Raw genomic sequence first — 54,816 nt, forward strand, 5'->3', positions numbered from 1 at the left:
CCATTTTTCCCGCGCCTTGCTGACGCTGCCCGGCGGTCCGGGCACGGTGCTGCGCATTCGATCATGGGGCAAGGAGACGACGCTCGACACCACGCGCGACGAATTCCGCATCGATGCGGTCACCGGTCAGATCGTGTCGGCTGATCGCTACGCCGAGAAGACGCTGGGCGAGAAGATCATTGCGAATCTGCTCGACATTCATCGCGGCGCCGTGCTGGGCTGGCCCGGTAAGCTCGCCTTCATGATGGCCGCGGCGCTGATGCCGCTGTTCGCAATCACCGGCGTGCTCCTGTATCTGTCGCGCCGCAAGCTACGGCGTCCCGCGCAACCGGCGCTTGGGCGGCTCGTTCCCGGTGAATGAGACGAGGACTAGCCAAGCCCGCCGCAATCGTTCAAAAGCCCATGGCCTGTCCTTCGTCTAGGTTCACGCCATGAAGCTTCCGAGCGTCGTCACCCCCGCCGATATCCGCCGTGCACTGCTGCTGCGCGAAGAGATCGCGCTGCTTGATCTCAGATACGAGGCGGCCTTCGCCAGCGGCCATCCGCTGTTCGCAGCCAACATGGCCGCAGACCGGATCGCGGTCGAAGCTGAGGTGCGGCTGCCGCGCAAGGACGTGGCGGTCGTGCTCTATGATGATGGTGAGGGACTGGTCGAAGTTGGTGCCGAGCGCCTTGCGGCGCTCGGCTACAGCAATGTATGCGCGCTCGACGGCGGGCTGAAAGCATGGCGCGCTGCGGGCTATGAAGTGTTCGAGGACGTCAATTCCTACTCAAAGGCGTTCGGCGAGCTGGTCGAGGCGCGTCGTCATACGCCCTCATTCAGCGCTGACGAGGTCGCAAAACTGATCGCGGACAAGGCCAACATCGCCATCCTCGATGTCCGCCGCTTCGATGAATATGCGACCATGAACATCCCGGGCTCGGTCAGCGTGCCCGGTGCGGAGCTGGTGCTGCGGGCAGGGAAGGCTGCGCCCGATCCCGACACCACCATCATCGTCAATTGCGCCGGCCGCACCCGTTCGATCATCGGCACCCAGTCGCTGATCAATGCCGGCGTGCCCAACAAGGTGCGTGCACTCCGCAACGGTACGATCGGCTGGACATTGGCGCGGCACACGCTCGCTCACGGCGCCGATCGGCGCGGCGCGATCGGCTCGTTCGAGGGCGGCCCGGCCAATGCGCGCGATGTCGCCTATCGCGCCGGCGTCCGCCACATCGGCGCGAGCGAGATCTCGGCGCTGGTCGCAGAGACCGATCGCACGCTCTACCGTTTTGACGTGCGCGATGCGGAGGCGTATTCCGCCGGCCACCTCCCGGGCTTCCGCCACTATCCCGGCGGCCAGCTCGTCCAGGAGACCGACATGGCCGCGCCGGTGCGCGGCGCGCGTATTGTCCTGACCGACGACAAGGGCGTGCGCGCCGACATGACGGCATCCTGGCTCGCGCAGATGGGCTGGGAGGTCTACGTGCTGGAAGGCGGCTATGACGGCCCCCTCGAGGTTAGCCCACCGCTGGTCCTGCCAAAGCCCGACCCTGCCCACCGCTATCGCCGCCCCTACGAAGGCACCGACGTCACCGAGCGCGCGATGCAGGCCTATCTCGACTGGGAATACGGCCTCGTCGACCAGCTCCGCCGCGACGGCACGCACGGGTTTTATGTGATCTGACTACCGCCAGGCCACGATATCCCCATATCCAAACCCTATTGTGCTGCGCCTCGTCCGCGGTCTATGAGCTGCGGCAAAGCCGCCATCCATGGAGATGCTATGCCAGCCTCAGGCCAAAGCTCTGAGCGGAGCGCGAAGGCGCTGCTGCTCGAGGGCGTCAATGACAGCGCCGTCGACCTGTTTCGGAGCGCGGGCTTCACCAATATCGAACGGCTGCCCAAGGCGCTGGACGGCGAGGCGCTGCGCCAGGCGCTGAAGGGCGTGTCGCTGCTCGGCATCCGCTCGCGGACCCAGATCACGGATGAGGCGCTCGAAGCTGCCGACGGGTTGCTTGCGGTTGGCTGCTTCAGCGTCGGCACCAACCAGGTCGATCTGCTGGCGGCGCGCAAGCGCGGCATCCCCGTGTTCAACGCGCCGTTCTCCAATACCCGCAGCGTCGCCGAGCTCGTGATCGGCGAGATCGTGATGCTGCTGCGGCAGATCTTTCCGCGCTCGGTGTCGGCCCATGACGGCGGCTGGGACAAGTCCGCGACCGGCAGCCGCGAGGTCCGCGGCCGCACGCTCGGCATCATCGGCTATGGCAATATCGGCTCGCAGCTCTCGACGTTGGCAGAGGCGATGGGCATGCGGGTGATCTACTACGATCGCACCGACAAGCTCCGCCACGGCAACACCGAGCCGGTCGAGAAATTGGAAGAGCTTTTGGCGCAGAGCGACGTGGTCAGCCTGCACGTGCCGGAAACGCCGGAGACCGCCGGCATGATCGGCGAGAACGAGCTGAAGGCGATGAAGCCGGGCTCGTTCCTGATCAACAACAGCCGCGGCACCGTGGTCGATCTCGACGCGCTCGCGCGCGCCTTGCGCGACGGCCACATCGCGGGTGCCGCTATCGACGTGTTCCCGATCGAGCCGTCCTCGAACGCGGAACGATTCAAGAGCCCGGTGCAGGGTCTCAACAACGTCATCCTCACGCCGCATGTCGGCGGGTCCACCGAGGAGGCGCAGGAGCGTATCGGCGGCGAGGTCGCGCGCAAGCTGGTCGATTATTTCATCACCGGCTCGACCATGGGCGCGGTGAATTTCCCGGAGGTGCAGCTGCATTTGCGTCCCTCCGGCGTACGCTTCAGCCACGTCCATCGCAACGTGCCGGGCATGCTGCGCCGGCTGAACGAGGTCTTCCTCCAGCGCGACATCAATATCGCCGCGCAATATCTGGAGACCGCCGGCGACCTCGGCTATGTCGTGCTCGACGCCGATCTCGGCGGCGAGGATTCAGGTACGTTGCTCCAGCAGATCCGCGGCCTCGAGGGCACGGTCGGCGCACGGCTGGTATTCGAGCACTAGATTGCCCCACGTTCCGGTTGCAATCCGCAGCCATGGCTCTCTACACTGCTGTCATCTTCGGCGTGCTAAAAAGCACGTCGAATTTGAGCTTCAGTTGCGTGAGTGTCCGCCATGGAACGGGACGCCGTACTGATTGATCTCGCACTTCAAGGCGGCGGTTCGCACGGCGCCTTTTCCTGGGGCGTGCTCGACCGCCTGCTGGAGGAAAAGTGGCTCACGGTCGCTGCGATCTCCGGAACCTCCGCAGGCGCGATGAATGCGGCCGTGCTGGCGGACGGCTGGACCGCCGGTGGCGCCGACGGCGCGCGCGCCGCGCTCGAACAATATTGGCGCCGCGTTTCGCAAGCCGCTGCCTTCAGCCCGCTACAGCGCTCGCCGCTCGACCGGCTGATGGGGCGCTGGACCCTCGATACATCGCCCTTCTACATCCTCACAGATCTGATGTCGCGGGTGCTGTCGCCCTACGATCTCAACCCGACCGGCTACAATCCGCTGCGCGCGGTGCTGGCCGAGAGCATCGATTTCGAGCGCCTCGCGCGTTCGCCGATCCAGCTCTTCATCACCGCGACGCGGGTGCGGACCGGCCGTGGCCGCATCTTCCGCAACGCTGAGATCACGGCGGACGTGCTATTGGCATCGGCCTGCCTGCCGACCATGTTCCGCGCGATCGAGATCGATGGCGAACCCTATTGGGACGGCGGCTTTGCCGGCAACCCGACCATCACGCCGCTGGTCCGCGAGAGCGACGCGCATGACACCATCCTCATCCAGATCAACCCGACCGAGCGGCCGGAGGAGCCACGGACGGCTGCCGAGATCCTCAACCGCCTCAACGAAATCTCCTTCAACTCGCCGTTGATGAAGGAGCTGCGCATGATCGCGCTGCTGCGCCAGGCCGCCGACCCCGGCAGCGGCGAGGGCGCGCGCTGGGCGAAAATGCGGACGCACCGGATCAAGAGCGACATGCTGGCGAAGTTCGGCGCCTCGTCGAAGCTCAACGCGGAATGGGAGTTCGTCTCGATGCTGCGCGCCGAGGGACGCATCGCGGCGGATGCGTTTCTGCGCGAGCACGGCGCAGACATCGGCCGGCAATCGACCGCCGATCTCGACGTCCTCCTGTCGGAGTGCTGAGACATGGGTCTTCTCGGCCTCCTCGTCGGGCTGGGCCTGCTCGTCCTGTTCGCGTTTCGCGGCTGGAGCGTGCTGCTGCTCGCGCCGTTTGCGGCGCTCATTGCCGCATTGTTCGGCGGCGAGCCGCTGCTTGCGAACCTCACCCAGATCTTCATGGTGAATGCGGCGGGATTCCTGGCGCAGTTCTTCCCGATCTTCCTGCTCGGCGCCGTCTTCGGCAAGCTGATGGACGACAGCGGCGCGGTCACCTCGGTCGCCGCCTTCATGGCGGAACGCCTTGGTGAGCACCGCGTGATCCTGGCGGTGGTGTTGGCCGGTGCGGCGGTTACCTATGGCGGCGTCAGCCTGTTCGTTGCGTTCTTCGTCATCGTGCCGATGGCCCGCTCGCTGTTTCGTGCCGCTGCGATTCCGCGCCGGCTGATTCCTGCCGCGATCGTGCTGGGCACGTCGACCTTCACCATGTCGGCGCTGCCGGGCACGCCGTCGATCCAGAATGCGATCCCGATGCCGTTCTTCGGCACGACGCCGTTTGCCGCGCCCGGCCTCGGCATCATCGCCTCCCTCGTCATGCTCGGCACCGGATTGTGGTGGCTGCAACGCGCCGAAGCTGCGGCGCGCCGTGCCGGGGAAGGCTATGGCGATGATGTCGAGGGTGCGACCGAGCGCGCTGCCGCCGATGAGCTCGTGCGCGAACGTGCGACGACGGCGCGGGAGTTCGACCCGGCAGAGCTGCAACACGGGCATCGCAGCAGCGCCCCGTCGCCGGTTGTAAGTGCCATCGTGCCGCTGATCGTCGTCGTCGTCGTCAATCTCGCGATGTCGTTCGTCGTGCTGCCGCGGCTCGATGTCTCCTATCTCGCCGAGCAGCGCTTCGGCGAGACCTCGCTTGCCGCTGTGGCCGGCGTGTGGTCGGTCGCGGTCGCGCTGACCGCGGCCATCGTCACCACCATCGTGCTGAACTGGTCCCAGTTGCCGGCGTTGCGGCAGACCATGGATGCCGGCGCCAATGCGTCGGTGCTGCCGGCGTTCAGTGTCGCGAGCCTGGTCGGTTTTGGTGCGGTCGTGGCCGCGCTGCCGGCATTCACGACCGTGCGCGACTGGGTGCTCGCGATCGAAGGCGGCCCGCTGGTGTCGCTCGCGGTTGCAACCAACATCCTGGCCGCGCTGACCGGTTCGGCGTCAGGCGGCCTGACCATCGCGCTCGATGCGCTCGGGCAGACATATATGGAACTCGCCGCGCGCACGGGCATCGATGCCGCGCTGATGCATCGCGTCGCGGTGATCGGTTCGGGAACGCTCGACATCCTGCCACACAATGGCGCGGTGGTGAGCCTGCTCGCGATCTGCGGCCTGACGCATCGCGACAGCTATCTCGACATCGTCATGGTCGGCATCGTGACGTCGCTGCTGGCGCTGATGGCCGTGATCGCCCTGGGCAGCGCGGTCGGATCGTTCTGATCGCGTGAGCGTGCAGTCGGAACCACGGCCTATGCCGACAAGCGGCCATCCACGCGTTTTCCTGCGAGCCCGGGCATGACGACCTTTCCCCGCGCGCGGGACAGGAAGCTAATGCGCGCCCCCGCCGCCGACCGCCTTCACGCGCCGCGTCAGCAGCACTGCGATCGCGGCGAGCACCAGCACCACGCCGATCACTGCAAAGGTGTCGGAAAAGCCCATCACCAGTGCCTGGCGCTTCACTGTCTTGCCGAGTGCGATGATTGCCTGCTCGCGTGCGGCGTTGGGGTCGGGCACGCCGTGGGCGATGAAGTAATCCGTCATCTGCGCGATCCGGGCGCGGACCTCCTCGCGGCCGAGCGTGACGGAATGGCCGATGATGTTGGAGTGGAACTGCTCGCGCTTGGTGACGATGGTGGCGAGCACCGCTGTGCCGATGGCGCCGCCGAGGTTACGCATCATGTTGGAGATGCCCGACGCCGCAGGCGCGTCCTGCGGCGCGACGCTGCCGAGGCTGAGCGCTGACAGCGGCGCCAGCGTCAAGGCCTGGCCCACCGCGCGAACGACGTTGGGGATGAAGAACTGATCGCCGGAATAATCGAGCGACATCTGAATATTCAGGAACGAGCTCGCGGCGAACAGCAAGAGGCCGATGGTGGCGATATAGCGCGCGTCGAACCGCTGCATCAGCTTCGGCACCAGCGGAATCAGCAGGAGCTGCGGCAGGCCGGTCCAGGCCAGCACGTTGCCGATCTGCTCGGCATTGTAGCCCTGCACCTGGCCGAGATAGGCCGGCAGCAGATAGACCGAGCCGAACAGCGCAAAGCCGAGGAACACCGCGGCGATCGTGCCGACGCCGAAATTCCATTGCGTCAGCAGGCGCAAGCGGAGCAACGGCTTCTCGACCACCAGCTCGATATAGATGAACAACGACAGGCTGACGGCAGCGATGATGGCGAGCCGCACGATGAAGGGCGAGCCGAACCAGTCGTCCTTGTTGCCTTCCTCGAGCACGGCCTGAAGCGAGGCGAGCCCAACCGCCATGGTCGCGATGCCAAACCAGTCGCCTTCGCGCAGCAGGGCGAGGTTGATCGTCTGGCGCTCCAGGGTGAAGAAGAGGATGGTTACCATGATGGCGGTGGGCAGCACGTTGACATAGAAGATGGTCTGCCAGCCGTAATTCTCGGTGAGATAGCCGCCGATGGTCGGGCCGATCGCGGGTGCGAAGGTCACGGCGAGCGAGAACATGGCAAGGCCGATCGGCTGCTGGGCCTTCGGCAGCTTGGTGAAGACCAGCGTGAAGGCCATCGGGATCAGCACGCCGCCGAAGAAGCCCTGAAAACCGCGCATCGCGATCATCGAGGGCAGATCGTGAGTGAAGGCACAGGCGACAGAGAAGGCCGCAAACAGCGCGGCAAAGCTCAGCATGATGTTGCGGAACGAGAATACCCGCGACAGATAGTCGGTCAACGGGATCACGATGATCTCGCCGATCAGATACGACGTCGAGATCCAGGATCCGTTGTCGACACCGGTGCCGATGCCGCCCTCGATGTTGAGCAGCGAGGCGTTGGTGATCTGGATGTTCAGGATCGCCATGAAGGCGCCGATCATCGCCGCGAAGACGGCGACCCAGACCGTGGCGCTCGCGCGATTGGGATCGGCGGCGACGCGCTCAGGCGTCGCGGCCGGCATTGTGGGCGCTGGCGTCGAGATTGTGAGGCTGTTTGACATGGCACGACCCTCCGGAAACAAGTTTCGCTTTGGGCGTCGTTGCCGCTTGCGCGGTCGGCGCTGAACGGGTTGCGATCGTCGGGATGACGGACATGCCGGGCCGCAGCTCGATCGCAGGCTGCGTTTCGGCATCCAGCGCGATCTTCACGGGGATGCGCTGCACGATCTTGGTGAAATTGCCAGTGGCGTTGTCCGGCGGCAGCAGGGCGAACTCCTGACCGCTGGCCGGCGCGACGGAATCGACGTGACCGTGCACCACCTGGCCCGGGAAGGTGTCGACCTCGATCTCGACCTCTTGTCCCGCACGGACATGGGTCAGCTGGGTCTCCTTGAAATTGGCGACCACATAGGCGCCCTCGGCCGGCACGATCGACATCAGCTGCGTTCCGGCCTGCACGAACTGGCCGACGCGAAGCGTGCGGTTGCCGATGACGCCGTCGATCGGAGAGACGATCATGGTGTAGCCGAGATTGAGCTCGGCCTGGTGCTGAAGCGCGGTAGCACGGGCGGCAGCCGCATTGGCCTGCGCGATCTCCGCCTTCAGGAGCTCGACCTGCTTGAGGGCCGAAGCGAGATTGGCGGTGTCGCGCTGGATCGCGGCGTCGGCGCCGGCATCGCGCGCCTGCGCCTGCTGCGCGTTCTGCACGCTGCCATAGCCGGTTGCAGCGAGGTCGGTGTAGCGCTTGTTTTCCTGCTGCGCGAACGTCTTCGCCGCAGTGTCGACGTCGATGGTCGCTTTCGCCGCGGCGATCGTCGCGTCTTGAACTTCGAGCTGCGCCTGCTTGCTGGTCACCGTTGCGTTGGCTGCGGCGACATCCGCCTTGGCCTGGTCGAGCGCGACGCGGAAGTCGCGGTCGTCGATCCGGGCCAGAACCTGGCCGACCTTCACATGCTCGTTATCGCCGACCAGGACGCGATCGAGATAGCCGCTGACCTTCGGCGCGATGGTGGTGTTGTCGGCCTTCACATAGGCGTCATCAGTGGAAACCAGGAACCGGCCGACGGTCCAGTAATCGTAGCCGTACCAGGTTGCGCCGGCCAGTGCCGCGGCCGCCACTCCCGCCAGCAACAGCTTGCGAAGGCTCAGCTTTCGGCGCGGAGCGGGGGGTGGCGCGGCGGCCAGGAGGCTTTCCGGCGCAGGCGTTGGAACCAGGGTGGATTCAGTCTTGGATGGATTGGTGTGCACGGTCATGGCCGGCTCCCTCGAATTAGGAAACTTGACGTTTTCCAAAATAGGACTAGCTTCGGGAGTGTCAATGGAATGACAGGCATCATTTAAAGACATGGCTCAGGCAAAACCCGAAAGTGAGTGCCGCCCGCGCGGCCGGCCGCCGGTGCGCAGCGACGAGGAGACGAAGCGGATCGTGTTCGAGGCCGCGCGCCACGCCTTTGCCGTCGACGGCTATGCGGCGACGAGCACCGAGGCGCTGGCGCGCGCCGCCGGCATCTCCACCAAGACGCTGTATCGTCTGTTTCCAGGCAAGGCCGCATTGTTCGAGGCGATGTGCGCTGACAGGCTCGAACAATTGCTGTCCGCCGTCGATCTTCAGGCCGGCGACGAGGTCGATATCGAAACGGGCTTGCGTGCCGCGCTGCTTGCCTGTGCGGATATCGCACTCGATCCGGAGGTCGTGGCCTTGCAGCGCATGGTGCTGCAGGAATCTGCCGCGTTCCCCGATCTCGCCGCGAACTTCTACAAGAACGGCATTTCCCGCACCGCGACCGCGCTGGCGAAATGGCTTCGTGTCCGGGTGAAAAAGCAACTGATCGTGCTCGACGACGTCGACGAAGCCGCCGGCATGCTGATGGGCATGCTCGCCTCCGCACCGCAGCGTGCGGCCATCTATGGCGGTATATCCCTGCCGTCGCGCAAGGATATCGAGCGGCGTGTGCGCAATTGCGCAACTCTGTTCCTGAATGGTTGTCGCGTCACATCAGCGTGACGTCGAGGCGGCCGCCTTTACAATCACCCGCCGCCTCGATATGTATTTCGCATGCGAAATAAAGACGTCGCAGCGAAGCGCCATCGGCTGATCTATCTGTTGAGCGTCGCGCAGCGGCGGTTGCAGCGCTGGATAGCGGCCCAGCGCGGGAATGGGGTCACGCCGACGCAAGCAGGACTGTTGTTCATTCTCGGCAGGCAGGACGGCATCCTGATGGGCGAGGCGGGCGCCGCGCTCGATCTCGGGCCGGCTGGAATTTCCGGCCTGGTCGATCGCTCGGCGGCGGCAAGGCTGGTCGAGCGGCGTGCCGACCGCGAGGACGGGCGCGCATGGCGGATCTGGCTGACCCCGAAAGGCCGCGCGGTGTTGTCGGATACGAAAGCTTCGACCGCGCAAATCAACGCGGCGTTGACGCAGGGATTTACCAGCGCGGAGATCGACATCGTCGCGCGCTGGCTGACCAGTATTCAGGACAAGTTTCCGAGAGACCCTACGAGAGATCCAGAGGACTGACAGGAGAGAGCAATGACCGAGCATGTGCGCATCGAGAACAATGGCGGAATTCTTACCCTCACGCTGGCGCGTCCCGACAAGAAAAATGCGCTGACGGATGCGATGTACGGCAAGCTTGCAGACACCGTCGAGTCCGCCGAGTCCGATCCGTCGGTCCGCGTCATCCTGTTCCGCGGCGAGGGTGACATGTTCACCGCCGGCAACGATGTCGGCGAATTCGCAGCCGTCGCGTCGGGCAAGTCGGAGGGCAGCCGCAACGTCGTGCGCTTCATCCAGTCGCTCGGGCGCAGCAGCCGGCCGCTGGTCGCGGCTGTGCAGGGCCGCGCCGTCGGCATCGGCACAACCATGCTGTTGCATTGCGACCTCGTCGTGCTCGCCGACAATGCGCAATTGTCGACGCCCTTCGTCAGCCTGGCGCTGGTACCGGAAGCCGCCTCCAGCCTCTTGATGCCCGCGCGCATCGGCCATGCGCGTGCCTACGAGATGTTTGCGCTCGGCGAGACCGTGCCGGCCAAGGCCGCGCTGGAATGGGGCCTCGCCAACCGCGTGGTGCCGCTCGACAAGCTCGACGCCGAGGCGCTTGCGCTCGCGCAGCGTCTTGCTCGTCAGCCGGCCGGCGCACTCACCGCGACCAAGAAGCTGATGCGCAATGGCGAGGCGCTGGTCGCGCAGATGAACGCGGAAGGCGAGCACTTCGCCCAGCGCCTGCGCACCGCCGAGGCGCGCGAGGCCTTCACGGCGTTTGCCGAGCGCCGTCCGCCTGATTTCACGAAGGTTGCGTGACATGCGCAGGCTGCATAAGGGCTTGGCAAATCGAGAGGTCCTGGCGGTCCGGAAGTCGCGGCAATTCGATTAAAAGCTTAACGAAACATTGGCATGTCGCGGTGCAAGGTGGCGCTACGTGAAAGTAGGCCTCGTGACCCCATGACCATGTTTAAGAAATCGGTAAGCTCGCTTCTCCTGACGTTGATGGCTCTGCTGGCGGCCGGTGCGCTCGCCAGCACGGCGATCCAGATGGTCGGGGCCTTCGGCCGCTATACCGACAGCATCGAGACCGCGCGGCTTGCCGCTGCCGACAAGGCGATCTTCCACGGCGTGCTGTCCCTGCGCAACAACCGCGGCGACGCCCAGAGCGCGCTGCTTGGTGACGACGACGCGCGGCCAAAGCTCCAGGCGGCGGAGAAGGCCGAGCAGGGGGGCTATGACGGCATCACCGCTGCGCTCGCCACGGTCGAATTCGCTCGGCGCGACGAACTTGCGAGCACGCTCAAGCAACGCTGGGGCGACGCTTCACCGCAGTTCCAGCTGTTCTACGACGAGGCCAAGCGTCCGCGCGCCGAGCGCAAGATCGAGCGGACCAACTCCTGGTACGATGCCGTCACCAAGGTGATCGAGACGGCCAACCTCGCCTCCACGGCGGTGTCGAACCGCGCCTGGATGAACGATCCCTTCATCGCCCGCATGATCCAGGTCCGTCGCCTCGCCTGGCAGGTGCGCGACCGCTATGGCATCCATTGCTCGATGCTGCGTTCGAACGTCAACAGCAGCAAGCCGCTCGACGACAACCAGAAGCGGTCGCTGGCGCAGTGGGACGGCACCATCGCGTCCGGCTGGTCCGGCATGGACGAATTGCTGGCTGCGCCCGACGTTTCCGCAGAGATGATCAGCGCTGCCAAGGACGCGCGCGTGAAGACCGACGGCGTGCTCAAGCAGATCGGCGATCTCACCAAGAATTTTGACGGCAGCGGCAAGCCCGCAATGGCTGCATCAGAGTGGAACACGCTGTGCCAGTCGCCGTTCCCGCTCATTGTCGCGGTCGCCACCAAGGCGCTCGACCAGTCGATTGCGCGTGCCGAAACCGTGCAGGCGAAGGCGCTGACCAATCTCGTGATCCAGTCGCTCGCGTTCCTGCTGGCGCTCGCCGTGACGCTGGCCGGCGTCTACGTGGTGCGCAATCGCCTGATGCGTCCAGTCCGTGCCATCCTCGACGCCATCGCGCGCATCAGCGCCCGCGACTATGCGACGCCGGTTCCGCAATCCCGGTATCCCGATGAGTTCGGCACCATGGCGGCCGCACTCGAAAGCCTGCGCGAGAGCGCGGCGACCGCGGAACGACTGGGCCAGGAACGCGAATCGCAGCAGGCGCTGCAACTCGCCCGCTCCGGCACCGTGGACGAGGCTTGCCGCAGCTTTGACGACACCGTGCAGGCGGTCATTCACAGCGTGGCCGCGTCGGCCAAGGAGCTCGATGCGACCGCAACCGGCGTGCGGTCGCTGGTCTCGGAGTCGAGCAGCCAGACGGCGGCGGTATCCTCGGCGGCCGAGCAGGCCACCAACAATCTCGAGACCATCGCGGCTGCGACCGAGGAGCTCTCGGCCTCCGTCGGCGAAATCTCGGCGCAAGTGCAGTCGAGCGCGCGTGAGGCGCGCGAGGCGGTGTCGCAGGCCGAGCAGACCAACGCCACGGTCGAGATCCTCGACCAGACGGCAAGCCGTATCAGCGAAGTCGTGAAGATGATCCACGCCATCGCCGGCCAGACCAATTTGCTGGCGCTGAACGCGACCATCGAGGCGGCGCGCGCGGGCGAGGCGGGCCGCGGCTTTGCGGTCGTCGCCGGCGAGGTCAAGAGCCTCGCGGCGCAGACCGCGACCGCGACGGAAGAAATCTCGCGCCAGGTCGAGGAGATTCAGGGCGCGACCGGCCAGGCCGTGACGGCGATCCGCGCCATCGGCGGCGCCATCAGCGGCATCGACGAGAAGATGACGGCGATCGCAGCGGCCGTCGAAGAGCAGCGCGCGGCCACCACCGAGATCTCGCGCAACTTCCAGCAGGCGGCGCAAGGCACGCGCGAGGTCACCGACACCATCGGCAGTGTCGCCAGGCTCAACCAGGAGACCGGCAACGCCGGCACGGTGCTCTCCGAGTCGGTCAAGAAGATGTCGGCGGATGCCGACCGTCTCCGCGTCGCAGTCGAGGGCTTCCTCGGCGCGGTGAAAACCGCCTAACCTTCACATCCCTGTTCCAACGACAGGCGGATCGGCATTGCCGCCGATCCGCGCGCCGAGTACATCTGTGACGCCGCGTGAGCGCGGTGACGGATGTGCAAGACGATCAGGGATGGAGAGCTCGATGCCGGTCACGCCACACAACAAGGCCCAGCGCCCCTATCGCGGCGTGTTCCCGGTCGCGCCCACCATCTTCGATGAACGTGGCGAGCTCGACCTCGACGGACAGCGCCGCTGCATCGATTTCATGATCGATGCCGGCTCGCACGGAATCTGCATTCTCGCCAATTTCTCCGAGCAGTTCGTGCTCACCGATGCCGAGCGCGAAACCGTCATGCATGCGGTATTGGAGCATGTCGCGGGCCGCGTGCCCGTGATCGTCACCACCACCCATTTCAGCTCGGCCGTGTGTGCTGCGCGCAGCAAGCAGGCCGAGGCGGCAGGTGCCGCCATGGTCATGGTCATGCCGCCCTATCACGGCGCGACGTTTCGGGTGCCGGAGAAAAGCGTCGTGGAATTCTTCAAGGTGCTGTCGGACGCGATCGACATCCCGATCATGATCCAGGACGCGCCGGTTGCGGGCACGCCGTTGTCGGTCGAGCTGCTGGCGCGGCTGTCGCGCGAATTTTCCAATATCCGCTATTTCAAGATCGAGGTGCCCGGCGCGGCCACAAAGCTCCGCAGCCTGATCGAGGCGGGCGGCAAGGACATCGAAGGCCCGTGGGACGGCGAGGAGGCGATCACGCTGCTCGCCGATCTCGACGCCGGCGCGACCGGCGCCATGACCGGCGGCGGCTATCCCGATGGCATCCGCCAGATCATCGATCCGTATTTTGCGGGAAAGCGCGAGGAGGCGAAGGCCGCCTATGAACGCTGGTTGCCGCTGATCAATTACGAGAACCGCCAATGCGGCCTGATCGCCTGCAAGGTGATGATGCAGGCGGGCGGCGTGATCAAGTCGGACGCGGTACGGCATCCGTTGCAACCGCTGCATCCGGCCACGCGGGCGGGGCTGCTGGAATTGGCAAAGGAGCGCGACGCGCTGGCGTTGCGGTGGGGGAAGTAGTGTCGCACACTCCACAGTCGTAGGGTGGGCAAAGCGAAGCGTGCCCACCAATTTGTATGCCTCAGGTAAGACTGGTGGGCACGGCGCTCCGCGCCTTTGCCCACCCTACGAAGGTTGCACCAGCGCCCACTCGCCGATGATGCGGAATCTTGCCTTGGCATCATCCTGCCTGAACAGCGCAATGCGATCGATCGTCAGCCTGTCAAGCTTCAACGTCGCAAACCGCGTGCGCAGCATCGCCAAGATCGGCCCGCGCCGTTCCGCATCGAGCCGCCCCGTCAGCGTCATGTGGAAGCGAAATTCTTCGATCACGTAAGGATAACCCCAGCGGTCGAGATAGTCGCGCTGCCGCTCGGTCAGCTTCTCAGGTCTGCGCCGCACGCGATCTTCTGCGGTGAGAGCGGCGCGAAAGCTGTCGAATTCGCGCACGCAATCGGCGGCGAGCTGCTGGAGCTCGGCGACCGGCTCGGCCGGAATCACGGCAATGAACCCGCTGATGGAATCGACCACGGGGCGGATCACCGGGATCGGCCGCGCGGTGCCGGCAAACGACGCGCAGGCAGTCGTGAGCTCAGCCTCGGTCGTGCCGGGCGCGAGCGCCATCGGCGCCTTCAGCGTGGCGTGATAGCCGTACTTGCGGGGATCGCTGCTGACGTCGCGCCAATCCGGCGCGACACGCAATGCATCTTCCGGAAAGGGCAATTCGCCGCCGGTGTAGGCATCGTAGCCGAGCAGATCCGCGCCGAAGCGCGACAGCGCATGGTCGGCACCGGCGGCAAAATAGATCGCGTAGCGGGGGAAACCTGTCATTGCCTCAGCATAACCGATCTATGCCGCGACAACAGTCTCGCGCGGCGTCGCCGCCGCGCCGAGCAGCCGCGTCGCGTCGGTCAGATGCACGAGCTTTCCGGCAGCGATCACCGCAACGAGCCGCGGCCGCAGCGGCTCGCTGCCGTCGACCAGCAGAATGTCGGCGCGGCGCCCGGCAGCGAGCGTGCCGCGATCGGCAAGGCCGGTCGCTTGGGCCGGTGCGGCTGAGACCAGTTTCCAGGCCTCGGTCAGTGGCAGCACGCCGTCGGCCGCGAGCCGGAACGTGGCGAGCAGCGGCGCAGGGTAGTAGTAATCCGACGCCAGCACCGAGCAGAGCCCTTTTGCGATCATGTCGGACGCCCTGGTCCAGCCGGTGTGGCTGCCGCCGCGCAAGACATTCGGCGCGCCGTAGACGATGGCATCGCCATGGTTCGCGGCCTCGCGCGCCGTCTCCTCGTTGACCGGAAATTCGGCGAGCGTCACGCCCATCTCGCGAAATGCCCGGCGCATCGCCGGCGTGGCATCGTCATGCGAGAGCATCCGGACCTCGGCGCTGCGTGCCGCAGCAGCGAGCCGGATGATCGACGCCGGAACGTCGGCTGCGCGTGACACGATATGGGCGACGAGCCTGTCAAAATCCTCGCTCGACAGTCCCGTGCGCTCCACCATGCGGTTGCGCTTGCGCGGATTGGAGATGTCGGCGACGACCCCGTCCATGTGGTCGTTGAAGGCGAACAGGTCGACACGGCCCTCGGCGAGCCACTGGCCGATCTCGGCCTCGGCGTCGAGATTGTAGGTCTCGTGCCGCAGATGGAAGCGGGTATCGGCGGCGAAATGCGGGCGCTGCCGCTCGATCGCCTCGAGCAGGCGCCGCGCATTGTCGCCGCTGCGCAGCCCCGGCTCCCACGACCAGGTCGTCGCGTGGAACACCGTGGTGATGCCGTTGCTGATGACCTGGCGGTCGGTGTCGGCGAGCGCGACGTCGATCGGGAAATCGACGCCGGCGCGCGGCATCATCTGCCGCTCGAAGGCGTCGCCATGGAGATCGACGATGCCGGGCAGCACCAGCAAATTGCGGGCGTCGATCGCCAGCCGCGCGCGACCGCGGGGCGCATCGACCTGCGCGATGTCCGTGCCGGACACGGCGAGTGAAGTTTCGACGAGCTCGGAGCCGATCAGGGCCCGGCCACCTTCAAGGAAAATGTCTGTCACGCGACCACGGTTCGTTTGCTGGCAGAGGAATGTGCTCCTGCTTCGTATGTCGTCAGGAAATCTTCAATCGCGAGCTTGCGGAAATCGGGCAGCGCTGCACGCAATTTGTCGTGATCCCAGTCCCACCATGCCAGCCTTGCAAGCCGTCCGGCAACCTCTTCCGAGAACCGGCGGCGCACGATCCGCGCCGGATTGCCGGCGACGATGGCGTAGGCCGGCACGTCCTTGGTGACGATGGCGCCGGCCGCGATCACCGCGCCGGTGCCGATGTTGCGGCCGGGCAGCACGATCGCGCCATGGCCGATCCAGACGTCATGGCCGATATGGACGTGATGCTGGCGCCGCCAGTCGAAGAATTCCTCGTCGTCGCTCTCGCCCGGGAAGTAGGCACTGGAGCGATAGGTGAAATGCGCCTGCGTCGCGCGATGCATCGGATGATTGCCGGGATTGATGCGCGTCACCGCCGCAATCGAGCAGAATTTTCCGATCGTCGTGTAGGTGATCTCTGCGTCGTTCACGACGTAGGAATAATCTCCCATCGCGACTTCATGCAGGATGGTGCGGGCGCCGACCTCGGTATAGGCGCCAAGCCTGGTCTCGTGCAGCTTCGCCGAAGGATCGATGGTCGGCTGGACCGAAAGCACCTTGGCCATGCTGCATCCGAAAATTCGAGGGCGGGCGCCCGTCATCGAGTCGCTTGATGACAATGTCATGACGAAGCGATGACAGGGGACGAGGTGTGTAGGATCGCCGCACCGCAGCGTGCGTGTCACACAACTGTCAAGCGCCGGCGATAGCGGTGGGAGCCAGCTACTCTGGAGCCCTGCATGCTGGTGGTGGAAGGTCTGACGTGCCGCTTCGGCGCAAAAGCCGCGGTGGACGACGCTTCGTTTCAAATTGCCCCCGGCAGCTTCGTCGGTGTGATCGGGCGCTCCGGCGCCGGCAAATCGACCATGCTGCGCATGATCAATCGCCTCGCGACGCCGACACAGGGCCGCATCCTGTTCGACGGCCTCGACGTCACCGCGCTGCGCGGCAAGGAGCTGCGGCAGTGGCGGGCGCGCTCCGCGATGATCTTCCAGCAGTTCAACCTGGTCGGCCGGCTCGACGTTCTGACCAACGTCTTGATGGGACGTCTGGCCACCATGCCGGCCTGGCGCTCGCTGTCGCAGATCTGGCCCGAGCAGGACAAGGCGCTGGCGATGTCGGCGCTCGAGCAGTTCGATATCGCAGCACTCGCCGCCCAGCGCGCCGACCAGCTCTCCGGCGGCCAGCAGCAGCGCGTGGCGATTGCCCGTGCCCTGGTGCAGCAGCCCGACATCATCCTTGCCGACGAGCCGATCGCCTCGCTCGACCCGCGCAACACCAAGATCGTGATGGATGCGCTTTTGCGCATCAACAAGCATTTCGGCATCACCGTGCTCTGCAACCTGCATTCGCTCGACCTGGCGCGCAGCTATTGCGACCGCCTGATCGGCATGGCGCAGGGCCGGGTGGTGTTCGACGGCGCGCCGGCGGAGCTGACCGATCTGGTTGCGCGCGAGCTCTACGATCTCGAAGCCGCCGACGTCATGGGCGGCACGCCTGCGCCGGCGCCCGAGGGTGTCCCGGCGCTCGGAACCGCCGCTGCGGCTTGAGCCGCGGCGCACCTGTCGTTGCCCGTTTTTGCGTCCACCGATCCCAACCGATGAAGAGGGTATCATGATCACTCGCAGATTAATTCTTGCCGGCGCCGCCGCGCTCACCTTCGCCGGATCCGCCTCCGCCGAAGACTGGAAGACCAAATACCCGGAGATCACCTTCGCCGTGATCCCGGCCGAGAACGGCTCCGGCGTCACCGAGCGTTACGGCCCCTTCATCAACTACCTGTCGAAGGAGCTCGGTGTGAAGGTGACGCTGCGTGTCGCCAACGACTACGCCGCGGTCATCGAGGGGCAGCGCGCTGGCAACATCCACATCGGCTACTACGGCCCGGCCTCGTTCGCCCGCGCCCGCCTGACCGGCGTCAAGACCGACGCCTTCGTCATCGACGTCAATGCCGACGGCTCGAAGGGCTATTACTCGGTGTTCTACGTGCTGGCGAAGTCGCCGTACCAGAAGATCGAAGACCTCAAGGGCAAGAACCTTGGCCTGGTCGATCCGAACTCGACCTCGGGCAACAACATGCCGCGCTTCAAGCTGAACGCGATGGGCATCGATCCCGACGCCTATTTCTCCAAGGTCGTCTTCACCGGCAGCCACGAGAATGCCGTGCTGGCGCTGGCCCAGGGCACCGTCGACGTCGCCGCCAATTGGTGGAACGCCGACGACGATTCCAACCTGACCCGCATGCTCAACAAGGGCATGGTTAAGTCGACCGACGGCACCGTGATGAAGAAGGAAGACTTCCGCATCATTGTGAAGTCCGACCTCATCATCAACTCGCCCTACGCCTATCTCAGCGATCTGCCCGACGACATGAAGGCCGCGATCAAGAAGGCCTTCCTCGATGCGGCGCAGAAGGATCCCGAGGCGTTCAAGAAGCTCTCCGACGGCAAGAACAAGCCGTGGGAGCCGATCGCCAACGACGATTACAACAAGACCATCGAGCTGATTAAGTTCGTCGACGCTTTGCGCAAGAAGGCGTCCTGATTTCGTCGGGACGACGCTACTCGAGCCGGGTCGATGGACCCGGCTCTTTTCTTGATGGACCCGTGTGATCGATGACGATTGCGGTTGCGATCCTTCCCGAGCAGCAGCTCGCCGCCCTGAACGCCACCTATCGCAAGGCGGTTGCGCGCAAGCGCCTGCGGCTGCTGGCGGGGCTCGCCTTGTTCGTGGTCGCGCTGATCGTGGCCTCGATCGGCGCCGAAGTGAATTTGCGCACCTTCTTCACCTATTTCGGCAACTTCATCAGCTATTTCGACCGAATCCTCACCCTCGACAACGGTCAGCGGGTCTGGACTAATTTCGGCGAGTGGTTCTGGGGCCTGCATAAATGGCTGAAGCTGCTCGGCGAGACGCTGCTGATCAGTTATGTCGGCACGCTGTCCGGCGCCGTCCTCGCCTTCGGGCTCAATTTTTTCGCCGCTGAAAACACCTCGCCCGCGCCCTGGCTGCGCTTCACGGTTCGGCGCCTGCTCGAATTCGCCCGCACGGTGCCCGGCATCGTCTTCGCACTGATCTTCGTCATCGCCTTCGGCCTCGGGCCGATGGCGGGCGTGCTCGCGATCGCCATCCACTCCACTGGCGCGCTCGGAAAGCTGTTCTCGGAGATCGTCGAGAACGCCGACATGAAGCCGGTCGAGGGCATCCGCTCCACCGGCGCGAGCTGGCTCTCCTGCATGCGCTTTGCGATCCTGCCGCAGGTCTCGGCCGGCTACGCCAGCTACGCGCTGCTGCGCTTCGAGATCAATGTGCGCGAGGCCTCGGTGATGGGCTTTGTCGGTGCCGGCGGCATCGGGCAGGAGCTCATCGTCGCGATCCGCAAGTTCTACTATTCCGACGTCAGCGCGATCCTCATCACTATCATCGTCACGGTCTTCCTGATCGACATCACGACCGGCTGGGTGCGCGGCCGGCTGTTCGGCAAGGAGGCGCGGAATTGAGCAAACCGCCCGACGTCAACACCGCGGAGATCCGCGCGCGCTATCCCGATGTCTTCAACCGCCCGGCCTCGGCGCGCCTTGCGACACCCTTGATGCTCGCTCTCGCGCTCGCGATCTTCGTGTTCGGCCTGGTCGATCTCGATTTTTCGCCGGCGCGCCTGTTCTCTGGGCTGAGCCAGCTCGGCTGGATCAGCATGATGATGATCCCGCCCGATCCCGGCTCGTCGCTGCCGCTCTATCTGAGGGCGCTGGGCGAGACGCTGTCGATCGCGCTGCTCGGCACCACGCTCGCCGCGCTGCTCGCGCTGCCGGTCAGCCTGCTGGCGGCACGCAATGTCGTGCCGAGCATCGTCCGCTTTCCCATCCGGCGTTTCCTCGATTCAATCCGTGGCGTCGATACGCTGATCTGGGCGCTGGTCTGGATCAACGTCGTCGGCCTCGGCCCGTTTGCCGGTGTGCTCGCGATCGCGGTGTCGGATTTCGGCGCCTTCGGAAAACTGTTCTCGGAGGCGATCGAGGGCGCCGACCAGAAGCAGGTCGAAGGCATCCGCGCCTCCGGCGGCAGTGCGCTCCACGAAATCCGCTTCGGCCTGATGCCGCAGGTATTGCCTGTCATCGCCGGCCAGGTGCTTTATTTCATCGAGTCCAACACCCGCTCGGCCACCATCATCGGCATCGTCGGCGCCGGCGGCATCGGCCTCCAGCTCGCCGAGCAGATCCGCGTGCTGGAATGGCAGAAGGTGTCGTTCCTGATCCTGATGATCCTGGTCGCGGTCGCCGCGATCGATTTCATCTCCGGCAAGCTGCGCTTTGCGATCATTGGGCGAAGAGCGGTGGCGTAACTGGCAGCTGCCGTAGGGTGGGCGAAGCGAAAGCGTGCCCACCATTTCTGTCGCGGTCTTGGATAGATGGTGGGCACGGCGCGAAGAGCGCGCCTTTGCCCACCCTACGAGTCCAGATTCGCGGAGAGCCCCTTACGACTCCACCAGAAACTCCACCCGCTCCGCGGCAAAGCGCGAATGCTTCGTCACCAGGGGCTTGCCGTCGAGGTCGAGGTCGGTGGCGTCGACCACCAGGATCGGCCGACCCAGCGGCAGGTCGAGCCGCGCGGCGTCGGTGGCGTCGACGATGCCTGCGGTGATCCGGGTCGCGCCGCGGCGATAGTCGCGCACGCCGTAATGCTCGAGCAGTTTTGTCATCGAGCGCGTCGCCGCAAACACCTCGCCAGCGCCCGGAAACAGCTCTGCAGACAGCCAGGTGGTGGAGACGCAGATCGGCGTGCGGTCGGCGAGGCGAATAGCTTCGATCCGCACCAAGGGCGCGCCGATTTTCAGTCCCAGCTCGCGCGCGAGCTCGCGGGTTGCGACATCCTCGCCGGCCTCGATCAGCTGGCCGCGCGGCTCGCGGCCGCCGGCACCGACGATCTCGGAGAAGCGGGTACGCGAGCGCAGCGGATAAGCGAGCTTCTGCGCCTCGACATAGGTTCCGCTGCCGCGCTCGGCCCGCACCAGGCCACGCTCGGCAAGGGCTGCCAGCGCCCGCCGCACGGTATGGCGGTTCACGCGATAGGTTTCGGCGATTTCCATCTCGCCCGGCAATTTGTCGCCGGCGGCGAAGCGGCCGTCGGCGATGCCGCGCTCGATGCCGTCGGCAACGAGGCGCCACAGCGCGACGCCTGAAGAGGCGGTGTCCTGCATGCTCATGTCGCCGGCGAGCCTAGCCCAGAAATCACGAGTTTGTCACGAAACAGTCATGGCGCTTCCGTATCAAGTTGTCTATTATCATAGACAACTTGGATTCGGCAAGGTCGGTGGATTCCGTGACCCAGCGCAATACCCAGCAAGCCCAGCGCAAGGCCGCCATGGCGGTGCTGGCGCACGCGGAGGCGGGCGAGATCGCCGCTCGCCTCCGCGCTATCGCCTTGCCCGGCCTTCAGGATCTGCGCGCACCGGAAAATGGCCTGGTGATGCTGCGCGGCCGCGTCGGCGGCGACGGCGCGCCGTTCAACCTCGGTGAGGCAACGGTGTCGCGTGCTGCGGTGCGGCTTGCGAGCGGCGAGGTCGGGTTCGGCTACACGCTGGGGCGGGACGGCGAGAAGGCGCGGCTGATCGCGCTGTGCGATGCGCTGGTGCAGTCGCAGGATTTTGCCGCGATCGTCGAGCGCGACGTTATCGCGCCGTTGCGCGAGCAGCTTATGGTCGAGCGGAAGCAGGCGGCGGCAGAGACCGCCGCCACGAAAGTTGATTTCTACACCATGGTGCGCGGTGAGGGGTGAGGCCATGACCACGATTGCGGAACTGCCGCCGGGTTTCGTCGACAAGGTGTTGTCGGCGCAATCGACCTTTCGCTCGGTCATGGACGCGATGGCGCGGCCGGGCTCGGTCCAGCGCATCGTGCCGATGGCGGGCGCGCCCGGGCCGATGATGCGCGGCACAGCCGCGATCGCGCTGACGCTGTTCGATCACGACACCCCGCTCTGGCTCGATGCGCGGATGTCCGAGCATTCCGATGTCGTGAAATGGCTGAAGTTCCACACCGGCGCGCCGGTCATCCAGGATTCCTCGATCGCAAGCTTTGCGCTGATCAGCGACGGCATCCTGCTGCCTGAGCTCGAGCGCTTTGCGCTCGGCACCAGCGAATATCCGGATCGTTCGACCACGGTGATCATTCAGGTCGACAGCCTGGATGCCGGACATTTTTTCGAGCTGCGAGGCCCCGGCATCGATGGTGTCGCCACGCTCCAGGCGTCGATCAAGCCGGCCAATCTGTTCGAGCGGCTGCGGATCAACGAGGTGCTGTTTCCGCGCGGCATCGATGTGGTGCTGGTCGCCGACGACGCCGTGGTTGCGATCCCGCGCACGACGCGTGTCGCGAACAAGGGGAGCTGACGCATGTATGTCGCAGTCAAAGGCGGCGAACGCGCCATCGAGAACGCCCATCTCCTGCTCGCCAATGCGCGCCGTGGCGACCAGAGCGTGCCGGAAGTCACGCTCGACCAGATCTCGGAGCAGCTCGGCCTTGCGGTCGATCGCGTCATGAGCGAAGGCTCGCTCTATGACCGCGAGCTCGCGGCGCTCGCGATCAAGCAGGCGCGCGGCGACCTGATCGAGGCGATCTTCCTGGTCCGCGCCTTCCGTGCGACCCTGCCGCGCTTCGGCGCCAGCGAGCCGGTCGACACCGGCGCGATGCGGGTGCAGCGGCGGGTGTCCTCGACCTTCAAGGACATTCCGGGCGGCCAGATCCTCGGACCGACCTTCGACTACACCCACCGCCTGCTCGATCCCTCGCTCGCCAATGGCTTTGTTCCCCAAGCGCCGGCTGTGGCCGAAGCTTCGACCGCGCCGACGCCGCGCGTGACCGATATTCTTGGCCGCGACGGGCTGATCGAATCCTCTCCGTCGGCCGAGGACGGCGCCAGCGTCGGCGATCTCACCCGCGAACCCCTGAACTTCCCGGCGGATCGCGACCTGCGTCTGCAGAATCTCGCGCGCGGCGACGAAGGTTTTCTGTTGGCGATGGCCTACTCCACCCAGCGCGGCTATGGCCGCAACCATCCCTTCGCCGGCGAGATACGCTTCGGCGAGGTCGAGGTCGAATTCGCGGCCGAGGACGTCGGCTTCGTCGTGCCGCTCGGCTCGATCGAGCTGACCGAATGCCAGATGGTCAACCAGTTCAAGGGCTCGGCGACGGAAGCGCCGTGCTTCACCCGCGGCTATGGCCTTGCCTTCGGCCAGAGCGAGCGCAAGACCATGTCGATGGCGCTGGTCGATCGCGCGCTCCGTGCCCGCGAGCTCGGTGAAGAGGTGGGCGCCCCGGCGCAAGATGAAGAATTCATAATGTCGCATTCGGACAACGTCCAGGCGACCGGCTTCGTCGAGCATCTGAAGCTGCCGCATTATGTCGACTTCCAGTCCGAGCTCGGGCTGCTGCGCAAGCTGCGTCAGGAGTTTGCCGAGGCCAATACGCCCGATGCCATGAAGGAGGCCGCGGAATGAACGCGCCCGCCTACAATTTCGCCTATCTCGACGAGCAGACCAAGCGGATGATCCGCCGTGCGATCCTGAAGGCGATCGCGATCCCCGGCTATCAGGTGCCGTTTGCCAGCCGCGAAATGCCGATGCCCTATGGCTGGGGCACCGGCGGCGTGCAGGTCACGGCCGCGATCCTGGGACCGCAGGATGTGCTGAAGGTGATCGACCAGGGTTCGGATGACACCACCAACGCGATCTCGATCCGAAAATTCTTCGCCAAGACCGCCGGCGTCGCCACCACGACCTCGACGGACGAGGCGAGCGTGATCCAGACCCGTCACCGTATCCCGGAAACGGCGCTGCACGAGAACCAGGTGCTGGTCTATCAGGTGCCGATCCCGGAACCGCTGCGCTTCCTCGAGCCGCGCGAGACCGAGACGCGGCGCATGCATGCGCTCGCCGAATACGGGTTGATGCATGTAAAGCTCTACGAGGACATCGCCCGCTTCGGCCACATCGCGACCGCCTACGCTTATCCGGTGAAGGTGAACGCGCGCTACGTCATGGATCCGTCACCGACGCCGAAATTCGACAACCCGAAGATGGACAATTGCCCGGCCTTGCAATTGTTCGGTGCCGGCCGCGAGAAGCGCATCTATGCGATCCCGCCCTATACGCAGGTGCTGTCGCTCGATTTCGAGGATCACCCGTTCGAGCCCTACCGCTTCAACGCACCCTGCGCGTTGTGCGCGGCCGAGAATTCCTATCTCGACGAGATCGTGACCGACGACAAGGGCAGCCGCATGTTCGTCTGCTCCGACACCGACTATTGCGAGGGACGTCAGGCCGCCGGCCATCACGGCGCCCTCAGCGCCGCGCCGTACAAGGACAAGGCGCAGGAGACGTCAAATGGCTGAGCAGATGCTGGACAACGATCAGCCGCTGCTGGTGGCGGAGTCGCTGAGCAAGTCCTACGGCCGCATCGCCGCCTGCCGCGACGTGTCGTTCGCGCTCTATCCCGGCGAGGTGCTGGCGATCGTCGGCGAGTCCGGCTCGGGCAAGTCGACGCTGCTGCAAATGCTGTCGGGCCAGCTGACGCCGAGCGGCGGCCATGTTTCCTACCGGATGCGCGACGGCGTCACCCGCGATCTCTCGACGCTGGGCGAAGCCGAGCGGCGCTTCCTGTTCCGCACCGATTGGGGCTTTGTGCACCAGGATCCCGCGCAGGGCCTGCGCATGGCGGTCTCGGCCGGCGCCAATGTCGGCGAGCGGCTAATGGCGGTGGGCTGGAACCACTATGGCCGCATCCGCGAGACCGCATCGGACTGGCTCACCCGTGTCGAGATCGACGTCGCGCGCATCGACGATGCGCCGCGCACCTATTCCGGCGGCATGCGCCAGCGCCTCCAGATCGCCCGCAACCTCGTCACCGAGCCGCGGCTGGTGTTCATGGACGAGCCGACCGGCGGCCTCGATGTCTCAGTGCAGGCGCGCCTGCTCGACCTGCTGCGTGGCCTCGTTGCCGAGCTAGGTCTCGCGGTCGTCATCGTCACCCACGACCTCGCGGTCGCGCGCCTATTGTCACACCGCGTGATGGTGATGAAGGGTGGCCGCGTCATCGAGACCGGTCTCACCGACCAGGTGCTCGACGATCCGCGCGAGCCTTATACGCAACTCCTCGTCTCCTCGATTCTGCCGCCATGAACTTTCTAAGATGAGCCTTCAAATGACCGCCATGATCGACATTGCTGACGCGAAAAAGACTTTTACGATGCACCTGCAAGGCGGCATCGAGCTGCCTGTGGTGAGCGGCGTCACCTTCCACGTCAATCCGGGTGAGTGCGTCGTGCTCTCAGGCCCGTCCGGCGCGGGCAAATCGTCGATCCTGAAGATGATCTTCGGCAATTACCGCTGCGATAGCGGTCGCATCGGCATCCGCCACCGCGGCGAAGTCATCGATCTTGCGACCGCCGAGCCGCGCCAGGTTCTCAATGTCCGTCGCGCCACCATCGGCTATGTCAGCCAGTTTTTGCGGGCAGTGCCGCGGGTTGCCACCATCGATGTCGTCGCTGAGCCCCTGATCGTCAACGGCCTCGCGCGCACTGACGCACAGCAGCGCGCCGGCGAGCTGCTGCATCGTCTCAACATTCCCGAACGCCTCTGGCAGCTTCCGCCCGCAACCTTTTCCGGCGGCGAGCAGCAGCGCGTCAACATCGCGCGCGGTTTCATCTCGGATCTGCCGATCCTGCTGCTGGACGAGCCGACCGCCTCGCTCGACGCTGCCAACCGCGCTGTCGTGGTCGAGCTGATCGGGGAGAAGAAGCGCCAGGGCGTTGCCATGGTCGCGATTGTCCATGACGACGAAATCCGCCATCTGATCGCCGACCGCATCGTCGACGTCACCAGCTTTGCCGCCGCGGCCTGAAGGAAGAGACATGAAGCCGAACGACATCGTGATCGCCAATGCCAGGATCGTGCTGGCGGACCGGGTGATCGAGCAGGGCTGGCTCGCTCTTGCCGACGGACGCATTACCGAGATCGGCGAGGGAAGGGCGCCCGCGGGCGGCGAGGACGCTGCCGGCGACCTCATCATGCCCGGCCTGATCGAGCTCCACACCGACCATCTCGAAGCGCATTACGTGCCGCGCCCAAAAGTGTTCTGGAATCCGGTCGCAGCCGTGATCTCCTATGACGGCCAGCTTGCCACTTCAGGCATCACCACCGTGTTCGACTCGCTCCGGGTCTGGCGCGAGGACGGCGCCGAGGAGGTCGACGGCCGCGCCGGCGTGCTCGCGGCCGCGATCGCGACCGCACGCGACGCGAACCTGCTGCGCGCCGATCACTTCCTGCATCTGCGCTGTGAAATCCCGATGCCGAGCGTGGTCGAGGAAGCCAGGGAACTGATCGACCGGCCCGACGTCAAGCTGATGTCGCTGATGGATCACACCCCCGGCCAGCGCCAGTTCCGCGACGAGGTCAAACTGCGCGACTATTATCGCGGCAAGGGCGGCGGCAAGACCGACGCCGAGCTCGACGAATTGTTCGCAAAGCGATTCGAATATCAGAAGCTTTATGCAGCGACCAATATGCGCGAGATCGTCGCGCTGGCGCATCAGCACAACATTCCGCTGGCGAGCCACGACGACACCACCGAGGAGAACGTCGCGGACGCCGTGCGCGACCACGTGTCGGTGGCGGAATTTCCGACCACGCTGGAGGCCGCGCGCGGCCTGCACCAAGCCGGCATCGACATCCTGATGGGCGCGCCGAACGTGGTGCGCGGCGGCTCGCACTCCGGCAACATTGCAGCGGTCGACCTCGCCCGCGAAGGCCTGCTCGATATCCTGTCGTCCGACTACATCCCGTCCAGCCTGCTGATGGCCGCGCTGCAATTGCCGGAGCATGTGCCTGCGATTGGCCTGCCGGCGGCAGTTCGGACCGTGACGAAAGCGCCCGCCGAGGCGGTCGGCCTGTCCGACCGCGGCGAGATCGCGATCGGCAAGCGCGCCGATTTGATCCGCGTGCACGTCGCGGGCAGCGTTCCCGTGGTCCGCAGCGTCTGGCGCGAAGGAGGCCGTGTCGCATGAGCGAGACAGTGACCATGGTCGAGGGCGAAGCGGGCGCGATCGGTCCCGGTCGGCTCGTGCTTGTGGTCGGTCCCAGCGGGGCCGGCAAGGACACGCTGCTGCGGCTGGGGCAGGCGGCTTGCGTCGATGATCACGAAATCGTTTTCCCGCGCCGTGTCGTGACCCGGGAATCCTCCGAAGCCGAAGACAACATCGCAATGAGCCCGGATGAATTCCGCCGCGCGCGCGAGCACGGTGATTTCGCCGTGACTTGGGACGCGCATGGGCATTCCTATGCGCTGCCGCTCGAAATCAACGACGACATCCGTGCCGGCCGCGCCGTCGTCGTCAACGTCTCGCGCACCGTGATTGCCGCGCTGCGCCTGGCCTATGAGAATGTCCTCGTGGTCGCGATCACCGCGCCGCCGGATGTTTTGGCGCAGCGGCTTGCCGCCCGCGCACGGGTGAGCGACGGCAATATCGCCGATCGCCTGGCGCGCAGCGTCGACGATGCGACGGCGCAGGCCGACGTCACCATTCTCAACGCCGGCAGCGCGGAGTATCATAGCCGCCATCTCTTGCGGGTGATCAGGAGCGAAAGCTGGCACGAGTAACAAGGAGAAAGCGGAATGACGGTGATCGAAACGGTTGAGCAGTTAGAGGCCATCTACGGCGACACCAACGACGCCTCGATCGTGAAAGTCGCCGATCATGTGACCCCGCTCTACCGAATCTTCATCGAGAAGGCGCCGTTTGCGGCGCTTGCGACCATCGGGCCCGAGGGCATCGACTGCTCGCCGCGCGGCGATCTCCCCGGCTTCGTCCGCATTCATGATCCGAAGACGCTGATGCTGCCGGATCGCCGCGGCAACAACCGGGTCGATTCCCTGCGCAACATCGTCCGCGATCCGCGTGTGTCGCTGATGTTCCTGATCCCCGGCTCCGGCAACGCCGTCCGCGCCAACGGCCGCGCGCATCTCTCGGTCGATCCGGAGCTGCTGGCCTCGTTCAAGGTCGAGGGCAAAGCACCGCGTAGCGTGATGGTGATGAACGTCGAGGAAATCTATTTCCAGTGCGCCCGCGCCATCGTCCGCTCCGACCTCTGGAATCCCGACAAGCGCATCGATCCCAAGACGCTGCCGACGCCCGGCCAGATCCTCGCCGAGATGAGCCAGAACAAGGTCGGCGGCGCGGAATATGACCGCATCTGGCCGGAGCGCGCGGCGGCGACGATGTGGTGAGCGCCCGTTCTCTCTCGTCTCACTCGCCCCGCTCCCCTCAATTGAACGCCATGCCGCCGCTCAGCGCGATCGTCTGTCCGGTCATGTAGGCGTTGTCGACCAGCAGCATCACGGCCTTCGCGACCTCGTCCGCCGTGCCGAAACGGCCGAGCGGGATGCGGCTGACGAGTTGGGGCTGGCCGCTCATCATGTCGGTCTCGATCAGCGACGGAGCCACTGCATTGACGGTGATGCCTTCCTTCACCAGCCGCGCGGCATAGCCCCGCGTGAGACCCTCCATGCCGGCCTTGGAGGCGTTGTAGTGCGGGCCGATTGAGCCGGCGCCGCGCGCAGCACCCGATGAGATGTTGACGATGCGGCCCCATGTCTTCGCGCGCATCGCCGGCAGCACCGCCTGCGTGCACAGGAAGACGGATTTCAGGTTGACCAGAATGGTCTTGTCGAAATCGTCTTCGCTGAGATCGTCGACGCCGCGCGTAATCGCGATGCCGGCATTGTTGACGAGGATGTCGATCGGCCCGAGCTCGGTCGTCACGCGTTCGACCATCTTGGCGACTGGACCGCGCTCCGACACGTCGGCGGCAACGGCTATCGCCCTGCTGCCGGAATTGCGAATGTCGTCGGCCAATTGATTGGCTTGATCCAGCCGCTCGCGGCAATTGATCGCCACGGCGGCACCTGCGTCAGCCAGCGACTTGCAGACCGCAGCCCCAATCCCGCGTGAGCCGCCGGTCACGAGCGCCACGCGCCCTTTCAGACTGTCGGGCATCTCAAAATCCTTCCCTGTTGTTGCTCTCCTGCGCTCAACCCCGCAACGCTGCCAGCAATTCGTCGGGCCGCTCGGCCATGATCATGTGGCCGGCGCCCGGCACAACGACGGTTTTGGCGTGCGGGATCGCCGCCGCGAGCGTCCTGCCGGCCTTCGCCGGCGTCATCATGTCCTTCTCGCCGAGGATCAACGTTGTCGGCACCGTCACGCTCGCGGCCGCCTGAAGCGCATTCGCGTAGGCATTGCAGGCCGACAAATCCCTGAACAGCACGCCCGGCTCGCAAGACCTCAGCACGGCCTGTGCGCCGCCATGCATCCACAAGCCCGGCGCGAGACTGCCGCCGAGCTCGGCGTTGAAGCCGAGGCCCCAGATCGACACCATGTCGTTGGCATCCTGCGAGTTGACCTCGGCGGCCTTCAGCAGATCCGGGCCGACCGTCATCGTCGCGGCCGTGCCGATCAGGCTCAGCGCGGACACCTTGTCGGGATGCCGCGCCGCCGTCTCCAGCGAGATCAGCGATCCCATGGAGTGGCCGATCAGGTGGGCCTTCGCGACGCCAGCCGCCTCGAGCAATGCTGCGGTCCAGTCGGCCATCTCGGCGATGCTGGATAACGAAGGGCCGGCCGAGCGGCCGTGACCGGGCAGGTCGGGCGCGAGCACACCAAATCCGTGATGGGCGAACCAGCGCGTGTGCAGCGCCCAGGTCGAATGGTCGAAGCCGGCGCCATGGATGAAGACGACGGCGGGCAGGGACTTGTCGAACTCGCGGCCGCCGGTTGCGGCAAACACCTCGGCGCTGTTGACGGAGAGCTTCATCGTGTCAAACCTTCTGCGAGATGCGCAGCGCCTGCGCGAGATCGTCGATGATGTCGCTTGCCGTCTCGATGCCGACCGACAGCCGCACCAGCTCCTCGCCGATGCCGGCGGCCTTGAGCTGCTCGGCATCCATCTGCTGATGCGTGGTCGAGGCGGGGTGGATCACCAGCGTCTTGGCGTCGCCGACATTGGCGAGATGGCTGATCATGCGCAGCGATTCGATGAACTTGCGGCCGGCCGGCCGCCCGCCCTTGATGCCGAAGGAGACGATCGAGCCGGCGCCATGCGGCAGCAGCGTCTTTGCGAGCTGATAGTCCGGGTGGTTCTCCAGCGAGGGATGCAGCACCCAGTCGACGGCCTTGTTGGCCTTGAGCGCCTCCAGCACCAGATGCGTGTTCTGCATGTGGCGGTCCATGCGCACGCCGAGCGTCTCGACGCCCTGCAACAGCTGGAACGCGTTGGTCGGCGACAGGCAGGCGCCGAAATCGCGCAGGCCTTCGGTGCGCGCGCGCATGATGAAGGCCGCGGTGCCGAACTGCTCGTCGAAGACGATGCCGTGATAGCCGCCATAGGGCTCGGTCAGCACGCCGAACTTGCCGGACGCGCGCCAGTCGAACCGGCCGCCGTCGACGAGGGCGCCGCCGATCGCGATGCCGTGGCCGCCGATCCATTTCGTCGCCGAATGCATCACGATGTCGGCGCCGAGCTCGATCGGGCGGCTGAGATAGGGCGTGGCAAAAGTGTTGTCGATCAGCAGCGGAATTTTTGCGTCATGCGCGATTCCCGCAACCTTCGGAATGTCCAGCACCTCAAGCCCGGGATTGCCAATGGTCTCGCCGATCACGAGCCTTGTGTTCGGCCTGATCGCCTTCCGGAACGCGTCGAGATCGCGCGGCTTCACGAAGGTCGTCGTGATGCCGAAGCGCGGCAGAGTGTGCGCGAGCAGATTGATGGTGCCGCCATAGAGCGAGCTCGACGCCACGATGTGATCGCCGGCATTCAAGAGCGTGGCGATGGCCAGATGCAGCGCGGCCATGCCGCTCGCGGTGCAGATCGCGCCGACGCCGCCTTCGAGCGCGGCGAGACGTTCCTCCAGCACGCCGGTGGTCGGGTTGGAGATGCGCGTATAGATGTGGCCGGCGCGTTCCAGGTTGAACAGCGCGGCCGCATGGTCGGAATCCTGGAACACGTAGGACGTGGTCTGGTAGATCGGCACCGCGCGGGCGCCGGTCGCGGGATCCGGATGCTGGCCCGCATGCAGGCTCAGGGTTTCGAAAGCGGGCGGTTTTGGCGCGGGCATGCTTGGCCTCGTTAATTCTTTGGTAAGACCTTGGACCTTTGCCACAGATCGAGGGCGCGCGTCAGCCCGTTGACAGACGGATTCTGCGCCTTTCGGACCGGGCTCATGGCACTGGCCATGCGATGTAACTCAGTTCTTAACGAATTCGCTCTAATTAGGGCGTTCCCATCCTATGAAACCGTTCGCCTGATTCTCCTGCGCGGCGCCCAGCAACATCGACGAGGCAGAATGCCGGCTCTCAAGAACCTGTTTTCGCTGCGCTCGATCGGCGCCAAGCTCGCGATCATGACCGTGGTCGGCGCCGTCTGCATGGCGCTGGTCGCCTCCACGGCGCTGTGGACCGCCCGCAACCAGCTCGTCACCGAGCGCATCGAAAAGGCGCATGCCGCGGTCGATATCGTCTGGAACCTGGCCGATGGCTATTACAAGGCCTACAAGGCCGGCCAGATGACCGAGGAGGAGGCCAGGAAGCGCTTCCTCGAAGCCAACAATTATGTCTGGTACGAAGACCACGGCAACTACGCCTATATCTACGACTACGAGACCGGGCTGTGCGTCTCCAATCCCGGCATTCCGCAATTCGTCGGCAAGGACATGCGTCCGAACAAGGACGCCAACGGCATGCTGTTCGCGGTCGCGCTGATGGACATCGCGAAGAAGGGCCAGGGCACGTTGCGCTATGCGTTCCGCCGCAACGGCGCCGATGCCACGCCGCTCGACAAGGTCGCCTTCACGCGCGGCTTCGCGCCGTGGAATCTGATGATCGGCTCGGCCGAATACATGTCGGAGGTCGACAATTCGTTCTGGTCGATGGTGCAGACCGCCTCCGTCGTGATTGCGGTCTTGATGCTGATCTCGATCATGATCGCCTGGGCGGTCGGCCGCAGCGTGGTCAAGCCGCTCACCGGCCTGAAGGCGCGCATGGCCTCGCTCAGCGAAGGTCAGCTTGATGCGCCGGTCGCTTTTGCCGATCGTCGCGACGAGATCGGCGAGATGGCGCGCACCGTGCAGGTGTTCCGCGACGCCATGATCGAGACCAACCGCTTGCGTGAAGAGCAGGCCGTCACCGAGCAGCGCCAGGTCGAGGCGCGCAAGGTCGACATGAACCGGCTTGCCGATCAGTTCGAGCGCGAGGTCGGCGAGATCATCGAGCTTGTGTCGGTTGCTGCCGGCCAGCTCGAGACGTCGTCGACGACGCTGTCGAAGACCGCCGACACCGTCGCGCAGGTGTCCAACCGCGCCTCGACGGCTTCGGGCGAAGCTTCAGCCAACGTGCATTCTGTCGCCGCCGCGAGCGAAGAGCTGGCCTCCTCCATCGGCGAGATCTCTCGCCAGGTCGAGAGCTCGGCGCGGATCGCCGGCGAGGCCGTCAGCCAGGCGCAGAAGACCGACAGCCGCATCAGCGAGCTGTCGCAGGCCGCCAGCCGGATCGGCGACGTCGTCGATCTGATCCAGACCATTGCCGGCCAGACCAATCTGCTGGCGCTGAACGCGACCATCGAGGCCGCGCGCGCCGGCGAGGCCGGCCGCGGCTTTGCGGTCGTCGCCTCCGAGGTGAAGTCGCTCGCCGAGCAGACCGCCAAGGCCACCGACGAGATCAGCCAGCAGATCGCCGACATCCAGTCGGCGACGCGGGATTCCGTTGCTGCGATCAAGGAGATCGGGGCTACGATCGGGCGAATCTCGGAGATCTCGGCCGCGATCACCACCTCGGTCGAGCAGCAGGGCTCCGCCACGCAGGAGATCTCCCGCAACGTGCAGCGCGCCGCCGAAGGCACCTCGCAGGTCGAGACCAGCATCGCCGACGTCCGGCGCGGTGCGTCGGAGACCGGCGGCGCTTCCGCCCAGGTGCAGTCGGCCGCGCAGTCGCTCGCCGGCGAAAGCGCGCGCCTCAAGCGCGGTGTTGCGAGCTTCATGAACTCGATCAGGGCGGCGTAGAGCGGCGTCCAAGGTACGATGACTTTGGGTTAGACCGATCGCGCGGCACACTGGCTGCGACCTCTCCCGCTTGCGGGAGAGGTCGGCGCGAAGCGCCGGGTGAGGGCTCTCTCCTCTTGGGGGTTCTCGATTGCGGAGACACCCTCTCCCCAACCCTCCCCCGCAAGCGGGGGAGGGAGCTCACCTCCGCCGTTGCAGCAATCAGGCCCAGTCTCGTCATGCATCAGGACGCGACCGCTCTCACACCGCCCGCTGCGCCGCCAGCCTGTCCCGCACCCCGGCTGCGATCTCGAACGAGTGCAGCCGGGCGGTGTGGTCATAGATCTGGCCCGTGGTGATCAGCTCGTCCGCGGCGGTATCGGCGATGATCTCCTTCAGCCTCTGCTCGACGACCTCAGGCGAGCCGACCGCGGCGTACGCCAGCGCCTGCCCGACGCCGGCCTTTTCCGCCGGCGACCACAGCGCGTCCATGTCGTCGACCGGCGGCGGCAGCGGGCCGGGCGTGCCGCGGCGCAGATTGATGAACTGCTGCTGGAGCGAGGTGAACATGCGTCGCGCCTCGTCGTCGCTGTCGGCCGCGAACACGTTGACGGCGACCATCGCGTAAGGCTTGTCGAGCTGCACTGAGGGCTCGAACCGCGCGCGATATTCGCGCAGCGCCGGCATCAGCATCTGCGGCGCGAAATGCGAGGCGAAGGCGAAGGGCAGCCCGAGCATGGCCGCAAGCTGCGCGCCGAACATGCTGGAGCCGAGGATCCAGAGCGGCACTTTCAGCCCCATGCCGGGCACGGCGCGGATCGCCTGGTTCGGCTGCACGTCGCCGAGCAGCGCCTGCAATTCCAGCACGTCATGCGGAAAATTCTCGGCGGCGGTGGCGAGATCGCGCCGCATCGCCCGCGCGGTGAACTGGTCGGTGCCGGGCGCGCGCCCGAGCCCGAGATCGATCCGCCCGGGATAAAGCGATTCCAGCGTGCCGAACTGCTCGGCGATGACCAGCGGCGAATGGTTCGGCAGCATCACGCCGCCGGAGCCGACGCGGATGGTCTTGGTGCCGCCCGCGATATGCCCGATCACCACCGACGTCGCCGCACTCGCGATCCCCGTCATGTTGTGATGCTCGGCGAGCCAGAACCGCCTGAAACCCCATGTCTCGGCATGCCGGGCGAGATCGAGCGAATTGCGAAACGCCTGCGCGGCGTCGCTGCCCTGACGGATGGGCGCGAGGTCGAGCACGGAGAAGGGGATCATGCGAGAGGTCCGGATCGAGGGCGGGCCTCACATATAAGGGCCAGTCGCGCGAGCGCCAGCCGGGCTATTGCCGCGCGATGCTCTCGCCGCGCAGCGTCCCGCGCCTTCGCCGCATCCATAAGTCCGCCATGAGTTTCACGGTCGCGCCGAGCACCAGCACGCACAGCGCGGCCTTCGTCACCGTCTCCATCGTCCCCTCGATCAGCATGGCATGGACCACGCTTCCGACGACGATGACAACAGCGAGGGGGATGTGAACGATGCGCCACGTCCGCAACCGCAATCCCAACCGCCCGCGCAGTACGGCCAAAAGCGCGACCGCGAAGATCGCCCACATCGCGATCACGCCAAAGGGCGAAAACGGCGTCGGCGATGCGAAGGTCAGGGCGTCGATCATGTCGGGTGGGCTGGTGATCCAGAGGCCGGCGACATGGATCACGATCGCCAGAGCAAGCGCGCCGCCGATCCAGTGATGGACACGCCGGCCGCGATAGGCCGTCAGCGGCGCCAGATAGCCGCCGATCAGCAGGGGCTGAACCAGCACGAGACCCAGCGCGATCATCCCTGCAAATCCGGCCAGGATGTAGATCGGCCCGCGCCATTCAAGCTGCGGGCTCATCGCCGCGGCGGCCATCGGCACGCAGATGGCCAAGGCAAGGGCAACCCAGATCAGGGCCACCCGGGCCGATCTCCATTCGTTCGTGGGCAAATCGATCAGGCCTGCTGAAGGACGAAGTGCGCCTCGAGGCTGGTTTCCTTCGGGCTCCGCATGATCGGCCGCAGAAACACGGTTTTGAATTCACCGCTGTCATAGGCGAGGTGGCCGTGCGGCTGGCCGAAGATCGGAATGATCTGCGGCATCTCGAGCCGGAACGCGCCGTCCTTGTCGGTCAGCGTGGCGCCATGGCTCTGCGGCTCGTGCTCCTGGCCTTCGACCGTATGCGCCCAGATCTGGATGCGCTGTCCGGCCAGCGGAGCCCCGTCGCCGGCGCGGCGCACGGTGCCGCTCATCCAGAAGCCGCCCTTGCCGATCCGCTCCACGATCGGCGCGCCCTTGCGATAGTTGTTGGCGCCGCCCGACATCGTCTCGGTCGGGGCGAGGCCGTCCGCGCGCGCGGGCAACAACAGCCCGGAGGCGCCCATTGCGAAAACTCCGGTTGCAAGGACCGAGCCGCCAGCGGCGAGGAGGGTGCGGCGATTGAGGACGATCGGGGTCATGTCGGTTCCTCCAGGCGATCGTGCGATTGCCGTCAGGGTACAACAACAGCGGTGAAACGCCCATGGAGGCAAGGCGTGCGATACGCCGCAATAACAGCGTTGTGAACAGTGTTCCCGGGCGCTCGATCGGCGCCGAACCGGCTGGCTGCGTCGGCTTTGATCCCATCCCGGCGAAGGCTATACAGAGCATCCGACCACTCTGGAGACCCCCATGCGCATCGTCGACGTCCGCGAGATCACCAAGCCGATCGCATCTCCGATCCGCAACGCCTATATCGACTTCTCGAAGATGACGGCGAGCCTCGTCGCCGTCGTCACCGACGTCGAGCGCGACGGCCGGCGCGTGGTCGGCTACGGCTTCAACTCCAACGGCCGCTACGGCCAGGGCGGGCTGATCCGCGAGCGTTTCCGCAATCGCATTCTCGAGGCCGATCGCAACCGCGTCCTCAACGAGGCCGGCGACAATCTCGATCCGCACAAGCTGTGGGCCGCGATGATGAGCAACGAGAAGCCAGGCGGCCACGGCGAGCGCTCGGTTGCGGTCGGAACGCTCGACATGGCGATCTGGGACGCCACCGCCAAGATCGCAGGCAAGCCGCTGTTCCGGCTGCTTGCCGAGCAGAAGGGGCTTAAAGCCAACCCGCGCGTGTTCGTCTACGCCGCCGGCGGCTATTACTATCCGGGCAAGGACAACAGTGCGTTGCGCGCCGAGATGCGCGGCTATCTCGATCGCGGCTACAACGTCGTCAAGATGAAGATCGGCGGTGCACCAATCGACGAGGACCAGCGCCGCATCGAATCGGTGCTGGCCGAGATCGGCTCGGAGGCGCAGCTCGCCGTCGACGCCAACGGCCGCTTCGATCTCGAGACCGGCATCGCCTACGCCAAGATGCTGCGGCAATATCCGTTGTTCTGGTACGAGGAGGTCGGCGATCCCCTCGACTACGCGCTTCAGGCCGCGCTCTCCGAGTTCTATCCCGGGCCGATGGCGACCGGCGAGAACCTGTTCTCGCATCAGGATGCGCGCAACCTGCTGCGCTACGGCGGCATGCGGCCGGACCGCGACTGGCTGCAGTTCGACTGCGCGCTGTCCTACGGCCTGGTCGAATATCTGCGCACCCTCGACGTGCTCGATCAATTCGGCTGGTCGCCGTCGCGCTGCGTCCCGCATGGCGGCCACCAGATGTCGCTCAACATCGCGGCCGGCCTCGGTCTCGGCGGCAACGAAAGCTATCCCGACCTGTTCCAGCCCTATGGCGGCTTTCCCGATGGCGTCAAGGTCGAAGCCGGCCACATCGTCATGCCCGAGCTCCCCGGCATCGGTTTCGAGGGCAAGTCGGACCTGATCAAGGTGATGCGCGAGTTGGCGGCGTAGGGACCGCGCCCGTAGGATGGCTAGAGCCCTTGCGAAACCCATCATGCTTCGTCACCGAGCAAGGCCTTGATGGGTTTCGCTTCGCTCTACCCATCCTACGAGCCACGAGCTGAACCTGTCCTGCAGGCCGATTGCCGCTGATGGCTGCGGGGAATATGCTTGCAGCATGCCTGTCAGCGCCCCCGATCTGAAAGCGTTCCTGCTGGCGACGCCATTCTTCGGCGGCCTGCCGGACGCTGGCCTCGACCTGCTGATGTCGATGCTGGTCGAGCGCCGCTTCGACGCCGGCGCCACCGTCGTGGCGGAGGGCGAGCCGGGACGCTCGTTGTTCATCGTCAAATCCGGCCAGCTCGCGGTGAGCAAGCTGGCGGAGACAGGGGGCGTCGTCCCCATCGCCAGCCTGAGACCGGGCGATTTCTTCGGCGAGATGACGCTGATCGAAATGCAGAACCGCTCAGCCACCGTGATCGCCGAGCAGCCGACGCTGCTCTACGAGCTGACGGCGCAAAAGCTCTACGCCTGCTACAAGGCCGACATCCACGCCTATGTGATCGTCCTGCAAAACATCAATCGCGAGCTGTGCCGAAGGCTGCGTCGGGCGGATGATCGGTTTACGGGGCACCAGATGGGGGATGACGATTGACGATGTGTAGGATGGGTAGAGCCCTTGCGAAACCCATCATTCTGCGTCTCCGCACGAGCCCTTGATGGGTTTCGCTTCGCTCTACCCATCCTACGGAGTTACCTGATCCATCGCACTCACCGCTCGCGGAGCAGGATGCTCGCAAGCTCCGCGATGTTGCGCGCACCCAGTTTTCGCATGATGTTCGCACGATGAAAATCCACCGTTCGCGGGCTGATCGCAAGCGCGCGCCCAGCCTCCTTGCTGGAAAATCCCTTAAGCAATTGGACCAGGATAATCCGCTCACGGTCGGTCAGGCTTTCGGCCCGTGACCTCGAAAGCGTCGTGTTGCCCGAGCATAGCTCCCTTGTCTCGTTACCTTCCGGAGATCCGATCTCAGTGAGAATCTCCCATCTTCCGTTGCGCATGCTGACTGAAAGATGATGCGTACGGGTAACATCGAGAATATCCGCTGCTCGGCTCGCCTGTAGCGAATAGGTACAGAGCACCATCATCTTTCGGCCATGCAGCGTGCGATGAAGCGCGCATTCATAGTCGTTGAACGCATTCCACATGGCGCTCTCGCACCAGAACGCATTCCCGCTCACGCGCAGTCCTGCTAGGCCCCTGGCGAGGGCCTGATCGAGCTTATGATGCCAGCTTTCAATGATGCGCTGCGGACTGAATGTATCTCCTTTCAAATACCATTCGTATCCAGGGATCAGTTCAAGCCGACCGTCGCGCACATGCTCGTCGAAACCGGGTATGCTCGCGCGGAGATGTGTCACCGCCGTAGTGGAAGTGATTGGGTCCGACAGCGCCCAGGTACAGAGCTCGTTGTCAGCCAAGCCCATACGGAGATACCTGACGTGGACGTCCAGCAAGTCTTGCAGCGTCTCGTAGAAGAGGGAGAAATGTGTGCCCCAAGGACGGTCACCGATCACGTTGATTCCGGTCCGGCGCAAACAAGAAGGAGTCGGTCCGGAAGGACGAGCAGTGGCCATCGACGAATAGTCTCCACGAAAGGACATATATGGCGTTCCCGCATAATCCCGCCTTCGCACCGATGTCCAGCGATCGAAGGTCACCTTTTGGTTAATTGACTTTCGCCGAAGTTGCGAGAAAGTCGCGTGGCTTCAGCACTAAAGGCCACGTTCAACGGACGTCCGCGTCGCTGTCCCCTGGAAGTGCTGAAGTGCCAGCAATGAAGATGTCGATCGCACCGTCGTACACATCAGCGTAGGAAAAGGCTGTCAGGAACGAATTCAACACTTCATGTAGAACGAAGCCGCGTACGAGACTTTTGAGCGTACATAGCGCTGTATTTGCGGCCTTGCCGTGGATGCGACACTCCGCGAGCAGATTGAGCATGAAGTCGTCGAGGCGCGCATGCGCTTCATTCCATTCCCGGCAATCGGTCGCGGGTGTGCGAAGGGCCGCTGCCGCAAGAACTGGGCGCTCGATCGCAAACTCCCGCATTGCGTAAGCGACCGATCTGAGCGCCTGGTGAGAGGTTTTACCGCGGCGCGCTGAATGCAATCGATCGAGGAGTCCTCGGTAAGCTTTCAGCGCGAGAAACTTCCGCATCTCTCTAACCGAACGCCTTTCGCCGGTATAAGCCTCAAGTTCAGCGATCAGTTCGTCAGCGAGCCTCCTGTCCCATGAATTCGATACTATCTCTTCGACCGAGTACCCCTCCTGAGAGGATGTTGTTCCGTCGGTCTCAGCCCGAGACTCCATTTGTACCGCTAAGAGCTTATCGGGAGAGCGACTTTGCAGGCTCATCATCTCGCTCCAGGTCATATGACTGCGCGTCCAACACAAAGCTTGGTTTCTTCCGCTGATATTCGACTTCAATTTCCTCGCCGCTCCTCCAAACTCGCTTGCATCGGCGAAAGACCGGGTTCACCGCCGACGTGAACAATAGAAAAAACTCGTCGAGTTCATCGGTCGACCGGACCCGAAGCCGTGCTCCACTGTCCCAGACTGCAACGACAACACAGTTATCTGACCAGATGCCATCGATGGACGCCCATTTTGCGGAAAGCGGAGGATCGAACTTTACGCGTTTCGGCTCCGTCCGAAGCGCCGGAAAACCGATGGTCTGCGGTTGGTCACAGCTGCCCTTTTTGGTTCGAACAAGAGATGCCTTGCGGCTTTGCGGCTGAACCTGAACGTCGGTCGCACTCAGTGTCTTCATTGCTGTCAGTTCGAACGCCCGATCATCTGTCGAGATTCCCATGACGGCGCATCTTTGTGTTTGCGGGGTACCCGACGCCTTAATACGTAGGCCACGCATGTCTGCCTACTGGTAGAGTTGCGAGGAGCACGCTCATTGCCGCCACATCCGCAAAGCCGGCTTCTGGCCCTTAGCGGAACCTATGGCGGCAGTTGGCCTGACTTCGGCTTGTGTCATCTTCCAGACAGGGGGCGACAACGTCGTTCTTAATGATTGCTACGAATTGCGGACCGGAATGGATCTGTTTCGCAACGCCCTCCCGATCCTTAATCACCGACCCGGACCACCCGTCGGGCAAAACACCCGCGTCCCGCCAAACCCCGTCAACCCTCCGCCGCAAAAATATTCTACTTTACCGAAATTCGGATTTGCGGCACTATCGCGCCATCCCGACCCGGGGAGAGGGGCGATCGTACGTCGTCACGAACGTGGGTCGGGGTGCGGTGGACGTGGCTGCGCCGGGCATGCGAAGGCGGGACCAGGGCGAGATGAACCTCGTGAGGTCTCCGTCAGCGTGCGGAACGGACGGCGCCAATACCCTGCGAAGCCCTTCGGGGTGAAGCAGGGCGAAGTCGCGTACGGCGAAAACGTGTGGTCCTGGCCGTCGTTGCTACGGTCAAGCCTTGCGGAGATGGATCGGGGCTCAACCGGGTCGCGGTGCGTCGTCAATTCGCAAGGTGACGGTGACAAGAGGGAACTCGTCGCCGGGGAGAGCGTGCATAAGCCGTCAACCCATCGCGCAGGGAAGGCCGGGTGTTTTCCGGCCCACCTGTTGTCCGCCTGCGCATTTGCGTGTGCAAATTCTTCGCGCAGCGGGTCATGGGTGCCAGCCGGCACCCGGTCTTCCCTGCGCCCTCTTCACGGAAGAGGGCGAAAGAGGAGAGCAAAACTCGGGCGTATCGAGCCGCGAGAATGCCGATTTGTGCGCGATTGAACCCAGAGAATGGTGCTGCCAGACAGGATTGAACTGTCGACCTCTCCATTACCAATGGAGTGCTCTACCACTGAGCTACGGCAGCATGTGCTGGAGAATCGGGCGCCACGAGGGGCCTACCAACCGGGCCGATATCTGCCACAAGCCCCCCTCCTGTGCAAGCTTGCTGGCCCCGCCAAAACCAGAAAATCGGGTCGATATCGCGGCCAAAATGCCTGTTTTGGCGCGAAGCAGCCGACTTTCCGCCGATTTGGGTTCCGATATGCCCCGGCCAACTGGCCAGTTGGCCGCACCATTGGAGTTGGCCCATTTTGGTTTCGCCCGATCGGATCAGATGCGCCTCTTGAGCTGCCGCATTCGCTAGGCATGTTAGCGCGGTTCGCTGTATGGACCCGTGATGGCTGACGACAACGACAAGAGCGCGAAGCAGGTGAGGGCGTCCCGCGACGACCGGCTGAAATCGGCGCTGCGTGAAAATTTGAAGCGGCGCAAGGTGCAGGCGCGCGAACGCGCCGCAACCAGTGACCCCTCGCAGAACGACGATGGTTCCCTAGATGAGGGGACCGCAGGGAAGACGGACTAAGGACACCTCTCCCGTAGGGAGAGGTCGGATCGCATCGAAAGATGCGATCCGGGTGAGGGGTTACGGTGTCACTGGGTGCCGCGGCCCCTCACCCGGATTGCTCTGGACGATGCTCCGCATCGCCAGGAGCAATTCGACCTCTCCCCGCTGGGGGGAGGTGCACCTGGGCCGGCGACTGGAATTTTTTGGAGTGCTTGGACGTGGCAATGGCGCAGGACGGACCGGAACGAGCTGAAAGAGATGCGATGATGTCGCGGTTCACGCGCCCCGAGCAGACGTTTCCGACGCTGACATCCGCCGAGATCGAGCGGATGCGGAATTTCGGTGAGCTGCGCAGCTATCAGCATGGCGAGCTGCTGTTCGAGACCGGCAAGCCGGGGCCTGGCATGTTCGTCGTGCTGAAGGGCACGGTCGCCATCACCCAGCGCGACGGGCTCGGCCATGTCACGCCGCTGATCGACCAGGGGCCGGGGCAGTTTCTGGCCGAGCTGAGCCAGCTGTCCGGCCGTCCCGCGCTGGTCGACGGCCGCGCCGCGGGCGAGGTCGAGACGCTGCTGTTGCCGCCGGAGCGCCTGCGCGCGCTGCTGGTCGCCGAAGCCGAGCTCGGCGAGCGCATCATGCGCGCGCTGATCCTGCGCCGGGTCAATCTGCTCCAGGCCGGTGTCGGCGGCATCGTGCTGATCGGTCCCTCGCATTCGGCCGGCGTGGTGCGGTTGCAGGGCTTTCTCACCCGCAACGGCCAGCCGCATCATCTGCTCGATCCCGAGCGCGATCGCGACGCCGCCGAGGTCATCGCGCGCTATTCGCCGAAGCCTGAGGACTTGCCGCTGGTCGTCGCGGCGAGCGGAGCGGTGTTGCGCAATCCCGGCGAGACCGAGCTTGCGCGCGCGATCGGCATGATCGGCGGCCCGCGCAATGATCGCATCTACGACGTCGCGATCGTCGGCTGCGGACCGGCCGGGCTTGCGACCGCCGTCTATGCCGCGTCCGAAGGTCTGTCGGTTGCCGTCGTCGACACCCGCGCCTTCGGCGGCCAGGCCGGCGCCAGTGCCCGGATCGAGAACTATCTCGGCTTCCCGACCGGCATTTCCGGCCAGGCGCTGACCGCGCGCGCCTTCAACCAGGCACAAAAATTCGGCGCCGACATCATGATCCCGGTGACGGTGAGCTCGCTCGACTGCACGCGCAGGGATGGCGCGTTCGCGGTCGCGCTCGATGGCAGCGATCCCTTGCGCTCGCGCGCGGTGGTGGTCGCCAGCGGCGCGCGCTATCGCCGGCCGGAGATCGAGAACCTCGAAAAATTCGAAGGCCGCGGCGTCTGGTACTGGGCCTCGCCGGTCGAGGCGAAGCTGTGCTCGGGCGAGGAGGTGGCGCTGGTCGGCGCCGGCAATTCGGCGGGGCAGGCCGCGGTGTTTCTGTCGGGACATGCGAAGAAGGTGCTGATGATCATCCGCGGCGGCGGGCTGGGCGCCAGCATGTCGCGCTATCTCATTGAGCGCATCGAGGCGACGCCGAACATCGAATTGATGTTCAACACCGAGATCACCGCGCTCGAGGGCGACGAGGCGTCGCTGCTGCGGCGGATCCGCTGGAAGAGCCGGCTGTCGACCGATGAGGATAGTGCCGACATCAAAAATCTCTTTCTGTTCGTCGGCGCCGATCCCGCCACCGGCTGGCTCGACGGCTGCGGCGTGACGCTCGATCGCGGCGGCTTCGTCGTCACCGGTGCGCAGTCCGAGCAGAACCAGGGCCGGCTGGTGGCGCCGCTCGAGACCTCGGTGCCCGGCGTCTACGCCGTCGGCGACGTCCGCTCTGGCTCGGTCAAGCGCGTCGGCGGCGCCATCGGCGAAGGCGCGCAGGTCGTGGCCTCCCTGCACGGCTATCTCGGCGACGCCGCAAAACCGGCGCTTTAGTCAAGGACAAGACAAGTAAATGGCAAGCCGATTATGGCTTGCCATTGTGCCGTGTCCCACGGACTATCCCCTCGTCGCGAGGCCAATCGCGCGCGGAAGAACAAAGATTCACATGGGAGGACTCAATGGCCGAACTCGTCGTGCTCTACAAGACGCCCAAAGACGCTGCCGCCTTCGACAAGCATTATGCCGAGACCCACATTCCGCTCGCCAAGAAACTTCCCGGCCTGAAGAAATACGCCGTCAGCACAGGGACGGTCGGCTCGCCCGCCGGGCCATCAGGTGTTCACCTCGTCGCCATTCTCTCCTTCGACAGCGTGGGCGACATCCAGAAGGCATTCGGCAGCGAGGCGGGCAAGGCGGCCGCAGGCGACGTGCCGAAATTTGCCAGCGGCGGTGCCGACATGCTGATCTTCGACACCAAGGACGTGTGATTCAACTTTGGTCGAAAACCTGCTGTCGTTTGCGACAGTGATGCAAAAAATTCAGCCATGCGTTTGTCGATTCGCACGATGACGCATGGCTTGGCGCGCAAGCGTGATGCCGGCGCATGTAGCAATCCAATGAGGACCGTAATACTAATCTTTCGATCTCAATGCAGAGAGTAGGAGAGATGCCATGGTTCTCGGGATGAGCCTGCCCGTCTTCACGCTGGTCCATGTCATCATCAGCCTGATCGGCATCGTCGCCGGCCTCGTCGTGATGTTCGGCCTGCTCGGCTCGAAGCCGATGCCGGGCCTCACCGCGATCTTCCTGCTGTTCACGATCCTGACCAATGCGACGGGCTTCCTGTTTCCGTTCAAGGAGCTGCTGCCCTCCTACATCATCGCCGCCATCTCGCTGGTGCTGCTCGCAATCGCCTGCATCGCGCTCTACGGCATGAAGCTCAAAGGCGTCTGGCGCCCCGTCTATGTCGTGACCGCGATGATCTCGCTCTATTTCAACGTCTTCGTGCTGATCATCCAGTCGTTCCTGAAGGTGCCGGCGCTCGCCGCGCTCGCACCGGCCGTGCCGCCAGCGCCGCCGTCGGGCCCGGTGTTCGCCGTGGTGCAGGGCCTCGTGCTGGTGTTTTTCGTGATCGTCACGATCGGCGCCTGGCGCCGCTACAGGCCGATGGCGTTTGCCTGAACGTTTCTGACTGAAGGAGTGCCCCAATGCCCACCATCACCACCAAGGACGGCGTCGAGATTTTTTACAAGGATTGGGGCTCGGGTCAGCCGATCGTGTTCAGCCATGGCTGGCCGCTGTCGGCCGACGACTGGGACGCGCAGATGATTTTCTTCGTCACCCGCGGCTATCGCGTCATCGCCCATGACCGCCGCGGCCATGGCCGCTCGAGCCAGGTCGCTGATGGTCACGACATGGATCATTATGCCGACGACCTCGCGGCGGTGACCGCGCATCTCGATCTGAAGAACGCCATCCATGTCGGCCATTCCACCGGCGGCGGCGAGGTCGTGCATTACATCGCGCGCCATGGCGAGAGCCGGGTGGCGAAGGCCGCGATCCTGTCCGCAGTGCCGCCGCTGATGGTGCAGACCCCGGCCAATCCCGGCGGCCTGCCGAAGAGCGTATTCGACGGCCTGCAGGCTGCGCTTGCCGCCAGCCGTACGGATTTTTACCGCGATCTCCCTGCCGGCCCGTTCTACGGCTACAACCGCCCCGGCGCAAAACCGTCGGAAGCGGTGATCCAGAACTGGTGGCGCCAGGGCATGATGGGCGGCGCGAAAGCGCATTACGACGGCATCGTCGCGTTCTCGCAGACCGACTTCACCGAGGATCTGAAGAAGATCAACGTGCCCGTGCTCGTCATGCATGGCGACGACGACCAGATCGTGCCCTATGCCGATTCCGCGCCGCTGTCGGCCAAGCTTTTGAAGAAGGGCACGTTGAAGACCTACAAGGGCTTTCCGCACGGCATGCCGACGACGCATGCCGAAACCATCAACGCCGACCTGCTGGCGTTCTTCAAAGAGTAACTCACTTCAAGATCGCCCTGATCGCGTCGAACGTCCGCTTCACGAAAGCCTCCGGCTTTTCCCGCGGGCCTTCGCTCATCCAGCTCTCGCCGCCGACGCGCATCGCGCCGGTGGCGATCATGGCGACGAGGCGCGCCTTGAGCCGCTCCGACTTGCGGCCGGAACGCTGCGCAAGCCCGTCCGCCAGCGCGCGCTCGAGCTTTTCGTATTTGAGCTGGTCGCGGGCGTGAAGCGCGGGATTGTCGCGCTTGAGCCGCGACATCGCTGCCGCCTCCACCGGGTCGATCCGCTTGACCGCTGTGGCGATCGCATTCTCCGCCGCCGTCAGCATGGATTCGTCGGCGGGTCTTGCCAGGATCGCGGCGACCAGCGCTGCTGCTGCATCCTCCTGCCAGGCGACGACGACGTCCTCCTTGGACGCGAAGTAGTGGAAGAAGCTGCGGCGCGACATCTCGGCAGCGCCCGCGATGTCGTCGATGGTCGTGGCCTCGAAGCCGCGCTCCAGGAACAGCGCGATCGCCGCCCGCTTCAGCCGCTCGCGGGTCTGCTGCTGCTTGCGCTCGCGCAGGCCGGTTGCCGCCGGCGATTTCTCCTCCGCGGGCAAAGGCTTGGCGCGTTTCCCGGTCTGCTTTGAAGCCTTCAAATTACTTCACCACTTGCAAATTTGCACCAAGTGCACATTTAGACCCGTCGCGGGCCTTTTCCACCCCTGACAGCCCTGGAGTTATGGCATGACCGACTGGACCACGGCAGATATCCCCTCGCTCAGCGGCAAGACTGCCGTCGTCACCGGGGCCACCGGCGGCCTCGGCTACGAAACGGCCCTGGCGCTGGCGGGCGCCGGAGCCATCGTCATACTCACCGGGCGCAACGACGCAAAGGGCCTGCGGGCGATCGAGGGCATTTGCCGACGGTTTCCCAACGCGTTGATCGCCTATGAGCATCTCGACCTCTCGAGCCTGTCGTCGGTCGCGGACTTCGCCGGGCGTTTCGCCGCCGGCAACGAGCAGCTCGATCTCCTCATCAACAATGCCGGCGTGATGGCGCTGCCGAAGCGGCAGCAGACGGAGGATGGTTTCGAGATGCAGCTGGGCACCAATTATATCGGCCATTATGCCCTCACGGCCCGCCTGTTGCCGCAGCTTCGCCGCGCCAGGGCTGCGCGCGTCGTCAATCTCTCCAGCCTCGCGCACCGCTCCGGCGCGATCAATTTCGACGATCTCCAGAGCAGGCGGTCCTATCGGCCCTGGCGCGCCTATTGCCAGTCCAAGCTCGCGATGCTGATGTTTTCGCTGGAATTGCAGCGCCGCAGCCTTGTTTCCGGCTGGGGCCTGATGAGCGTCGGCGCGCATCCCGGCTACGCGCGGACGGATCTCATTCCGAACGGTCCCGGCACCAGCACCTTCTCATGGCGGGTCGGCCAACTGCTTCAGCCCTTGATCAGCCAGTCCGCCACCGAAGGCGCGCTGCCGACGCTGTACGCCGCGACGTCTCCCGCCGCGGAGCCCGGCGGCTATTATGGTCCGAACGGGTTCTACGAATTGAAGGGACCGCCAGCGCCGGTGCGGATCATGCCGCAGGCCAAGGATTTCGCCTCGTCAGCGATGCTGTGGGATGTCTCGGCTACGCTGACCGGTGTATCCTTCGACGAGATCGCGGCCGCGGCGTGAGCCACGACATCGTTGGGGACGTCACGATGCAAGTCATCATCTTCGGCGCGACCGGCATGGTCGGGCAGGGTGTGTTGCGCGAGTGCCTGATCGATCCCGGCATCGCGCGCGTGCTGGTGGTCGGACGCAGCCCGACCGGCGTGCGCAACGCCAAGCTCACCGAGATCATCCATAACGATTTCACCGATTATTCGGCGATCGAGTCTCAGCTGACAGGCTTCGACGCCTGCTTTTTCTGTCTCGGCGTCTCCTCGATCGGCCTGAGCGAGGAGCGCTACCGCCATCTCACCTACGATATCACGCTCGCGGCCGCGACGACGCTTTCGCGGCTCAATCCGCAGATGACCTTCATTTATGTGACCGGCGCCGGCACCGATTCCACCGAGCAGGGCTCGCGAATGTGGGCGCGGGTCAAGGGCAAGACCGAGAACGACCTGCTCAAGCTGCCGTTCAGGGCGGCCTATATGTTCCGGCCGGGCGCGATCCAGCCGCTGCACGGCGCGCGCTCCAAGACCGCCTGGGTGCAGGCGGTCTATGATTTGAGCGGGCCGCTGTGGTCCGTGCTGCGCCGGATCTCGCCGCGGCTCGTCACCTCGACCGAGCAGATTGGGCGCGGCATGATCCGGGTCGCCCGCGAGGGCTATCCGCGGAAAGTGCTGGAGATGAAGGATATCAATAGCCTCTGATTCGCTCTCTGGTTAGCCTTGCGGATATTTTGGCACGTCCGCGCGTTGTGCCGCATCGGCATCGCAGGAGAACAGCCGGCAATGTCTCCCCAGCTCAAACTGATCGCGCTCGACGCCGACGATCTCGCTGTCATCTCGACTCATGTGCAGGATGCCCGGGTCCAGACCACCGACATTGTCTGGCGGCAGGGCGAGAAACGCCTGGTGGTCGGCATGAGCCGGCTGGACTGGGAACAGACGCTCGCCGGCGAAGCCGAGCCGCGCCGGCTGGTGTCGGCCCTTCGTTTCGACCGCGTGCTCGCCTGCAAGTCGCGCAACATCGATCTTGCCGCGTCCGAGGCGGTCCTGGACCTCGTCGGCATCGAGTTTCACCCCCAGGACGGCCGCGATGAGGAGCCCGGCGGTAGTGCGCTCCTGTTGTTTGCCCAGGGCGGCGCCATCCGCCTCGATGTCGAATGCCTCGAATGCGAGCTGACCGATCTCGGGGCAGATGAGCTCGGGATGGGGCTGGGGGTCGAGGGGAGGGATGAGCGGTATACCAGCAGCAAGCAGGATTGAAGCAAGGGTTGACGGCGGGGGGCCGCCGCGCCATTGAGCAGGGGGCCTTGTGACGCCGATCCGCCCCCAAAGACCAGCCAAAAGATCATCGCAACATGCCCGTTCGTCTCGACCGCAGCAGCGCCGATTTTGACCAGCGATTCGCGGCCTTCCTCGCCGCAAAGCGCGAGGTCTCGGCCGACGTCGAGGCCGCCGCGCGCGCCATCATCGACGATGTGGCCAAGCGCGGCGATGCCGCCCTGCTCGAGGCCACGGCAAAGTTCGACCGGCTGAAGCTCGATGCATCCGGCCTGCGCGTCACTGCCGCGGAGATCGACGCCGCAGTGAAGGCCTGCGATGCCGCGACGCTGGACGCATTGAAGCTCGCGCGCGACCGGATCGAGATCTACCACGCCCGTCAGTTGCCGAAGGACGAGCGCTTCACCGACCCGCTCGGCGTCGAGCTCGGCTGGCGCTACACGGCGATCGAATCCGCAGGCCTCTATGTTCCCGGCGGCACTGCGGCCTATCCGTCCTCGGTGCTGATGAATGCGGTGCCGGCAAAAGTCGCCGGCGTCGCGCGCCTCGTGATGGTGGTGCCCTCGCCCGACGGCAAGCTCAATCCGCTGGTGCTCGCGGCAGCTCACCTTGGCGGCGTCACCGAAATCTATCGCGTCGGCGGCGCGCAGGCCGTGGCCGCGCTCGCGCACGGCACCGCGACGATCGCGCCGGTCGCAAAGATCGTCGGTCCCGGCAACGCCTATGTCGCTGCCGCGAAGCGGCTGGTGTTCGGCAAGGTCGGCATCGACATGATTGCCGGCCCCTCCGAGGTGCTGGTCATCGCCGACGACACCGGCAACGCCGACTGGATCGCCGCCGATCTGTTGGCGCAGGCCGAGCACGATGCCAGCGCGCAGTCGATCCTGATCACGGACTCGGCGCGCCTTGCGGCCGATGTCGAAAAGGCCGTCGCGGCGCAGCTGAAGACGCTGCCGCGCACCGCAATCGCCAGCGCCTCCTGGGCTGATTTCGGCGCGATCATCATGGTGAAGAATCTCGCCGAGACGATCCCGCTCGCGGACGCGATCGCCGCCGAGCATCTCGAGATCATGACTGATGATCCCGACGCGCTCGCCGCAAAGATCCGCAACGCCGGCGCGGTATTCCTCGGGCCTCATACGCCGGAAGCGATCGGCGATTATGTCGGCGGCTCCAACCACGTGCTGCCGACGGCGCGCTCGGCGCGGTTCTCCTCGGGGCTCGGGGTCGCAGATTTCATGAAGCGCACCTCGATCCTGAAATGCGGCCCGGATCAGCTGCGCGCGCTGGGCCCGGCCGCGATGACGCTCGGCAAGGCGGAGGGGCTGGACGCTCATTCGCGCTCGATTGGATTGCGCCTCAATCTGTCATGACAAAGCCGCCCGAACAGGACGACTCGACCAATCGCATCGTCGCGGTCACGCTCGACGAGGACTCGATCGGCCGGTCCGGGCCCGACATCGAGCATGAGCGTGCGATCGCGATCTACGACCTGATCGAGCAGAATCTGTTCGCGCCCGACGGCGCCGACGGCCAGGGGCCGTTCACGCTGCATATCGGCATCACCGGCAGCCGGCTGATGTTCGACATCCGCCGCGAGGACGGCACGCCCGTGGTCGCGCATCTGTTGTCGCTGACGCCGTTCCGGCGGATCGTGAAGGACTATTTCATGATCTGCGACAGCTACTACCAGGCGATCCGCACCGCGACGCCGGACAAGATCGAGGCCATCGACATGGGCCGCCGCGGCATCCATGACGAGGGCTCGCGCACGCTGCAAGAGCGGCTGAAGGGCAAGGTACGGGTCGATTTCGAGACCTCGCGCCGACTGTTCACGCTCATCACCGTCCTGCACTGGAAGGGCTAGGGCATGGCCCGGAAAAGTGTGCAGCGGTTTTCCGGCAAGGCCATGCCCTCTATCAAAGAAGGCTAAACGCGGATGGCGGGTCCGCCACGCACACGCGATCCGCAATCGGTGCTGTTTGCCTGCGCCATGAACAGCGTGCGCTCGCCGATGGCCGAGAGTCTGCTGCGGCACATGTTTCCGCAAGGTCTGTACGTCAAATCTGCCGGTGCCAGGAAGGGCGAGCTCGACCCCTTCGCCGTCACCGTGATGGCCGAGCTCGGCCAGGATATCTCCACCCACAAGCCGCAGACCTTCGAGGAGCTGGAGGATTGGGAGGGGCTGAATTTCGACCTCATCATCACGCTCTCGCCGGAGGCGCACCACAAGGCGCTGGAGCTGACCCGGACGCTTGCCGCCGATGTCGAATACTGGCCGACCCACGACCCGACCACGATCGAAGGCAGCCGCGACCAGAAGCTCGCCGCCTATCGCGAGGTCTGCGACCAGCTGTTGCTGCGCATCCGCCGCCGGTTCGCCAAGGTCGGGGCGGCGAGCGGGTAGTCATTTGCTCCGTAACACCGGCGTCACAGAGCGCAGGCACAGGCATGTCCGGGGAGCCTCGAATCGCTTGAGTCGAGGTTCCCGGGTTGTGAAATCAGCCTCCGTCCGATAGGTTCCGCGCGCAATTCACCCCCTGCTTCGTTCCCCAAAATCAGCTGATGCTCGGCCGCCCCAAATTCGTACTTGCCTCCGGTTCGCCGCGACGCCTGTCGCTGCTCAACCAGGCCGGCATCGAGCCGGACGCGCTCCGGCCCGCCGACGTCGACGAGACGCCGAAGCGGGGCGAGCTGCCGCGCGCCTGCGCCAACCGCCTCGCGAGGGCCAAGGCCGATGCGGCGCTGAAGTCAGTCCAGCTCGACGACGAGCTGCGTGGCGCCTTCATCCTCTCCGCCGACACGGTGGTGGCGGTCGGCCGCCGCATCCTGCCCAAGGCGAACCTCGTCGACGAGGCCGCGCAGTGCCTGCGGCTCTTGTCCGGCCGCAATCACCGCGTCTATACCGCGATCACGCTGGTGACGCCGCGCGAGGCCTTCCGCCAGCGCCTGGTCGAGACCCGCGTCCGCTTCAAGCGCCTCTCGGAGGACGACATCCAGGCCTATATCGGCTCCGGCGAATGGCGCGGCAAAGCCGGCGGCTATGCCGTGCAGGGCATCGCCGGCTCGTTCGTGGTCAAGATGGTCGGCTCCTACTCCAACGTCGTCGGCCTGCCGCTCTATGAGACCACGACGTTGCTCGGCGGCGAGGGCTTTCCGATCCGCTTCGGCTGGCTCAACGCCACGGCGGTCTGAGCGGTCTGACAAAAACCTCGAAAACAACCCCATGCACAGTAGAATGAGCGAGGGCGACCTCGCCGGGCCCGCCTGCGCGGCCGCCCGAGGAACCCGTTTGCCGACAGGCGCATGAACGCCGCCACCTCGTACACGCCGCACCTCATATGGACGACCCCGTCAAAAAGCCCGCCAGCCCCCTCAAGACCTGCCCGATCTGCGGCAAGCCGCAGGTGGAGGCCACCCGCCCATTCTGCTCGTCGCGCTGCCGTGACGTCGATCTGAACCGCTGGCTGAAAGGCTCCTACGTCATCCCCGGCCGCGACGACGAGCTGGATGACGTGGAATAATACAATAAAATCAGTATTTTGGTCGCCGTCTTGGCGCCCACGCACCAGCCGCGCCGCCCCCGCCCGAGCTTGTGCACAGCCGCGCCGCGCCCGGCGAAGCCTCTCCGGCGTCGCCCTGTGGGCTATGCCGGACAAAGCTGGCGAAGCCGGGTGGACAGGCCGCTCTCGGCCCACTATAAACCGCCCGCTCGATGGGCCTTGAGCTTCTCTTTGGCCCTCGCGTCGAGCATGCCCAGGTAGCTCAGTTGGTAGAGCATGCGACTGAAAATCGCAGTGTCGGTGGTTCGATTCCGCCCCTGGGCACCATATTTCCACCATTCGATACAAAACCACGAACAAACGAAGTCCTGACGGCTGCTGGTGCGGATTTGCAGTCGAGCGATACGCAAGTGGATCGTGCGCATACGACGAAGGCCGCCTGATCGACGCATGCGCGGGAGCACGGCGAGCGCTATGATTGCGTTGCGTGCAGGTCAGGTGGCCCGCTGACCGGCGGGCTCACTGGCTTGGCGCAGAGGCTTCCATTCCCGCGGCAGCGGTTCGTGCAGACGCGAAGCGGGAAGATCGGCGATACGGGCGAGGACGTTGGCGAACCAGACCTTGGGATCGACGTCGTTGAGGCGACACGTCGTGATCATGGTCAGCATGATGGCGGCGCGGTCGGCGCCGCGCAGGCTGCCGGCGAAGGTCCAGTTGCGCCTGCCCAACGCGATGCCGCGCACCTGACCAGCTGGCTCACATGAAGGCCAGCCATGCGAGCCACGTCGGAAACACTGGCTCCGGGCTCAAGCGAGGCTGCAACAAGCCGTTCCTTCTCATCCTGCGACCCACCGGCGTCGCCGCTCGACCGACGTGATCATCTCTGCCCGCGAAATCGTCATAGCGCTTCTCCCCTAGGACCTGCAGCGCTCGCGTCCCTCAAACAAGACGGCCTTTGGCGGAGGGATACAGTGGATCGGCTTGCCGGCCGATCATACGGAGGCTGAAAAGGGCGCCGGCAATGCCGAACGCGATTCAGAACTTGACTTCGGTCGGTCGACCGAATTATTGTTCAATTCGGTCGTTCGACCGAATTCTGAGCGGAGGTCATTATGGGCGTCATGTCATTGCTCTACGGAATCGTCGTCTACCTGATCTTTCTCGGTACTTTCCTGTACGCGATCGGCTTCGTCGGCGACGTGGCAGTCCCCAAGACTGTCGATAGCGGAGACCATGGACCGCTCTCGGTCGCCGTCACACTCGATGTGCTGTTGCTTGGCCTGTTCGCAGTTCAGCACAGCGTCATGGCACGTCCAGCCTTCAAACGGGTCTGGACCAGGCTGGTGTCACGCTCGATCGAGCGGACGACCTACGTGCTGTTTGCGAGTGGGGTCCTTGTGCTTCTCTACTGGCAGTGGCGGCCGATCCCACAGATCCTATGGCAGGTGGAACATCCTGCTGCTGAGTTGGCGCTACAGGCAATCTTCTGGGCCGGCTGGGCCCTGGTGCTGCTCAGCACATTCCTGATCAATCACTTTGAGCTCTTTGGGCTGCAGCAAGTTTTTGCGCGCCTGCTTGGCTTGCCATCACCATTGCCGGTGTTCAAGACGCCCTTTCTGTACAAACGGGTCCGGCATCCGATCTATCTCGGTTTTCTGCTTGCGTTCTGGGCAACCCCCACAATGACTCTCGGGCATTTGCTGTTCGCCGCTGCAACGACGGGCTACATCCTGGTTGGCATTTGGCTCGAGGAGCGCGATCTCGTCGCGGTCTTCGGCGATCAGTATCGTCAGTATCGGAAGCAGGTCTCCATGTTGATCCCGTTCCCACGCAAGAAGGCGGACCTGCAGGCGCGCATGCGACCCTAGCGGATCGCTGCCCTTCTCGCGAAACCGCTCCGCCGAATCAAGTGAAAGGACCTTCCGGATGGTGCGTGCACTCGCGAAGAAGCCAGGTACCAGCGTGCTGCTCCTCGAAGCCGCCAAGGTGGTGCTGCGCCGCAATGGCTACGCGGGCCTTTCGACGCGCGATGTCGCCGCGGCGGCCGGTGTGCCTCTCAGTCAGATTCATTATCACTTCGGGTCCAAGCAGGGCATGATGCTGGCGTTGTTCGAGTACCTTAATGCGCAACTGATCGACCGCCAGACCGCGATGTTTGCCGACACGACGCTCAGTCTGTCGGAGCGATGGGACCGGGCGTGCGATTATCTCGATGAAGATATTGCGTCGGGATATGTACCCGTTTTGCAGGAATTGATGGCAGCGAGTTGGTCGGATGCAGGCGTCGCCAAGGTAATCCGAGAGGGCATTTTGTCCTGGTACCGGCTGCTCCGCGACGTGGTTCGGGATTCCGCGGACAAAATCGGCGGCCTCGGCTCATTCACACCTGAGGACATCGCGGCCTTGGTCTCCAGCGCGTTCATGGGAGCGGAAAGCCTCTATTTGCTGGGCTTCGAAAAGAGGGGCGCGCCCCTACGCCAATCCCTGCGTCGTGTTGGCGATCTGATCCGTATCGCCGAAACAAGTGCGAGGTAAATGTCATGCGCGCAAGACTCCCTGACCGGGAAGGTTTCGTCGACCGTGACGGAGTAAAGGTTCACTTCGAGGTGTATGGGAGCGGGTCGCACACTCTCGTCTTCGTGCCTCCGTGGAGCATCGTCCATTCGCGGGTATACAAGGCGCAGGTGCCGTTTTTTGCCGAGCATTTTCGCTGCGTGACTTTCGATCCGCGCGGCAACGGCAAGTCCGATCGACCGGACGACATCGCGGCCTATTCGCTTGATCAGTATGTCGCCGACACGATTGCGGTCATGGACGCGATCAACGCATCCGAGGCGATTGTCGTCGGTCTTTCCTCCGCCGGGATCATTTGCTCTGTCCTGGCGGCCCATCATCCGGAACGCGTGACGGCTGCTGTACTGATCGGGACCGTCGCGACAATCGGCCCTGGCAATCCCTACATGACCCCACAACATTTCGGGACGCCGCAGCAACCGTACGAGGGCTGGAACAAGTATAATCGCGACTACTGGCTGACCAACTATACCGATTTTGCGGAATTCTTCATCGGCAGCATTTTTTCTGAACCTCATTCGACCAAGCAGATCGAGGATGCGCTCGCCTGGGCGAGCGAGACCGACGGCCATATCTTGGGAAAGACCGTGGACGCGCGGACGATTGCGCCGGCATGCGATGTGAGC

At 64.9% G+C, this 54,816-nt stretch carries 58 protein-coding genes, 2 tRNA genes and 1 pseudogene (2 of these 61 only partly in view); 43 read left to right on the top strand and 18 right to left on the bottom strand.

From position 1 onward, the window contains the following. The 5 genes from IC761_RS04305 to IC761_RS04325 form a co-directional block, all read left to right on the top strand. A protein-coding gene (locus IC761_RS04305; protein ID WP_195802059.1) for a PepSY-associated TM helix domain-containing protein crosses the window boundary here: on the top strand, nt 1-361 show its 3' end. It extends 821 nt beyond the left edge of the window; only the last 361 of its 1,182 coding nucleotides appear in the window; the start codon falls outside the window, past its left edge; the stop codon is at nt 359-361. Nucleotides 362-431: 70 nt separating this feature from the next. Continuing rightward, entirely contained in the window at nt 432-1,667 is a 1,236-nt protein-coding gene (locus tag IC761_RS04310; RefSeq protein WP_195802060.1) for a rhodanese-like domain-containing protein, read from the top strand. A gap of 99 nt (nt 1,668-1,766) precedes the next feature. Next, nucleotides 1,767-3,011, top strand: a complete 1,245-nt coding sequence (gene serA / locus IC761_RS04315; protein WP_195802061.1) for a phosphoglycerate dehydrogenase — start codon at nt 1,767-1,769, stop codon at nt 3,009-3,011. A gap of 111 nt (nt 3,012-3,122) precedes the next feature. Then, nucleotides 3,123-4,142, top strand: a complete 1,020-nt coding sequence (locus tag IC761_RS04320) for a patatin-like phospholipase family protein (protein ID WP_195802062.1) — start codon at nt 3,123-3,125, stop codon at nt 4,140-4,142. Between the two features lie 3 nt (nt 4,143-4,145). Then, nucleotides 4,146-5,600, top strand: a complete 1,455-nt coding sequence (locus tag IC761_RS04325; protein WP_195802063.1) for a GntP family permease — start codon at nt 4,146-4,148, stop codon at nt 5,598-5,600. A 108-nt stretch (nt 5,601-5,708) separates the two neighbouring features. Here IC761_RS04325 and IC761_RS04330 read toward each other — a convergent pair whose 3' ends face one another. Both IC761_RS04330 and IC761_RS04335 read right to left on the bottom strand, forming a co-directional pair. Beyond that, on the bottom strand, nt 5,709-7,331 hold the full coding sequence (locus IC761_RS04330) for an MDR family MFS transporter (RefSeq protein ID WP_195802064.1): 1,623 nt from the start codon (nt 7,329-7,331) through the stop codon (nt 5,709-5,711). Next, complete coding sequence (locus IC761_RS04335) at nt 7,273-8,523, bottom strand: HlyD family secretion protein (RefSeq protein WP_195802065.1); 1,251 nt, start codon at nt 8,521-8,523, stop codon at nt 7,273-7,275. The genes IC761_RS04330 and IC761_RS04335 overlap by 59 nt, the downstream gene beginning before the upstream one ends. Before the next feature lie 91 nt (nt 8,524-8,614). Here IC761_RS04335 and IC761_RS04340 point away from each other — a divergent pair, with 91 nt between their 5' ends. From IC761_RS04340 to IC761_RS04360, 5 genes are all read left to right on the top strand, one after another. After that, nucleotides 8,615-9,274, top strand: a complete 660-nt coding sequence (locus tag IC761_RS04340) for a TetR/AcrR family transcriptional regulator (protein WP_195802066.1) — start codon at nt 8,615-8,617, stop codon at nt 9,272-9,274. Between the two features lie 51 nt (nt 9,275-9,325). Then, nucleotides 9,326-9,787, top strand: a complete 462-nt coding sequence (locus IC761_RS04345) for a MarR family winged helix-turn-helix transcriptional regulator (protein WP_195802067.1) — start codon at nt 9,326-9,328, stop codon at nt 9,785-9,787. 12 nt (nt 9,788-9,799) lie between these two features. Beyond that, nucleotides 9,800-10,570 (top strand): enoyl-CoA hydratase, encoded by a 771-nt coding sequence (locus IC761_RS04350; protein ID WP_195802068.1) that lies wholly within the window; start codon nt 9,800-9,802, stop codon nt 10,568-10,570. Between the two features lie 141 nt (nt 10,571-10,711). Continuing rightward, nucleotides 10,712-12,793, top strand: coding sequence for a methyl-accepting chemotaxis protein (locus IC761_RS04355; RefSeq protein WP_195802069.1), 2,082 nt, complete (start codon nt 10,712-10,714; stop codon nt 12,791-12,793). Nucleotides 12,794-12,917: 124 nt separating this feature from the next. Then, nucleotides 12,918-13,859 (top strand): dihydrodipicolinate synthase family protein, encoded by a 942-nt coding sequence (locus IC761_RS04360; RefSeq protein ID WP_195802070.1) that lies wholly within the window; start codon nt 12,918-12,920, stop codon nt 13,857-13,859. A 105-nt stretch (nt 13,860-13,964) separates the two neighbouring features. Here IC761_RS04360 and IC761_RS04365 read toward each other — a convergent pair whose 3' ends face one another. Genes IC761_RS04365 through IC761_RS04375 form a run of 3 tightly spaced genes read right to left on the bottom strand, consistent with a single transcriptional unit; the run spans nt 13,965 to nt 16,534 of the window. Beyond that, nucleotides 13,965-14,669 (bottom strand): DUF1045 domain-containing protein, encoded by a 705-nt coding sequence (locus tag IC761_RS04365; protein ID WP_195802071.1) that lies wholly within the window; start codon nt 14,667-14,669, stop codon nt 13,965-13,967. Between the two features lie 18 nt (nt 14,670-14,687). After that, nucleotides 14,688-15,881 carry an alpha-D-ribose 1-methylphosphonate 5-triphosphate diphosphatase gene (locus IC761_RS04370; RefSeq protein ID WP_195802072.1) on the bottom strand — a complete coding sequence of 398 codons (1,194 nt, stop codon included), beginning with the start codon at nt 15,879-15,881 and terminating at the stop codon, nt 14,688-14,690. Then, nucleotides 15,878-16,534 (bottom strand): LbetaH domain-containing protein, encoded by a 657-nt coding sequence (locus tag IC761_RS04375; protein ID WP_195802073.1) that lies wholly within the window; start codon nt 16,532-16,534, stop codon nt 15,878-15,880. Before IC761_RS04375 ends, IC761_RS04370 begins: the two co-directional genes overlap by 4 nt. Before the next feature lie 174 nt (nt 16,535-16,708). On the opposite strand from IC761_RS04375, the gene phnC reads away from it, so the two are divergent. The 4 genes from phnC (at nt 16,709) to phnE (IC761_RS04395) (ending at nt 20,310) form a co-directional block, all read left to right on the top strand. Further along, nucleotides 16,709-17,518: a phosphonate ABC transporter ATP-binding protein gene (phnC, locus tag IC761_RS04380; protein WP_195802074.1), complete on the top strand. Its 810-nt coding sequence runs from the start codon at nt 16,709-16,711 to the stop codon at nt 17,516-17,518. Nucleotides 17,519-17,582: 64 nt separating this feature from the next. After that, complete coding sequence (gene phnD, locus IC761_RS04385; RefSeq protein WP_195802075.1) at nt 17,583-18,512, top strand: phosphonate ABC transporter substrate-binding protein; 930 nt, start codon at nt 17,583-17,585, stop codon at nt 18,510-18,512. Between the two features lie 71 nt (nt 18,513-18,583). Then, nucleotides 18,584-19,468, top strand: coding sequence for a phosphonate ABC transporter, permease protein PhnE (gene phnE, locus IC761_RS04390; RefSeq protein WP_195802076.1), 885 nt, complete (start codon nt 18,584-18,586; stop codon nt 19,466-19,468). Nucleotides 19,469-19,560: 92 nt separating this feature from the next. Then, on the top strand, nt 19,561-20,310 hold the full coding sequence (gene phnE / locus IC761_RS04395) for a phosphonate ABC transporter, permease protein PhnE (protein WP_438265131.1): 750 nt from the start codon (nt 19,561-19,563) through the stop codon (nt 20,308-20,310). A gap of 132 nt (nt 20,311-20,442) precedes the next feature. Here the strand turns inward: phnE (IC761_RS04395) and phnF are convergent, their stop codons facing one another. After that, on the bottom strand, nt 20,443-21,171 hold the full coding sequence (gene phnF / locus IC761_RS04400; RefSeq protein WP_195802078.1) for a phosphonate metabolism transcriptional regulator PhnF: 729 nt from the start codon (nt 21,169-21,171) through the stop codon (nt 20,443-20,445). Between the two features lie 107 nt (nt 21,172-21,278). Between phnF and phnG the strand changes: the two genes are divergently transcribed. Genes phnG through IC761_RS04445 form a run of 9 tightly spaced genes read left to right on the top strand, consistent with a single transcriptional unit; the run spans nt 21,279 to nt 28,246 of the window. Then, nucleotides 21,279-21,743, top strand: a complete 465-nt coding sequence (gene phnG / locus IC761_RS04405) for a phosphonate C-P lyase system protein PhnG (protein ID WP_195802079.1) — start codon at nt 21,279-21,281, stop codon at nt 21,741-21,743. A 4-nt stretch (nt 21,744-21,747) separates the two neighbouring features. Beyond that, on the top strand, nt 21,748-22,356 hold the full coding sequence (gene phnH / locus IC761_RS04410; protein ID WP_195802080.1) for a phosphonate C-P lyase system protein PhnH: 609 nt from the start codon (nt 21,748-21,750) through the stop codon (nt 22,354-22,356). Between the two features lie 3 nt (nt 22,357-22,359). Further along, entirely contained in the window at nt 22,360-23,463 is a 1,104-nt protein-coding gene (locus tag IC761_RS04415; protein WP_195802081.1) for a carbon-phosphorus lyase complex subunit, read from the top strand. Further along, nucleotides 23,460-24,356: an alpha-D-ribose 1-methylphosphonate 5-phosphate C-P-lyase PhnJ gene (locus IC761_RS04420; protein ID WP_195802082.1), complete on the top strand. Its 897-nt coding sequence runs from the start codon at nt 23,460-23,462 to the stop codon at nt 24,354-24,356. The genes IC761_RS04415 and IC761_RS04420 overlap by 4 nt, the downstream gene beginning before the upstream one ends. Then, nucleotides 24,349-25,143 carry a phosphonate C-P lyase system protein PhnK gene (gene phnK / locus IC761_RS04425; protein WP_195802083.1) on the top strand — a complete coding sequence of 265 codons (795 nt, stop codon included), beginning with the start codon at nt 24,349-24,351 and terminating at the stop codon, nt 25,141-25,143. Before IC761_RS04420 ends, phnK begins: the two co-directional genes overlap by 8 nt. Nucleotides 25,144-25,165: 22 nt before the next feature. Further along, complete coding sequence (gene phnL, locus IC761_RS04430) at nt 25,166-25,864, top strand: phosphonate C-P lyase system protein PhnL (protein WP_195802084.1); 699 nt, start codon at nt 25,166-25,168, stop codon at nt 25,862-25,864. A gap of 10 nt (nt 25,865-25,874) precedes the next feature. Beyond that, nucleotides 25,875-27,026, top strand: a complete 1,152-nt coding sequence (locus IC761_RS04435) for an alpha-D-ribose 1-methylphosphonate 5-triphosphate diphosphatase (protein ID WP_195802085.1) — start codon at nt 25,875-25,877, stop codon at nt 27,024-27,026. Further along, nucleotides 27,023-27,619, top strand: coding sequence for a phosphonate metabolism protein/1,5-bisphosphokinase (PRPP-forming) PhnN (gene phnN / locus IC761_RS04440; RefSeq protein ID WP_195802086.1), 597 nt, complete (start codon nt 27,023-27,025; stop codon nt 27,617-27,619). The genes IC761_RS04435 and phnN overlap by 4 nt, the downstream gene beginning before the upstream one ends. 15 nt (nt 27,620-27,634) lie before the next feature. Then, the gene (locus tag IC761_RS04445) at nt 27,635-28,246 is read left to right on the top strand and encodes a pyridoxamine 5'-phosphate oxidase family protein (protein ID WP_195802087.1); all 612 of its coding nucleotides are present in this window, start codon (nt 27,635-27,637) and stop codon (nt 28,244-28,246) included. 37 nt (nt 28,247-28,283) lie between these two features. On the opposite strand, the gene IC761_RS04450 is transcribed toward IC761_RS04445, so the two are convergent. The 3 genes from IC761_RS04450 to IC761_RS04460 are packed head-to-tail and all read right to left on the bottom strand — an operon-like array spanning nt 28,284 to nt 31,132. Next, nucleotides 28,284-29,015, bottom strand: coding sequence for an SDR family NAD(P)-dependent oxidoreductase (locus IC761_RS04450; protein WP_195802088.1), 732 nt, complete (start codon nt 29,013-29,015; stop codon nt 28,284-28,286). Nucleotides 29,016-29,049: 34 nt separating this feature from the next. Then, nucleotides 29,050-29,832: an alpha/beta fold hydrolase gene (locus IC761_RS04455; RefSeq protein WP_195802089.1), complete on the bottom strand. Its 783-nt coding sequence runs from the start codon at nt 29,830-29,832 to the stop codon at nt 29,050-29,052. Nucleotides 29,833-29,836: 4 nt separating this feature from the next. Continuing rightward, a complete protein-coding gene (locus IC761_RS04460; RefSeq protein ID WP_195802090.1) occupies nt 29,837-31,132 on the bottom strand; it encodes an O-acetylhomoserine aminocarboxypropyltransferase in 1,296 nt (431 codons plus the stop codon). Between the two features lie 228 nt (nt 31,133-31,360). Here IC761_RS04460 and IC761_RS04465 point away from each other — a divergent pair, with 228 nt between their 5' ends. Beyond that, a complete protein-coding gene (locus tag IC761_RS04465) occupies nt 31,361-33,070 on the top strand; it encodes a methyl-accepting chemotaxis protein (RefSeq protein WP_195802091.1) in 1,710 nt (569 codons plus the stop codon). A 240-nt stretch (nt 33,071-33,310) separates the two neighbouring features. Here IC761_RS04465 and IC761_RS04470 read toward each other — a convergent pair whose 3' ends face one another. The 3 genes from IC761_RS04470 to IC761_RS04480 all read right to left on the bottom strand — a co-directional run bounded on the left by IC761_RS04470 (nt 33,311) and on the right by IC761_RS04480 (nt 35,536). Next, nucleotides 33,311-34,318, bottom strand: a complete 1,008-nt coding sequence (locus tag IC761_RS04470; protein ID WP_195802092.1) for an LLM class flavin-dependent oxidoreductase — start codon at nt 34,316-34,318, stop codon at nt 33,311-33,313. A gap of 64 nt (nt 34,319-34,382) precedes the next feature. Then, nucleotides 34,383-34,952, bottom strand: coding sequence for a ferric reductase-like transmembrane domain-containing protein (locus tag IC761_RS04475; RefSeq protein WP_195804545.1), 570 nt, complete (start codon nt 34,950-34,952; stop codon nt 34,383-34,385). Nucleotides 34,953-35,032: 80 nt separating this feature from the next. Then, nucleotides 35,033-35,536 carry a peptidase associated/transthyretin-like domain-containing protein gene (locus IC761_RS04480; RefSeq protein ID WP_195802093.1) on the bottom strand — a complete coding sequence of 168 codons (504 nt, stop codon included), beginning with the start codon at nt 35,534-35,536 and terminating at the stop codon, nt 35,033-35,035. Between the two features lie 211 nt (nt 35,537-35,747). Between IC761_RS04480 and IC761_RS04485 the strand changes: the two genes are divergently transcribed. Both IC761_RS04485 and IC761_RS04490 read left to right on the top strand, forming a co-directional pair. Then, complete coding sequence (locus IC761_RS04485; RefSeq protein ID WP_195802094.1) at nt 35,748-36,911, top strand: mandelate racemase/muconate lactonizing enzyme family protein; 1,164 nt, start codon at nt 35,748-35,750, stop codon at nt 36,909-36,911. Between the two features lie 166 nt (nt 36,912-37,077). Beyond that, nucleotides 37,078-37,554 carry a Crp/Fnr family transcriptional regulator gene (locus tag IC761_RS04490; protein ID WP_195802095.1) on the top strand — a complete coding sequence of 159 codons (477 nt, stop codon included), beginning with the start codon at nt 37,078-37,080 and terminating at the stop codon, nt 37,552-37,554. Nucleotides 37,555-37,670: 116 nt separating this feature from the next. Here the strand turns inward: IC761_RS04490 and IC761_RS35790 are convergent, their stop codons facing one another. From IC761_RS35790 to IC761_RS04510, 4 genes are all read right to left on the bottom strand, one after another. Then, nucleotides 37,671-38,537: an MEDS domain-containing protein gene (locus tag IC761_RS35790; RefSeq protein ID WP_246791432.1), complete on the bottom strand. Its 867-nt coding sequence runs from the start codon at nt 38,535-38,537 to the stop codon at nt 37,671-37,673. A gap of 151 nt (nt 38,538-38,688) precedes the next feature. After that, nucleotides 38,689-39,321, bottom strand: a complete 633-nt coding sequence (locus IC761_RS04500) for a WHG domain-containing protein (protein WP_246791433.1) — start codon at nt 39,319-39,321, stop codon at nt 38,689-38,691. Next, nucleotides 39,290-39,775 carry a hypothetical protein gene (locus tag IC761_RS04505; protein ID WP_195802096.1) on the bottom strand — a complete coding sequence of 162 codons (486 nt, stop codon included), beginning with the start codon at nt 39,773-39,775 and terminating at the stop codon, nt 39,290-39,292. The genes IC761_RS04500 and IC761_RS04505 overlap by 32 nt, the downstream gene beginning before the upstream one ends. Nucleotides 39,776-40,716: 941 nt before the next feature. After that, nucleotides 40,717-40,791: transfer RNA gene (locus IC761_RS04510), tRNA-Thr, on the bottom strand. A gap of 312 nt (nt 40,792-41,103) precedes the next feature. Here IC761_RS04510 and IC761_RS04515 point away from each other — a divergent pair. The 5 genes from IC761_RS04515 to IC761_RS04535 all read left to right on the top strand — a co-directional run bounded on the left by IC761_RS04515 (nt 41,104) and on the right by IC761_RS04535 (nt 45,181). After that, nucleotides 41,104-41,289, top strand: a complete 186-nt coding sequence (locus tag IC761_RS04515; RefSeq protein WP_195802097.1) for a hypothetical protein — start codon at nt 41,104-41,106, stop codon at nt 41,287-41,289. Nucleotides 41,290-41,495: 206 nt separating this feature from the next. Next, entirely contained in the window at nt 41,496-43,202 is a 1,707-nt protein-coding gene (locus IC761_RS04520; RefSeq protein WP_195802098.1) for an FAD-dependent oxidoreductase, read from the top strand. 125 nt (nt 43,203-43,327) lie between these two features. Then, the gene (locus tag IC761_RS04525; RefSeq protein ID WP_195802099.1) at nt 43,328-43,636 is read left to right on the top strand and encodes an EthD family reductase; all 309 of its coding nucleotides are present in this window, start codon (nt 43,328-43,330) and stop codon (nt 43,634-43,636) included. A gap of 184 nt (nt 43,637-43,820) precedes the next feature. Further along, complete coding sequence (locus tag IC761_RS04530) at nt 43,821-44,330, top strand: hypothetical protein (protein ID WP_195802100.1); 510 nt, start codon at nt 43,821-43,823, stop codon at nt 44,328-44,330. A gap of 26 nt (nt 44,331-44,356) precedes the next feature. After that, the gene (locus tag IC761_RS04535) at nt 44,357-45,181 is read left to right on the top strand and encodes an alpha/beta fold hydrolase (RefSeq protein WP_195802101.1); all 825 of its coding nucleotides are present in this window, start codon (nt 44,357-44,359) and stop codon (nt 45,179-45,181) included. Between the two features lies 1 nt (nt 45,182). Here the strand turns inward: IC761_RS04535 and IC761_RS04540 are convergent, their stop codons facing one another. After that, complete coding sequence (locus IC761_RS04540; protein WP_195802102.1) at nt 45,183-45,824, bottom strand: TetR/AcrR family transcriptional regulator; 642 nt, start codon at nt 45,822-45,824, stop codon at nt 45,183-45,185. A gap of 88 nt (nt 45,825-45,912) precedes the next feature. On the opposite strand from IC761_RS04540, the gene IC761_RS04545 reads away from it, so the two are divergent. The 9 genes from IC761_RS04545 (at nt 45,913) to IC761_RS04585 (ending at nt 51,943) form a co-directional block, all read left to right on the top strand. Continuing rightward, nucleotides 45,913-46,851, top strand: a complete 939-nt coding sequence (locus IC761_RS04545; RefSeq protein WP_195802103.1) for an SDR family oxidoreductase — start codon at nt 45,913-45,915, stop codon at nt 46,849-46,851. Between the two features lie 26 nt (nt 46,852-46,877). Continuing rightward, complete coding sequence (locus IC761_RS04550; RefSeq protein WP_195802104.1) at nt 46,878-47,537, top strand: NAD(P)H-binding protein; 660 nt, start codon at nt 46,878-46,880, stop codon at nt 47,535-47,537. Between the two features lie 81 nt (nt 47,538-47,618). Beyond that, nucleotides 47,619-48,095 carry a DUF2948 family protein gene (locus tag IC761_RS04555; RefSeq protein WP_195802105.1) on the top strand — a complete coding sequence of 159 codons (477 nt, stop codon included), beginning with the start codon at nt 47,619-47,621 and terminating at the stop codon, nt 48,093-48,095. A 95-nt stretch (nt 48,096-48,190) separates the two neighbouring features. Beyond that, nucleotides 48,191-49,486 carry a histidinol dehydrogenase gene (hisD, locus tag IC761_RS04560; protein ID WP_195802106.1) on the top strand — a complete coding sequence of 432 codons (1,296 nt, stop codon included), beginning with the start codon at nt 48,191-48,193 and terminating at the stop codon, nt 49,484-49,486. Continuing rightward, nucleotides 49,483-49,980 carry a UPF0262 family protein gene (locus tag IC761_RS04565; protein ID WP_195802107.1) on the top strand — a complete coding sequence of 166 codons (498 nt, stop codon included), beginning with the start codon at nt 49,483-49,485 and terminating at the stop codon, nt 49,978-49,980. Before hisD ends, IC761_RS04565 begins: the two co-directional genes overlap by 4 nt. A gap of 72 nt (nt 49,981-50,052) precedes the next feature. After that, nucleotides 50,053-50,520, top strand: coding sequence for an arsenate-mycothiol transferase ArsC (locus tag IC761_RS04570; protein ID WP_195802108.1), 468 nt, complete (start codon nt 50,053-50,055; stop codon nt 50,518-50,520). A gap of 158 nt (nt 50,521-50,678) precedes the next feature. After that, nucleotides 50,679-51,308 (top strand): Maf-like protein, encoded by a 630-nt coding sequence (locus tag IC761_RS04575; RefSeq protein ID WP_018321268.1) that lies wholly within the window; start codon nt 50,679-50,681, stop codon nt 51,306-51,308. Between the two features lie 146 nt (nt 51,309-51,454). Next, the gene (gene yacG, locus IC761_RS04580) at nt 51,455-51,637 is read left to right on the top strand and encodes a DNA gyrase inhibitor YacG (RefSeq protein WP_195802109.1); all 183 of its coding nucleotides are present in this window, start codon (nt 51,455-51,457) and stop codon (nt 51,635-51,637) included. 230 nt (nt 51,638-51,867) lie between these two features. Further along, nucleotides 51,868-51,943: transfer RNA gene (locus IC761_RS04585), tRNA-Phe, on the top strand. A gap of 167 nt (nt 51,944-52,110) precedes the next feature. Here IC761_RS04585 and IC761_RS04590 read toward each other — a convergent pair. Beyond that, nucleotides 52,111-52,359, bottom strand: a pseudogene (locus tag IC761_RS04590) (transposase domain-containing protein); the annotation flags it as partial. A gap of 369 nt (nt 52,360-52,728) precedes the next feature. Here IC761_RS04590 and mddA point away from each other — a divergent pair. The 3 genes in view from mddA to IC761_RS04610 are tightly spaced (at most 58 nt apart) and all read left to right on the top strand, a layout consistent with a single transcriptional unit that may run on beyond the window. Then, a complete protein-coding gene (mddA, locus tag IC761_RS04600) occupies nt 52,729-53,484 on the top strand; it encodes a methanethiol S-methyltransferase (RefSeq protein WP_210338517.1) in 756 nt (251 codons plus the stop codon). 58 nt (nt 53,485-53,542) lie between these two features. Beyond that, entirely contained in the window at nt 53,543-54,151 is a 609-nt protein-coding gene (locus tag IC761_RS04605) for a TetR/AcrR family transcriptional regulator (RefSeq protein WP_195802110.1), read from the top strand. Between the two features lie 5 nt (nt 54,152-54,156). Continuing rightward, a protein-coding gene (locus IC761_RS04610; protein WP_195802111.1) for an alpha/beta hydrolase crosses the window boundary here: on the top strand, nt 54,157-54,816 show its 5' end (the start). It continues 1,437 nt past the right edge of the window; the window shows 660 of its 2,097 coding nt (coding positions 1-660); it begins with the start codon at nt 54,157-54,159; the stop codon falls past the right edge of the window.

It is taken from the genome of Bradyrhizobium commune (genome assembly GCF_015624505.1).
In the GTDB taxonomy this organism is placed as follows: Bacteria; Pseudomonadota; Alphaproteobacteria; order Rhizobiales; family Xanthobacteraceae; genus Bradyrhizobium; species Bradyrhizobium commune.

Coding starts and splice junctions, on each gene's coding strand:
- IC761_RS04310 (WP_195802060.1), top strand. CDS start 432: ATGAAGCTTCCGAGCGTCGTCACCCCCGCCGATATCCGCCGTGCACTG.
- serA (WP_195802061.1), top strand. CDS start 1,767: ATGCCAGCCTCAGGCCAAAGCTCTGAGCGGAGCGCGAAGGCGCTGCTG.
- IC761_RS04320 (WP_195802062.1), top strand. CDS start 3,123: ATGGAACGGGACGCCGTACTGATTGATCTCGCACTTCAAGGCGGCGGT.
- IC761_RS04325 (WP_195802063.1), top strand. CDS start 4,146: ATGGGTCTTCTCGGCCTCCTCGTCGGGCTGGGCCTGCTCGTCCTGTTC.
- IC761_RS04330 (WP_195802064.1), bottom strand. CDS start 7,331: ATGTCAAACAGCCTCACAATCTCGACGCCAGCGCCCACAATGCCGGCC.
- IC761_RS04335 (WP_195802065.1), bottom strand. CDS start 8,523: ATGACCGTGCACACCAATCCATCCAAGACTGAATCCACCCTGGTTCCA.
- IC761_RS04340 (WP_195802066.1), top strand. CDS start 8,615: ATGGCTCAGGCAAAACCCGAAAGTGAGTGCCGCCCGCGCGGCCGGCCG.
- IC761_RS04345 (WP_195802067.1), top strand. CDS start 9,326: ATGCGAAATAAAGACGTCGCAGCGAAGCGCCATCGGCTGATCTATCTG.
- IC761_RS04350 (WP_195802068.1), top strand. CDS start 9,800: ATGACCGAGCATGTGCGCATCGAGAACAATGGCGGAATTCTTACCCTC.
- IC761_RS04355 (WP_195802069.1), top strand. CDS start 10,712: ATGACCATGTTTAAGAAATCGGTAAGCTCGCTTCTCCTGACGTTGATG.
- IC761_RS04360 (WP_195802070.1), top strand. CDS start 12,918: ATGCCGGTCACGCCACACAACAAGGCCCAGCGCCCCTATCGCGGCGTG.
- IC761_RS04365 (WP_195802071.1), bottom strand. CDS start 14,669: ATGACAGGTTTCCCCCGCTACGCGATCTATTTTGCCGCCGGTGCCGAC.
- IC761_RS04375 (WP_195802073.1), bottom strand. CDS start 16,534: ATGGCCAAGGTGCTTTCGGTCCAGCCGACCATCGATCCTTCGGCGAAG.
- phnC (WP_195802074.1), top strand. CDS start 16,709: ATGCTGGTGGTGGAAGGTCTGACGTGCCGCTTCGGCGCAAAAGCCGCG.
- phnD (WP_195802075.1), top strand. CDS start 17,583: ATGATCACTCGCAGATTAATTCTTGCCGGCGCCGCCGCGCTCACCTTC.
- phnE (WP_195802076.1), top strand. CDS start 18,584: ATGACGATTGCGGTTGCGATCCTTCCCGAGCAGCAGCTCGCCGCCCTG.
- phnE (WP_438265131.1), top strand. CDS start 19,561: ATGCTCGCTCTCGCGCTCGCGATCTTCGTGTTCGGCCTGGTCGATCTC.
- phnF (WP_195802078.1), bottom strand. CDS start 21,171: ATGAGCATGCAGGACACCGCCTCTTCAGGCGTCGCGCTGTGGCGCCTC.
- phnH (WP_195802080.1), top strand. CDS start 21,748: ATGACCACGATTGCGGAACTGCCGCCGGGTTTCGTCGACAAGGTGTTG.
- IC761_RS04415 (WP_195802081.1), top strand. CDS start 22,360: ATGTATGTCGCAGTCAAAGGCGGCGAACGCGCCATCGAGAACGCCCAT.
- IC761_RS04420 (WP_195802082.1), top strand. CDS start 23,460: ATGAACGCGCCCGCCTACAATTTCGCCTATCTCGACGAGCAGACCAAG.
- phnK (WP_195802083.1), top strand. CDS start 24,349: ATGGCTGAGCAGATGCTGGACAACGATCAGCCGCTGCTGGTGGCGGAG.
- phnL (WP_195802084.1), top strand. CDS start 25,166: ATGACCGCCATGATCGACATTGCTGACGCGAAAAAGACTTTTACGATG.
- IC761_RS04435 (WP_195802085.1), top strand. CDS start 25,875: ATGAAGCCGAACGACATCGTGATCGCCAATGCCAGGATCGTGCTGGCG.
- phnN (WP_195802086.1), top strand. CDS start 27,023: ATGAGCGAGACAGTGACCATGGTCGAGGGCGAAGCGGGCGCGATCGGT.
- IC761_RS04445 (WP_195802087.1), top strand. CDS start 27,635: ATGACGGTGATCGAAACGGTTGAGCAGTTAGAGGCCATCTACGGCGAC.
- IC761_RS04450 (WP_195802088.1), bottom strand. CDS start 29,015: ATGCCCGACAGTCTGAAAGGGCGCGTGGCGCTCGTGACCGGCGGCTCA.
- IC761_RS04455 (WP_195802089.1), bottom strand. CDS start 29,832: ATGAAGCTCTCCGTCAACAGCGCCGAGGTGTTTGCCGCAACCGGCGGC.
- IC761_RS04460 (WP_195802090.1), bottom strand. CDS start 31,132: ATGCCCGCGCCAAAACCGCCCGCTTTCGAAACCCTGAGCCTGCATGCG.
- IC761_RS04465 (WP_195802091.1), top strand. CDS start 31,361: ATGCCGGCTCTCAAGAACCTGTTTTCGCTGCGCTCGATCGGCGCCAAG.
- IC761_RS04470 (WP_195802092.1), bottom strand. CDS start 34,318: ATGATCCCCTTCTCCGTGCTCGACCTCGCGCCCATCCGTCAGGGCAGC.
- IC761_RS04475 (WP_195804545.1), bottom strand. CDS start 34,952: ATGGCCGCCGCGGCGATGAGCCCGCAGCTTGAATGGCGCGGGCCGATC.
- IC761_RS04480 (WP_195802093.1), bottom strand. CDS start 35,536: ATGACCCCGATCGTCCTCAATCGCCGCACCCTCCTCGCCGCTGGCGGC.
- IC761_RS04485 (WP_195802094.1), top strand. CDS start 35,748: ATGCGCATCGTCGACGTCCGCGAGATCACCAAGCCGATCGCATCTCCG.
- IC761_RS04490 (WP_195802095.1), top strand. CDS start 37,078: ATGCCTGTCAGCGCCCCCGATCTGAAAGCGTTCCTGCTGGCGACGCCA.
- IC761_RS35790 (WP_246791432.1), bottom strand. CDS start 38,537: ATGGCCACTGCTCGTCCTTCCGGACCGACTCCTTCTTGTTTGCGCCGG.
- IC761_RS04500 (WP_246791433.1), bottom strand. CDS start 39,321: ATGATGAGCCTGCAAAGTCGCTCTCCCGATAAGCTCTTAGCGGTACAA.
- IC761_RS04505 (WP_195802096.1), bottom strand. CDS start 39,775: ATGGGAATCTCGACAGATGATCGGGCGTTCGAACTGACAGCAATGAAG.
- IC761_RS04515 (WP_195802097.1), top strand. CDS start 41,104: ATGGCTGACGACAACGACAAGAGCGCGAAGCAGGTGAGGGCGTCCCGC.
- IC761_RS04520 (WP_195802098.1), top strand. CDS start 41,496: ATGGCGCAGGACGGACCGGAACGAGCTGAAAGAGATGCGATGATGTCG.
- IC761_RS04525 (WP_195802099.1), top strand. CDS start 43,328: ATGGCCGAACTCGTCGTGCTCTACAAGACGCCCAAAGACGCTGCCGCC.
- IC761_RS04530 (WP_195802100.1), top strand. CDS start 43,821: ATGGTTCTCGGGATGAGCCTGCCCGTCTTCACGCTGGTCCATGTCATC.
- IC761_RS04535 (WP_195802101.1), top strand. CDS start 44,357: ATGCCCACCATCACCACCAAGGACGGCGTCGAGATTTTTTACAAGGAT.
- IC761_RS04545 (WP_195802103.1), top strand. CDS start 45,913: ATGACCGACTGGACCACGGCAGATATCCCCTCGCTCAGCGGCAAGACT.
- IC761_RS04550 (WP_195802104.1), top strand. CDS start 46,878: ATGCAAGTCATCATCTTCGGCGCGACCGGCATGGTCGGGCAGGGTGTG.
- IC761_RS04555 (WP_195802105.1), top strand. CDS start 47,619: ATGTCTCCCCAGCTCAAACTGATCGCGCTCGACGCCGACGATCTCGCT.
- hisD (WP_195802106.1), top strand. CDS start 48,191: ATGCCCGTTCGTCTCGACCGCAGCAGCGCCGATTTTGACCAGCGATTC.
- IC761_RS04565 (WP_195802107.1), top strand. CDS start 49,483: ATGACAAAGCCGCCCGAACAGGACGACTCGACCAATCGCATCGTCGCG.
- IC761_RS04570 (WP_195802108.1), top strand. CDS start 50,053: ATGGCGGGTCCGCCACGCACACGCGATCCGCAATCGGTGCTGTTTGCC.
- IC761_RS04575 (WP_018321268.1), top strand. CDS start 50,679: ATGCTCGGCCGCCCCAAATTCGTACTTGCCTCCGGTTCGCCGCGACGC.
- yacG (WP_195802109.1), top strand. CDS start 51,455: ATGGACGACCCCGTCAAAAAGCCCGCCAGCCCCCTCAAGACCTGCCCG.
- mddA (WP_210338517.1), top strand. CDS start 52,729: ATGGGCGTCATGTCATTGCTCTACGGAATCGTCGTCTACCTGATCTTT.
- IC761_RS04605 (WP_195802110.1), top strand. CDS start 53,543: ATGGTGCGTGCACTCGCGAAGAAGCCAGGTACCAGCGTGCTGCTCCTC.